We start from the raw sequence: 57,671 nt of genomic DNA on the forward strand, positions 1-57,671 counted from the left end.
GCTTCGGTGGCATCGTAGATGTTCATGAACTTCTGCGGGTTGCGATCCACCAGCGGAAACCAGGAGCTTTGCACCTGCACCATCATTTTGTGGCCTTTCTTAAAGGTATGGGCCGCGTCCTGCATGTCAAACTTTACTTCCGTGACCTCGCCCGGTTTGATTGGCTCGGGTTTGGAGAAGCTGTTCCGGAATTTGGCCCGCATCACTTCACCCCGGACCATCAACTGAAAACCGGCCATTTTTGTCGTTGGAATCGGGCTGACAGCCCGCGAGGTGTCGGGATAGACATCGATTAGTTTCACCACAAAATCGGCATCTGTACCGGTGGTCGACACAAACAGATTCGCCATGACGTTGCCGGTGATAGTGACGTCCTCGGTCAGTGGTTCCGATTCATACACCAGCACATCGGGCCGTGTGGCGGCAAAGCGCTGATCTTCATACATGAAATCACTGCCCCGGATGATCCGGACTTCGTTGGTGTACGGTACCGGCTTTTTCGGGTCGCTGAGGTACTCGTCAAACACCGACTCGGTTTCTTTGGGAGCTTCGAACGACAGTTTGCCGTTGCTATGCAGGTAAATAGATTGCTCCTCCGACTCCTTGGGTGGCCACTGGCTGTATTGTTTCCACTCGTTGGCACCCGTCAGGAAAATCGAGGCTTCCGGCAGTTGTGGATCGGGAGCGTCTTTCAGGTGATGATTGAAAAAAGCCAGTTCGATTTTCTCCCGGTAATAAGGGGCGGTTTTGGACCCAAACGTGATGTTGCCGAGTGCATCGCCATTGCTGCGTGCCCAGCCACCGTGAATCCAGGGGCCCATTACCAGAATGTTTTTGGTCTTCGGATTTTTACTTTCAATCCCTGCGTACGTCTTCAGCGGGCCGTACAAATCCTCCTGATCGAACCAGCCACCCACGGTCATCACCGCCGGTTTGATGTTTTTCAGGTGCGGCACGGGCGTTCGGGCCTGCCAGAATTCATCGTAGTTCGGGTGGTCGATCATCTCCTGCCAGACTTTGTTTTCGTTGTTGAAAAACCGTTCGTTGATCTTTGAAAGCGCGCCAACACTCTTGTAAAATTGGTACGAATCGGGTGTGCCAAAAGCCGAAAAACCGGGCGAGGGCTTGGACGTCGGAACGGGCCGGGGCTTGCCGTAAGACGACAAAAAGGAAAACGTACCCATCAGAAAAAACGCGCCGTTATGGTGCCGGTCGTCGCCCATGTACCAGTCGGTGACGGGAGCCTGGGGCGAAACCGCTTTCAGGGCGGGATGGGCATCGATTGCCGTCATGGTGGTATAAAAACCGGGGGCCGAAATCCCCCAGGTGCCCACTTTTCCATTGTTGTTTGGGACGTTCTTAATCAGCCATTCGATAGAGTCGTAGGTATCCGAACTTTCGTCGACATCGGTTTTTTTCTTCTTGTTAGGATTATGCGGCCGAACGGCTACAAACTCACCTTCCGACATCCAGCGTCCACGGACGTCCTGATAAACAATAATATAGCCGTCTTTGGCAAACGCCATCGATGGGCCCAGCGACGTTTTGTACTTGTCTTCGCCGTAAGGTGCCACGCTATAAGGCGTCCGATCGAACATAATCGGGTATTTCTGCGCGGTGTTCTTGGGAACGTAAATCGACGTAAACAATTTTACCCCGTCGCGCATGGGGATCATCCGTTCCATCTTGGTATAATTCTGGACGATGTACAGCGAATCGGCTTTGTTAATGGCCGGTTGCGCCAGCAACGGACCTGCCAAAACCGTTGCAAGGGCCAGCAGCAGGAACCGACAAACGGACGGTGTTGTCTGACTAATTTTCATACAGTTGGGTTTGTTGACTAATTGATTGGCTTTACGGTTTGGGCTATTTTCTACGTGAGCAGCCATAATCCCGAATAACTCACCGCTGGAATATGTGTGTAAGCTGTATACTGCCTGTTTGCCGTAGGTAAACGAGCCGCCGTAGCCGGATTGGTTGTTTTGGTTAAGAATCTGTCAGTTTATAAGCTCCAAAGGTACGGAAGAAATCGTCCATACGTCTGGCATCAGCGCGCACTTTATCATCCTGTAATACGAAAATTTAGAACACAGACGAGTCTGGCAAATGGCGCTGAAAACAGGCCGGACAAGGTGTTATGCTGACGGTATTGTGATGAATAACTGCTGGCGCAGCCGTAGAAAGCTCAGCGAATCGGTCATTGTTCTGCTAACCGTATGGTGAAATTCTTGATCGGGTTTTTCTTTATTATTTTTACCAGCTTACCTTTTTCATAAAAGTATTCGTCTTCCCGATCGTTAATCCGCATCCGGTAGCTACCTTTTTTTGTCCGTTCAATGGTGGCATAATCGCCAAAATATTCCGCAAAAACCCGGGTGCGGCCCGTTGGCTCTTCGTAGTACAATTGCATGGCCGTAAAGTCAATGGGTGCCGTTTCCGTCGCTTTGCGTTCATATTTATACTGTTTCACATTGATGTCGTAATGATCCTTCTGCCAGACCACATCCGAACGATAATTGCCCCGGTTGGTGGTAGCATCAATGTCGGAACGCAACAACTGGCGGGTGGCTAGGTCAAAGCGGGAAATGGTTTTATAGGAGATTTTTATTTTTCCAAAGAACCAAAACTCAACGTCGCTGTTCTGATCGTAAGTCACGGCTGTCGGGCTGGTAATCTGAGCGACGGTCATCGAGCCGATGCTGAAACCGGCAATTTCGATGTCATATTTCTGGGTGACGGTCTGGCAGCAACCGCCTGTAAGCGTCAGAAAAAGTAAACCTGTAATCAGAAATGCCTGTAGCACGTTCGATGTGTTTTTGATACAATAGAAACTTAAACAACTCAACAATACTTGTTCATGTTTAGGATTGCCTGTCTTTGGTTGGGTTTTTTCGTGTCAGTCTCGGGGTTGAGTCAGTCGGCAAACACCTATTCGGTGGTGCCCAAACCTGCTCATCTTGAAGCCCGCGAAGGCCGATTTCGCTTTACCAATTCGACCCGGATACAGACCCCGTCAGCCAACGCTGAACTACGAAGGCTGGCAGAAACGTTTGCGGGCCAGCTTCGTGCCGTTAGCGGTTTTGTCGTCGGTGTTCAGGAGCGCGCAGTCGCTCAACCGGACCGTGACGTCCTGGTTTTCAGAACTGTTGACGATGCCAGCCTGGGTAAAGAAGGGTACCGGCTTGACGTGACGCCCCGTGTTGTAACGATTGAAGCGGCTGGTCTGGCCGGTTTTTTTTACGCCATTCAATCCATTTATCAACTGTTGCCGCCCGCTATTCTGGGTTCGACCACGCCGACGGCTTCCGTCGTCTGGTCCATGCCAGCCTGCCGGATCGAAGACAAGCCGCGGTATCGCTACCGGGGATTGCATCTGGATGTGGCGCGGCATTTTTTTCCAGTTGCGTTTATTAAAAAATACATTGATCTGCTGGCACTTCACAAGTTCAATACTTTTCACTGGCACCTGACCGACGACCAGGGCTGGCGGATCGAAATCAAAAAATACCCGAAACTAACCCAGGTCGGAAGCCGCCGGAAGGAAACCCTGATCGGTCATTACTATGAATCTGATCCGCAACAGTTTGACGGACAGCCGTATGGCGGTTTTTATACCCAGGATGAAGTGCGGGAAGTAGTTGCGTATGCCAAATCCAAATATGTAACTATTATTCCTGAAATAGAAACACCAGGCCACGCACTGGCTATTTTAGCGGCTTATCCGGAGTTTGGCTGTTCGGCTGGTCCGTACGAAACGGCGACGAAATGGGGGATTTTTAACGATATTCTGTGCCCCTACGACAAGACCTTTACTTTTTTGCAGGATGTGCTGACGGAAGTGATGGCGTTGTTTCCCGGCCCCTACATTCATATCGGTGGAGACGAGAGCCCGAAGGTGGCGTGGAAGCAGAGTCCGTTTTGTCAGAACCTGATCCGGAAATTGAAACTTAAAAATGAGAATCAGTTACAAAGCTATTTCACGGCCCGACTGGATAAATGGGTAAACACAAAAGGGTGGAAAATCATTGGCTGGGACGAAATCATGGACGGAAGTGGACCGCCGATCCGGGTTTCGCCGAGTGCTACGGTGATGAGCTGGCGGGGCGTTGAAGGTGGTTTGAAAGCAGCCCGGCTGGGGCACGATGTCATCATGACGCCCGGCGATTACGTCTACCTCGATCATTACCAGGGCGACCGGGCGCAGGAACCACTGGCGTTTGGCCGACTGACGCCCCTGGAGAAAACGTATTCCTACAATCCCACGCCCGCAGACCTACCTTTGAGCGCACAAAACCGAATCATTGGTGTTCAGGCGAATGTGTGGACGGAATATTTGAAGACGCCCGAAGCAGTTGAATACATGGCCTGGCCACGGGCGGCTGCCGTTGCCGAAATTGCCTGGACACCGCAGGAGCAAAGAAGCTGGCCCGATTTTGCGCAGCGTTTGCCGACGTTGTTTGAGCGTTTGGATTACCTCAATACGGCCTATTCCCGGGCTTATTACAACGTGGTGGCTGAATCATCGCCCCAGCCAGACGGTAGTTTGCAGGTTAGACTGAGCGTAAATGAAAAAACAGCCGAAGTCCGCTATACGACGGATGGCTCGGAACCAACGGCCCAATCGACCCGGTACGACCAACCGTTACGATTACCGCAGTCGGCGATGGTAAAAGCGGTTGCGGTAAAAGACGGTAAGGTGATTGGAGCAGTGCAGCGGTGGGGGTTTGTTGTATCGAAAGCAACCGGAAAAACCGTTCGGCTGGCAACGGCAATTTCGGTACCCAAAGATGCGGAACCGGCCCTGTGGGTTGATGGCCAATACGGGACTACCGTGGGCTATCTACAGGAAATGCAGGGTGTTGCTCGCATCAAAACGGCTGATTTGAACGCAATAATTGACCTGGGCGAACTGCTTCGCGTTCAGAAAATAACGATTGGCCTGGTGCGCGCAACCGCTGGCAATATCCTGCTTCCCCGGTCAGTCGAGGTTGCGGTTTCGGAGGATGGACAGGCGTTTCAAACCGTTCAAACTGTGCCGCTTGATCCGACCGAACGAGGCCAACAGGCAATTATCCGCCAAACCCTCACCCTGGAGCCGGTGACATGTCGGTTTGTGCGGATAATCACCCGGAATGTGGGCAAAGTTCCCGCTAGTATGCCCAAAGCAGGACAAGTCGCCTGGATCGCCGTGGATGAGATCACCGTCGAATAACCTTTATTTGTTGGCCAGCGCTTCCCGTTCTCTGCCGGGAATGTCGTTCTTGAGTTGGGGTACGGTTTTGAGGTATTCAAAAATGGCACCCGCTTCGTAATCGGTCATCAGGTGCGGAAACATCGGCGCGCGGATCAGGCTACCATCGGGCCGAACGCAGGCTTTGACAGCCTGAATAAACTGCTGTTTCGTGTATTTTTTACCAATTCCGGTTTGCTCGTCGAAAGTTAGATTGGCCGTAAATATGGGTTTTCCTTCCGGCGTTTTCATCTCATTTCCACCGCCATAATAACCCAGAGTCTGTTCCGGATGAATGGGATCCTGTTTGGTGAAATCGGCCGAATGGCAGACATAACAGGTTCCTAATCCGTCGGCTACGTACTGGCCGAAAGCCACTTCGTTGGTGCTGTCCGGAATTAGAATAACCTGCTCCGGATAGGGTAGCGGTTTGATGACGGTATTGGCCAGGAGTTTGGCAAACAACGAATAATCCGAGTTCGGTGCTTCCTGCTTTGACGGCTGCACCAGTGCGTCGCCGGACCGGAGCCAGGCAATCACCGATTTCAGGTCTTCGTCGGCCATAGTGGCAAACTTCGGCATGATGGGCGCAAATGATCCATCTTTCCGCAAGCCGGTTCGCAGGAAATAGACCAGCTCGCCATCCGTCCACTTTCCAATGCCAACTTCCTTATCCTGTGTGATGTTCATGGAGTAGACAGTGCCGAATAGACTGGGCAAGTCGTTGATGTGTCGGCCGGTCAAGTGGTTATCTTGTCCCGTATGACAGGCAATACAGTGCATCTGGGCGATTTTGGCACCCCGGGCCAGCCGGGCGGGTGTTGCTTCGATGCGAACATCCTGAATAACCGGTTGATCGAAGCTCGGAATACCGCGTATGGCGGTAAAACTGACAAAACTCACGACGGCCACTACGGCGAACCCAACTAGGAGCAGCAGGCCTCGAAATACTTTTTTCATACTAACAGGAGAGTTGTGTTCATCGTATTTATTGAGGGCAAAATAACTGGGTAACCACTGCTTTTTCGCTGTCGTAAGGCGACAAAAAAGCATCATTTTCTGACAGAATTCTGCCGTTTACGTAGTGAAGATGAGGTTGTTAGTTCAACGATTTGAGACCTTTGCCGAAGAGAAGTTAGGCTGGCGTATCAGCAGCTAGATTTTCCGTGTTGGGGGGCTTTTTTGACGGCCTTTCATGAGCAGCCCGGACGTTTTTTACGGAACTAAGCTGGCGGTTTGCTGCAATTCCCGCAACGGTTTTCTCAATACAGACTTTAGAAAAAGCATTTCGGTCAGGATTATGATCGAAAATTCAAAGAAATACGATTACTTGCCATTGTTTGCTGAAACGATATGCCAATGAATGTATTGATTGTAGAAGACGAAGATCTGGCCGTACGGAAACTACGGAAGCTGGTGCAGGATGTAGACCCGTCACTCGAAATAGTGGGCGTAGCCGCCAGTATTGAAGACACCGTTGGCTGGCTGAAAAGTAATCCCGCTCCTGATCTGATTTTTATGGATATTGAGCTGGCTGATGGGCAAAGCTTTGAGATATTCGAGCAGGTCGAGGTCAACAGTACGGTGATTTTCACGACTTCGTACGATGAATACGCGTTGCAGGCTTTCAAAGTCAACAGCATCGACTATTTGCTGAAGCCCATTCAAAAAGATGATTTGCAGCGCAGCCTGAAAAAATTCCGGGATTTGAAAATCCGCCGGGACGAAGCGGACGCCCCGGCCAATCAGGCGATTAATCTGGATAAGCTGCTACGCGAACTGCAACTGCAACAACCGAAAGAATACCGCCGACGGTTTCTGGTGCGGTTGGGACAGCGGCTGCTTTCGGTGGAGGTACAGGATATTGCTTTCTTCTTTACCGACGAGCGGTTCAGTTTTTTCAAAACCTGGAACAACCAGAAGTACCTGATCGACTATACGCTCGATGAACTGGAAGACGCCCTGGACCCGGGCATGTTCTTTCGCATCAACCGGGGCGTCATTGTTACCCACAATACCGTTGAACAGATTCAGCCGTATTTTGGCAATCGGCTGTCGCTAACCCTCAAGCCAACTTTTGAAAAAGAAGCGATTGTCAGCCGGGAAAAGGTTAGCGATTTCAAAATTTGGATGGGTAAGTAACGGTTCCAGGCCCATAATTAAGCGGTCATTCAGCAAACCATGAAGGTTGGGTAGTCGTTAAGTAATCAAACACTACTCAGCTATGAATTTTGTCTTTATCAACCGGTTGCTACTGCTTGCGGTCATCGTTTTACTGGGCGCGTGTACGAGTGTTGGGCCGGGAAAGTTGTTTCGATCCGTCTCCCCACATGAACAATATGCCCAGTCGCTCCGGGATGCCCGGCTGGAACGAACGGCGCTGGGCACCGACTGGCTGGCTACCGCCGACCGGGCGTTGAAAGATTCAGTCATCATCAATGCACCATACCGGGAAAGCGGTTATTTCGCTTCCAATCGCCCCTTTGCCCTCGGTTATCGCCTGAACGGCCAGCGGGGAGACAAATTCATTATCAAGGTTGATGTGGAAGGGCAAGAAGATGTCCAGGTTTTTATTGACGTTTTTGAATTGAACGAGCGTAACCAGAATCCGGATCGCTTAACGTCGGCCAAAGTCGACACCAATCAGCTAACCGTTGAAGTTCGGCGCGCCCGGACGCACCTGATCCGCATACAACCCGAGCTGCTTCGAAGCGGTCGTTACACCATTTCCGTTACCCGCGAACCCATCCTGAGCTTCCCGGTTCAGGGGCGCGACAGCCGTCAGATCAGCAGTTATTTCGGAGTTCCGCGCGATGCTGGTCGCCGTCGGCACGAAGGAATTGATATTTTTGCCCCCCGCGGCACTCCGGCGGTGGCCGCTTCCGATGGGTATATTTCCCGGGTCGGAACGAATAATTTGGGTGGCAATGTCGTCTATCTGTCGGACTCCCGAAGAAACCATACCTTGTATTATGCTCACCTGGACTCGCAGGCTGTTCAGCAGGGGCAACGGGTTTTGGTGGGCGATACAGTGGGCTTTGTAGGTAACACCGGCAATGCGCGTACGACGAGCCCACACCTGCATTTTGGTATTTATAGTTACAACTCCGGAGCGGTTGATCCCCTGCCTTTCGTCCGTCGGGGAACGGGACCAGCGAAGCAAACGCTGGTAGCTTCCGAAACCCTGGGCGATTCTGTGCGGGTGACGGCTACCCAGGCGGTACTGCGTCAATCACCGACGGGCGATGCGCCGATTTTGCGCGGGTTGCCGCGATCGTCTACCTTTGCCATTACGGGAGGAACGTCATCCTGGTTGCGGGTTGAATTGCCGGATGGAGCCGCAGGCTATATTTCCAGCAGTGTGGTCGAACCAGCGCGTAGGGCGTTGCGCAAAGCCTCGTTACCGGTTGGAACGGATTTATTGGAAGCGGCTACCCTGCGCGCAGCTGTGATCGAAACCATCCCTGCCGGAACGGTGGTGGACGTCCTCGGTGTGTTTGGTTCGTATCAACTGGTTCGAAGTCGTGGTGTAACGGGCTGGCTTTCTCAAACGCCTTAAAACGGGCTGGCTTTCTCAAACGCCTTAAAAACAAAAACCGCCCCCTTCGTTGGAAGAGTGCGGCTTGCTAACCTGGCAGGTTGAAAAAAATTACTTTTCTTTAACCGAGCTGTAATCTGAACCGGCACTTTCGGGAAGCTGGTTCATGATGCTTTGTACCGTCGTACGGTAGGCCACATCCCGGCTACGCTCTTTTTTGCTTTGGTTCAGCTGGCCTGACGCCCATCCTTGCCAGATAATATCGTTTGTACGGGCATCGTATACGTTAACAACCACTCGGTTTTCTTCGTACTGACGGGTGTAAACATTATTATAACCCGGGTTGTACCACATCCAGTAAGGAGACCAAGTATTGTTGGACTGAACTTGCTGACGATCTTTCGAATCCGAGAAGAAGCGAATCACCAGGTCAGCTTCGCCCCCGACAACGGGTTTGTAGCCTTTGGCTTTCATGGTTTTCTCAATTTCGTCGGCAATCCGGCGCTGGTTCAGGTTGCTGCCCGCAATCGGGTCAGCATTACGGCGTTGATCAGCTTCAACACGGAACGTTGAAAACTGACGAACGTTCACTTTTGGGTCGTAGTCGTACTTGACGTTAATAGATGGCGAACAGCTTGCCAACAGACCCAGCATGAACAGACTGGCAATTATGCTCTTGATATTCATACGATTTTATTTGTTGAAAATGGATTGGGTTATTAAGTAATGTGTTCGGTAACTGGGTGAACTACTTGTTAACGACTGATGATTTCTCATTAGTATTTCGTCAATTAAATAACTAATATTTAACAAAGTTAGTTCTCCATTTTTACGATCAAATTGGCCGGTGGTTTTTAATTTTATCTGTATTTAATTGTCTGGTATACAGGGTTTTGAGGCTGGGATTATTGAGTAGATATCAACAAAAAACCATCCACCCTGATCAGGGTGGATGGTTAAAAAATGTTAAGTAAAGAGAAGGTTACTGGCGAGCTACCTGTACATCCAGGATCAGTTTCACATCATCACTCACTACCACCCCGCCTGCTTCGGTAACCGCATCCCAGGAAAGGCCATATTCTTTCCGTTTGATGGTACCAGTCAGTTCAAATCCAGCTTTGGTATTTCCGTAGAAATCGCCCATCTGCCCACCGTGTTCGGCTTTCAGCGTTATCGGTTTGGTCGTTCCCCGGATGGTCAGATCGCCTGTGATCTCGTACGTATCGTCGCCGGTCTTTTTGACCGAAGTTGACTTGAACGACAGTTTCGGATGATTCTCTGCATCGAAGAAATCGCCTGATTTCAGGTGACCATCGCGTTGTTCGTTGCCGGTGTTAATGCTGTCGATGTCGGCCGAAAACGTTACGGACGCATTTTCGAAGCTGTCGCCAACCGTCTCAACTTTTCCTTCAAATGAGTTGAATTTTCCGGTTACGTTCGATACCATCAGGTGACGAACTTTGAATTGAATTTCCGAGTGTGAGGGATCGATGTTCCAAACGATCGTTTCAGGAGCAGTAGTTGCCATGATTGCTATTTCTTTAATAATGTAACGACATTTAATGTTAGTACATTTAATCTTTTAAATTGGTTTCAAGAACCGTAAATTTTTTGTAAAAAAAGAGAACTTTTAAAAATTAGATTCAACGGTCTCGGCAAAAACGCGAAAGCAGTAGGGCAAATTCAGCGGTTTTTTATGAATCCATTTTGGACTAGAAGCGAAAAAAGAAACCCCGTTACATCGCGGTAACGGGGTCGAACCTATTTTTCGAGTATACTTAATTCTTGAGGGCCTCAGCTCCACCAACGATTTCGAGAATTTCTTTCGTAATGGCTGCCTGGCGCGTCCGGTTGTACACCAGTTTCAACTCTTTCAGCAGTTCACCGGCATTTTCGGTCGCTTTATCCATCGCCGTCATCCGGGCGCCATGTTCTGACGCGTTTGACTCCAGAACGGCTTTATACAGCTGAATCTTCAATGTTTTCGGAATCAGTTCGGTAATGATTTCCTCTTCTGAAGGTTCAAAAATATAATTGACGTTGACGGTTTTTGTGGCCGAGTGAGTAGGTGCCGACACGATAGGCAGGAACTGCTCGGTACGGATGATTTGGGTGGCAACGTTCTTGAATTCGTTGAAAACGATATCCACCCGGTCATACTGGCCTGCTGTAAAGGCGTTCATCACATCTTCGGCAGCTGATCGTACCTTGGCAAAACTCAACGACTGAAACGTATCCACATAATTGGTATTAACCTTAAAGCCCCGACGCTGGAATGCTTCGGCTCCCTTCTTACCAATAGCCAGGATTTCAACATTACCCCGCCGGGCCTGTTCGGCATAACGGGCGTTGATCACCGATAGCGTTTCTTTGATGACGTTGGTATTGAATGCACCGGCCAGACCCCGGTCAGAAGTCACTACTACCAGCAACACGCGCTCGATGGAGCGGACCTGGTTGTAGGGACTTTCAGCCGCCAGTTCGGCACCAGCCGCAACGGTGCTGAGCATTTCACCCAATTTCTGAGCGTAGGGCCGCATCTGGATGATGCTGTCCTGCGCCCGGCGCAATTTTGCCGCAGCGACCATTTTCATGGCTTTCGTAATTTGCTGCGTCGAGATGATGGAAGAAATCCGGCTTCGTACTTCTTTTAATGAGGCCATGTTTTTGGTTGTGGAGTGGCAGAGTCAGGAATTGGAGCAGGCTTTGGTTTCAAACCCTACATTCTCCAACTCCCAACGGCCTGAGCTCCTGAATTTCCAAGCTCTAAACGTTATGCATAGCGAGCTGCTAACTCGGTGGCGACTTTTTTAATGACGGCAATAATAGAATCATCCAGTTTTCCGGCCCGCAACTGATCAAGGGTCGACTGGTGCTGTGTGCTCATTTGAAGCGCAAACTCACCTTCGAACTCTTTCACTTTGTTAACGGGTACTTTGTCCAGAAAACCGTTGGTCGATGCCAGGATGATCGCAACCTGCTGTTCAACGACTACCGGCGAATACTGCGGTTGTTTCAGAATCTCCTGATTCCGGCGACCGCGTTCGATGGTCAGTTTCGTCGAGGCATCCAGGTCAGAACCAAATTTAGCGAAGGCTTCCAACTCGCGGAACTGCGCCTGATCCAGTTTCAGGGTACCGGCCACTTTCTTCATCGACTTGATCTGGGCGTTACCACCTACCCGTGATACCGAAATACCAACGTTGATCGCCGGACGAATACCGGAGTTGAAAAGGTTCGTTTCCAGGAAGATCTGACCGTCCGTGATCGAAATTACGTTGGTCGGAATGTAGGCTGACACGTCACCCGCCTGTGTTTCAATAATAGGAAGGGCCGTCAGCGAACCACCCCCTTTAACTTTGCCAGCCAGTGAAGGCGGTAAGTCATTCATCGTGGCGGCAATTTCATCGTTGTTGATGACTTTGGCGGCCCGCTCCAGCAGACGGCTGTGCAGGTAAAATACGTCACCCGGGTATGCTTCCCGGCCGGGAGGACGACGCAGCAGCAGCGATACTTCGCGGTAAGCCACGGCCTGTTTCGACAAGTCGTCGTAAACCACCAGGGCCGGACGACCCGTATCCCGGAAATATTCACCGATGGCAGCCCCCGTAAACGGTGCATAGAATTGCATCGGTGACGGATCGGCCGCTGAAGCGGCTACAATAACCGTATAATCCATAGCACCAGCCCGGCGCAGCGTAGCTTCTACTTGTTTGATGGTAGAGGCTTTCTGACCGCAGGCAACGTAAATACAGAATACCGGTTGTCCTTTGTCATAAAATTCTTTCTGGTTGATGATGGTGTCAATCGCTACTGCGGTTTTACCCGTCTGGCGGTCACCAATGATCAACTCCCGCTGACCCCGTCCGACGGGAATCATAGCGTCGATGGATTTAATTCCCGTTTGCAGCGGCTCGGTTACCGGCTGGCGGTAAATTACCCCCGGTGCTTTCCGCTCCAGCGGCATGGCGTAGGTTTCGCCAGCGATGGGGCCTAAACCGTCGATAGGCTGACCGAGCGTATTCACAACACGCCCCAGGATTCCATCACCGACGTTGATGTTGGCGATCTGGTTCGTCCGTTTTACCGTGGCACCTTCTTTGATATCGCTGTAGTCACCCAGCAATACAGTTCCGACGTTGTCTTCTTCGAGGTTCAGGGCAAGAGCCTGCAATCCGTTTTCAAACACCAGCAATTCACCGGCCTGAACTTTTGACAGTCCATAAATGCGGGCTACCCCGTCACCGATTTGTAATACCGTACCGACCTCCTCAAGTTCGGCAGTAGTTCTGGAGTTCGATAGCTGTTCCCGGAGAATGGCCGAAACCTCGTCGGGTCTAACTGATACCATATGAGTGGAAGAATCTTTTTTTATGATGGTTCTAAGAATTCGGGTGCAAAGTTACGCACTAAATTTCACTAAAACAGACGTTATTAAGAAAATTCGTTCCTAAGGTTTATACTTTTCTAAGAATTTACTTGCAGGCCTATAAGAAGGGGGCTAAGCTGCCCCAAATGCGCAACTAACTGTCGCTCAAAAAAAATAACAATATTTAAGAGACCCGAGTTGAGATACTACTATTTGTTTTTTACTTTAGTGAGTTGTGAATTGTTCGGACCCGGTGCCGGCTGCTTTTGTTGACGAAATAGCCCTGTCGGCAACCCGCTAACCCCTAACCCGTCACCATTCATCAATTATTTGTTTTATTAAATCCCGCAATTGCCAAACTTTTGATCTACAATTTTACGTTTTCACCATAAGTACTTTTTGAATACAACTTTTGTATCTATCACATGACGATTAAAAAATGGACTGTAGTCGGCCTGATGTCGGCTGTATTTGTAACGGGTCAAGTTGTGGCGCAGACCTCCAAACCCGCTGCTAAACCCAAGCCTAAAGCACCGGCTGCTGCCCCCGCTTCCTCTTCCATTAAATTAAATAACGCCATCGACTCGGTCAGTTACAGCATTGGGGTGAATGTCGGTTTCGGCCTGAAACAACAGAATCTGGCCAATGCCAACGTCAGTGCTATCGCAAAAGCGTTGGAAGATGTACTTCGGGAAAAGAATATTCAAATCGCTCCGGAACAAGCCAACCGCATCATCGGAGAATTTTTTCAGCGCGAACGGACCGTCAAAGCGGAAGCCAACAAAAAAGTAGGTGAACAATTTCTGGCCGAAAACAAAAAGAAACCCGGCGTTAAGACTACCGCCAGCGGGTTGCAGTACGAAATTGTAAAAGAAGGAACGGGGCCTAAACCACAGACCACCGATACCGTTAAAGCACATTACACCGGGCGTTTGATCGACGGAACGGTTTTTGACAGTTCGGTTGAACGAGGACAACCCCTTGAGATTCCGGTCAATCAGGTGATTCAGGGGTGGAGCGAAGCCCTTCAACTGATGCCCGTCGGGTCTAAATGGAAACTGTATATTCCGTCGGCGTTGGCCTATGGATCGCAGGGAACCGGGCCGCAAATCGGGCCGAATTCAACCCTTGTTTTTGATATTGAGTTATTGGAGATTGTGAAAAAATAGTTGGTTACTAAGGAGACGGGCAGGGTTAAAAAATGTTAAATGATTACCATTGCCCAGTCAACCTTGGACGGATTGCGGCCTGTTTAGTGTTAATCATAGAGTCGAGAGTGGTGCTACATTAATCTTAGAAAGGGGAACATGAGAAAGTACCTCATTACGTTAGTCCCGGTGCTGATGCTGAGCCTTCAGCCGGGTCCACAAGCGGGGATGTCGGCTGTGCCACTGCCGCCCCCAAGCGCTGATGATCTGAAACCATCGGTGTCGCATGAACACGTTGAACAGCTGGTTGCGCGCCTGCTGACGACGCATCACTACCGTAAAGTGCGGTTGAATGACTCGTTGTCTTCGGTAGTTTTTGAAAATTACCTCAAAGAACTGGATGGTAACAAAGCGTATTTTCTGGCTTCGGATATCAGCTCATTTGAGAAATACCGCAACAATATCGACGATCAGCTGATCAATGGGGAGTTGACGGCGGCCTACGATATCTACAACGTTTTCCGGAAGCGTTATCAGGAGCGAAATAAATTCGTTCAGGAAAACTTCGTGAAACCATTTGATTTCACAGCCGACGAAACCTTCAACACCGACCGCGAGAAAGCCAGCTGGCCGAAAAACCTCGAAGAGCAGAACGACCTGTGGCGCAAACTGTTGAAAAACCAGTCACTGGAACTGAAACTGACCGGTAAAGCCGATACGTCGGTTGTCAACAGCATGAAGACGCGGTATAAGAACCTGGATCGTTATATGAGCCGGATCAAAGCCGAAGACGTGTTTCAGATTTACATGAATTCGTTTGCTGAGTCCCTGGACCCGCATACAAATTACATGTCGCCCCGTTCGGCCGACCGCTTCAATCAGGAGATGAGTGCTTCGCTGGAAGGAATTGGCGCTCTGTTGCAGGAAGATGGCGATTACATCAAAATCTCGGATATCGTTCCTGGTGGTCCGGCTTTCAAAAGCAAATTGCTGTCGAAAGGCGATAAGATTGTGGGCGTTGCTCAGGGTGAAGGCCATATGGTCAATATTGTCGGCTACCAGGTTGACGATGCCGTGAAATTGATCAAAGGTCCTAAAGGAACAACCGTACGTCTGCAAATTCAACCCATTCAGGCCATTGCCGGTGCTCCGCCGAAAGAGATTCGGCTGGTGCGGGAGAAAATCAAGCTCGAAGAGCAGCGTGCCAAAAAAGAAGTGATCGAAATCACGCAGAACCAGAAAAACTACAAACTGGGCGTGATCACGATTCCGGTTTTCTATCGGGACTTTGAAGGGGCTCGTAAACGGGAAGAGGGATTCGCCAGCACGACCGGTGATGTTCAACGGTTTTTGAATGAGCTGAAAGCCGAAAAAGTAGACGGTGTTGTGGTGGATTTGCGTGACAATGGGGGAGGCTCCTTAACCGAAGCCATCACCTTGACCGGCCTGTTTATTTCGCGCGGACCGGTTGTGCAGGTAAAAGAAGCCACGGGCGATGTTGAAGTGCAAACCGATCCGGATCCATCCGTATTGTACGACGGACCACTGGCGGTACTGGTCAACCGTTTCAGTGCTTCGGCATCGGAAATTTTTGCGGCTGCCATTCAGGATTACAAACGGGGGATCATTATTGGAAGCCAGACTTACGGAAAAGGAACGGTTCAGACGATGGTCGACCTGAATACCTGGCTGAAAGAACCCGAGAAAGTTGGACAGGTTAAAATGACCATCGCCAAATTCTACCGGATCAATGGCAGCAGTACCCAGCACAAAGGCGTGACGCCCGATATCGAACTGCCTTCAGCATTTAGCGCTGAAGAATACGGTGAAAGCTCGCAGCCGAGCGCATTGCCTTGGGATCAGATTGCTTCAACGCGTTTTGAAACCACCCGCAATCTGGACGACAAGCTGATTACCAAACTGCGTGACCGGTACGAACAGCGTGTGAAGTCCGATTCCGATCTGAAGCAGTTAATTGCTGATTTTGCAGAGTTGAAACGGGCTAAAGAGAAAACCGTGGTGTCGCTTCAGGAATCCAAGCGGAAGAAGGAACGTGACGAAGCTGAGAAACGCCGGAAGTCGATCAGTGACTCAGCGGGCGAACCCGTTGCCACCACCGACTCTTCGGTTCCTTCTAAGGATCAGAAAGATGCCAAGGCACCAAAGAAAGATCTTTACTTAAACGAATGCGGAAAAGTGCTGGCTGATTTTATTGCCTTCACGAAAGGACCGCAGTAAGTCGGGTTTCATTTTTCAATTACCCGGCAAAACCGTACGGAGTTCGACTCCGTACGGTTTTTGCGTTCAGGACATATTATGCTGGAGAAATTGCAAAAGGCTTTGTGGTTGCGTTCTTCTAAGTATAGCTTGTTCAAGCATTTCAAAAGTTAGGTACTCCAACAGTCGGATATCCACTGCAATCGTCTCCTCCGGTAACTTTCTAAGCTAAACAACCGGACTATTGGCCAGCGTCATAAAGGACACCCGGAAAGCGTTACCGAAGCCTGTTTAATCCGGTGATTTTGTAAGAAACCACAAAACCGTGGATACGGAGACGGCTCAGATCCACGGTTTTAATTAAGGACAGATAAATGATCAAAGTAAACGGAAGCGAACCTTAGCTTGATATTCCTGATTTTCGTTGACGTTGGGTTCGGTCAGAAATATTTTTTTGCCCATCAGTTGCTTTACAATGGTTGCGTTCAACGTTTTGTTGTCTCCGTCAGCGATGCGGATATCGGATAATCGTTGCTGAGCATCGACCCGGAACTTGATTACGACAACATCCTCGTTATCTACCTGTTGCAGAATTTCGGGATACAGCGCGTAGGAGGCAATTTGCTGTTCAAGCGTTTGTTTGAGTGTAATTTTCTTATGACTCGAGGCCCGTAATGTGATAGCCAGGGCAAGGCAAAGCGTACTGAAAATCAAAACCGTTTTCATTAGTTTGTTGCGATTAGGACGAATGGTGTGGATACGTCATCTTTGACGATACAAAAGTACCGACCCACCAGCGATCCTTTTAGCGCACAACTACGCTTTCTGCAAAATGCGTAGTTTCCACATAGACCTTGCCAGAAATACGTATACAGGGCAGATGTTCGCTTAGTTCTTATTTATCGGTAGTTTGTCGGAATAAAATTGGATGTTTTTTGATTATAGTTTATTTTTGTTTGGTTGCACTTCTGTTGTGCCAATTTTATGATTACCTTGTAGAGCAAAAGCAATATTCCTTCCCGATCAATGACTACGCGTCGTACTTTTTTTCGTCAATTGAGCGCAGCAGCCGCTACTCCCTTTGTATTACCCGATTTCACGACGGAAGCCAATCGTTCGTTATTTCAACGCTTGCAAAATACAGCTAGTCCGTTGCATAGCGCGCAGGATGAAGATTTCTGGTCTTGGATCAAGGCTGAGTATACGGTTTCGCCCAATATCCTGAACCTGAATAACGGCGGAGTGAGTCCACAACCCAAGTCGGTGCAGGATGCCCACATTCGATTTTACCAGTATTCGAATGAAGCGCCCACGTATTATATGTGGCGAATTCTGGACCAGGGACGCGAAGCGCTGCGGGCCAAGCTGGCTGATCTGGCGGGCTGTTCGCCGGACGAGCTGGCCATTAACAGGAACGCTACTGAAGGCTTAAACACCATTATTTTTGGGCTGGACCTGAAGGCGGGTGATGAAGTGGTGCTGTCCAAGCAGGATTACCCGAATATGATGAATGCCTGGAAACAGCGCGAAAAGCGCGACGGAATCAAACTGGTGTGGCTCGATCTGAAACTACCTTCCGAAAATGAAGAAGAACTAACCCGGCAGTTTACCAGCGCATTTACCAGCAAAACCAAGGTGGTGCACGTTACGCACGTCATCAACTGGACCGGCCAGATTATGCCGGTTCGGAAAATTGCTGATGCGGCCCATAAAAAAGGCATCGAGGTGATTTGCGATGGAGCGCATAGCTTCGCCCACCTCGAATACAAGATTCCGGACCTGGGCTGTGATTATTGGGCAACGAGCCTGCACAAATGGCTGTGTGCGCCGTTTGGCAGCGGAATGATGTATATCCGCAAAGAGAAGATCAAAAACATCTGGGCCTTGTTGTCGAGTCCTGAACCCGATAGTAGCGACATCCGGAAATTCGAAACGCTCGGGACCCGCTCCTTTGCGGCTGAAATGGCCATCGGTACGGCCGTCGATTTTCACCTGGGCATTGGAGCCGCCCGGAAATTCAAACGGTTGCACTACCTGAAAAATTACTGGGCCGAAAAAGTAAAAGAGGTGCCCGGTGTCCGACTATATACCTCGCTGAAACCGGAGTTTGCCGGGGCGCTGGCCGTGGTCGGTATCGACGGGATGAAAGGATCTGAACTGGAAAGCCAGTTGCTGGGAACCTATAAGGTGCACACAACGCCGATTTCGCTGGGCGAACTTAACGGCGTACGGGTGACGCCCCACGTGTATACCTCTCCTAAAGACCTGGATCGACTGGTGGTAGCAATCACGGAGCTGGCCGGCAAACAAAACCTGGCCGGGAAGCAAAAGAAAAGCTAGGCCCGATTCCAAAAATCAGGTGAATCGGTATCGCCAGCTTTTTTGAGTACCTGGTAAAAAAACGAGACCCAGGCTTCCTGCGAAGCCTGGGTCTCGTTGTGTTGCAACGGATTAAGCCCCAACGCTTTCCTGTTCTTGCCACTCAAACCGAATAACCTGCTCAATGTCCGGGTGAAGGCTCAGAGCCACAGGGCAGGTATGGGCGGTGTGCTCCATCTTGGCCCGGAAGTCTTCGGTATAGTCTTCGGAGGGCGGCATCGCAATGTCAACTTCAATCCGGACGATGCGACGGGGGGCATCTTTTGACATAACTTTTGTGATCGAAAGCTCACCGGCTGTCAGTTCGATGCCGTCACGCCGGGCTACAATGCCCATGGTGGTAATGATGCAGCTTCCCAACGAAGTAGCCACCAGATCGGTTGGCGAAAAGGCTTCCCCTTTTCCGGTATTATCAGTCGGGGCATCGGTCAGAATCCGGGTGCCGGACTGCAGGTGAGTGGCTTCCGTTCGTAAGTCGCCTACGTAGATTGTATGAACTGTGGGCATGGTACCAAAAACTAAAATCCGGGTTATGTATAGAAGTAATTCGAAAAATATAAATTGCCACTCGCAACCATCCACTCGTTCAGACCGTTACTCAAACAGAGGCAGCGGAAAGGATTGGTTCGGCGAGAATTTCATATATCAAAGTAAACTCTTATTTTTAACCTTACAAAAGTTTTACACTACGATCGTGGTTCGAGTTTTACAGCTATTATTCATCATGGGAATGCTGCTGACGGTGCGCAGTGTGCAGGCCCAGACCGGCGATACGGACGAGGATAAGTACACAACCGTTACTACCTATGGCGTAACAACCAATACCAATTCCGGTATTTTGGGTGGTTTCGTTTTTCGGCATTCGAAGTTGTTACCTACGCTCTTTCAGGGAAAACGCCAGTTCCGCTATCTGGCGCTGGAGATCATCAACGTGAAGCATCCGAAAGAAGTGCAGTCGCAGACACCTTATTCCGGACAACGGTTTGTGTACAACAAGCAGAATTACCTCTTTGTGGTACGACCCCAGTATGGGCGGGAGATTTCGCTTTTTACACGAACGGCTGACGAAGGCATCGCCATCAACGGTATTCTGGCGGTTGGCCCGTCGATTGGCGTTATCAAACCGTATTATGTTCAGTATTCGCTTCGACCCGGGCAGATCGAGACCCGACCATTTGATCCGTCCCTGCAACCCGAACTGATTGTGGGCTCCGGTAGCTTTTTTCAGGGGTTTGACCGGTCGAAATTGACCGTTGGCCTGAACTTCAAAGCCGCTGTTGCGTTTGAGTTAAGTGCCTTTCGAAACAACATGACGGGGCTGGAAATCGGGTTCCTGGCGGAAGCATTCCCCAAAGAGGTGGTGATCATGAACGCTGCCAACAATCGCAGTGTTTACACGTCTGGGTTTATTACGCTATTTTTTGGTAACAAAAAATAAGAAGAAACGTAAAACAAGGATAAAGGACAAAGAGGAGTAAGGTAGACGGAAGCCTTTGCGGTTTTCAGTTCCTTCTCCTCTTTTTCTTGCTCCGTTCTCGTTTCGTTTGCTTCCTTTTTCCTTTGCTCCTTTTTCCCGAACTTTACTGCCCGAAAATCCATTGTGTAGAAAACAGGATTGAGGTTTGCTATGATTGAACTTCCCGTAATACCCTCCGAACAACAACGGAAAAAACGCCCCGACTGGCTGCGGGTCAAGCTGCCCATCGGCCCGGAATATGCGAAAGTCCGTAAACTAGTCGATACGTATAAATTACATACCATTTGTGAAAGCGGCAATTGCCCCAACATGGGCGAGTGCTGGGGTGCCGGAACGGCCACCTTCATGATTTTGGGCAATGTCTGCACGCGGAGCTGTACCTTCTGCGCCGTTGCAACAGGTCGCCCCAATGAGTATGATACCGACGAGCCCCGCCGGGTGGCCGAAGCCATTCTGCTGATGAAAGTCAAACACGCCGTGATCACGTCGGTAAACCGCGATGAGTTGAAAGACCGCGGGGCCGAAATCTGGTACCAAACCGTCAAAGCGGTAAAAGAAGTATCGCCAACAACGACCATTGAGACGCTTATTCCGGATACGAAAGGGAACTGGGATGCGCTGATTCGGATGATTGAAGCCGGTCAGGAAGTGGTCTCGCACAACATGGAAACCGTCGAGCGGTTATACCGTCGCGTCCGTCCGCAGGCTCGCTATGAGCGTAGCCTGGAGCAGATTCAGCGGACCAAGGCGTTTGGGCAACGCACCAAATCGGGCATCATGCTGGGGCTGGGCGAAACCGTTGATGAAGTACTGAAAGCGATGGATGACCTGGTCGAAAATGGCCTGGACATTTTGACGCTGGGACAATACCTGCAACCGACCAAAATGCACCACGAAGTGCTCGAATGGATTCACCCGGATAAGTTTGCGATGTACCGCGAAGAAGGACTGAAACGCGGGTTGAAGTACGTAGAGTCCGGTCCGCTGGTCCGTTCGTCGTACCATGCTGAGCGCCATGTGAATGTATAAATAGAACGAAGAACGAAAAAAGGGAGCAGCGGAAATAGGTTTTAGCGCCTTTTTCTGCTGCTCCCTTTTTTCGTTCCTCCTTTTTCCTTTTCTTGTTATGAATGAAACAATACGACTTCATCATTGCCGGGGGCGGAATGGCCGGACTCAGTCTGGCGTATTACCTGAGCCAATCACCCCTGCGCGACCGCTCAATTCTGATTATTGACAACGATACCAAATCCCGAAACGACCGGACGTGGTGCTTCTGGGAACAGCAGGAGGGGCCATTCGAGCCGATTGTGTACCGCAAATGGAATACCGTCGAATTTTTTGGAACTACCTACAGTGGCCTGCTCGACATCGGTGCGTATCAGTACAAAATGCTGCGGGGTATTGATTTTTACGAACACCTGAAATACCACCTCGCCCAATTTCCATCCATCGAATTTCGACAAGCTACCGTCAACCGGGTTAAGGATACGCCCCAGGGCGGTTTTGTCATTGTTGACGATGAGCCTTTAATTGCCAGGTATGTTTTTGATAGTACCCACAAGCTGAAACTGAACCGGCCTGAAAACCACAACCTGTTGCAGCATTTCAAGGGCTGGATTATCACCACCGAAAAACCGTGCTTCGACGTTGACAAACCCTGTATGATGGATTTTCGGGTGGAACAGCATCAGGATTGCCGATTTTTTTATGTGTTGCCCTTTGATGAGCGGAAAGCCCTGGTGGAGTACACGGTTTTCAGCGACACGTTGCTGTCGGATGAGCAATACGAAGCGGGATTAAAGCAGTACATCGATCGGTTTCTGGATACCGGCACATACACGATTGAAGAAGAGGAGTTTGGAGTCATTCCAATGTCGGACGAATCGACCAACGAGCGTCCGGGCAGGCACGTCGTCCGGATTGGTACGGCTGGTGGATACACCAAACCGTCGACGGGGTATACCTTTCAGCGGACACAGCGGTATTTGCACGAAATTGTGCAAAACCTAGTTGCTCATGGCAAGCCCAAACGCCGGAAACCGTGGCTTCGGCGCGTTTTTAAGAAATTTCTGGACAGCGTTTTGCTGAACGTCTTGCAAAACCGTCGGCACCCCGCCGATGATGTTTTCACTCGCCTTTATCAGAACAATCATCCGAGTCAGATTTTCCGGTTTTTAGATGAAGATACGACCTTATCGGAGGATCTTAAAATCATGACGACCGTTCCGTTGGGACCGTTCACCGTAGCCGCTCTTCACGTTCTCCGGAAGAAAATTTTCCGAATCTGATCCCGTTCCAACCAGACTGGTGTAGCCTTTCTTTTAGTGCCTTTTTAGTGAAATTTAGCGCGTTTTCTCCACAGAAACGAGTAGTATTCTGCTAAAAAATCTTTTTTAGGTGATAAAGATTGAGGCAGTCTCATGCGAAAACGCCGTTATTCCCGCTTTTTTAGTAGTGTTGGCCTTTTGGGGCTACTAGGTATTACCTCCGGTCTAATTTACCAACGGGAAGAGGGCCCGTCGCCCGTTCGGACGCCCGCTGAAGAGCTGGCCACGTTTCAGTTGGAACCCGGATTGAAAGCCGAGCTTGTAGCGGCTGAACCCATGGTGCAGGACCCGGTCGTAATTACGTTCGACGAAGACGGGCGGTTGTGGGTAGTCGAGATGCGGGGTTTCATGCCCAATATGGACGGCACTGGCGAGGAGAAACCGGTGGGGCGTATTTCGGTGTTGCAAGATACCAACGGCGATGGACGGATGGACGTGAGTACGGTTTATCTGGATAGCCTGGTACTGCCGCGGTCTATGGCTTTGGTACCCGGTGGCGTATTGGTCGTGGAAAACGGCGCTTTATGGATGACCAAAGACCTCAACGGCGATGGCAAAGCTGATAGCAAAACGTTGATTGATCCGCAATATGCCGGCAGCGGCTTGCCCGAACACGCCGGGAACGGCCTCTTGCGAGGAATGGATAACTGGTATTATAACGCCAAATCGCGGCTGCGCTACCGGCTCAACAACGGGCAGTGGCAACGCGACAGCACCGAATTTCGGGGGCAGTGGGGCATCAGTCACGATGATAAAGGACGGCTTTATTACAACTACAACTGGTCGCAGCTTCACGCCGATCTGGTGCCGCCCAACTACCTGTCCCGCAATAAAAATCATACGCCCACAACCGGCATCGATCACGGATTGACCATCGAACGGCGGGTGTATCCCATCCGGCCCACACCCGCCGTAAACCGGGGTTACATTCCGGGAACGCTGGAAAAAGGGGGGCGATTACAGGAATTTACGGCGGCCTGTTCGCCCCTGGTATACCGGGGCACGGCTTTGCCATCGGAGTACCACGGAAATGTGTTTGTCTGCGAACCGGCTGGCAACCTGGTTAAACGCAATCGACTGGAAGAAAGTGGGGTCATGGTGAGTGCGCAGGACCCACATCCGGGCCGGGAATTTCTGGCTTCGACCGACGAACGGTTTCGGCCCGTTTACCAGACCACGGGGCCGGATGGTGCCTTGTACATCGCCGATATGTACCGGGGGCTGATTCAGCACAAAGCGTACGTGACTCCCTATCTGCGCGAACAGACGATCAAGCGTGACCTGGTCATGCCGATCAACCGGGGGCGTATCTGGCGGATTGTGCCGGAAAACTGGAAGGCGGCCAAACCGGCCAGCCTTTCCGAAGCGTCGGCAAAAGAGCTGATTCAGGCATTGTCAAACCCCGACGGTTGGCACCGGGATATGGCGCAGCGATTGCTGGTGGAACGCAACGATAAAACCGTACGTCCGATGTTGGTTGACCTGGCCCGGAAGGGCAAAAAACCGCTGGGACGGTTTCACGCTTTATGGACGCTGGATGGGTTGAAGCTGAACGACGCGACGCTCCTGTTTGGTTTGCTGGCCGACCCGGATCCGCTCATCCAAACCACGGTTTTGCGATTGCTGGAACCAATGGCAAAAAACGATAAAGCTGTTCGGGCAAAACTACAACAATATTTGCTAAGCCATTGGCAAACCGCCCCCGTTGAGCAAGTTCTCCAAATGGCGTTTACGGCGGGGAGCCTCGAACCGAAGGCCTCGCATGCTTTACTAAGTGGTATTGTCAGTCGGTACGGTTCGACGGCATTGATCCGGGATGCTGCCCTGAGTAGCCTTCAAAATCAGGAGTTTGCATTTCTGCAAACCTTGCTGCAAAAACCTGACTGGCAGCACCACGAACCGTCGAAAGAGATTTTTCTGGAAATGCTGACCACTTCCATTGTTCGGAAGCGGAACCCCGCCGAGCTCACTGCTTTGTTGACCCTGCTCGATAAGGAGTCAATGGGCTGGCAGGAAAAAGCCGTGTTGACCAGCTTGTCGATTCAGGGCAGCACAACGAAAAAGCCGATCCAGCTTACGGTTGCTCCGGCCATCCTGACGCGCGCTAATCCGGGTATTGAAGCATTCCGGCTGGCGTCCCTAGCCGCACTCTTTGAATGGCCGGGTCATCAGGCCCTTAAAGAAAACGCGCCCAAAAAGAGCTTGCTGAACGACGACGAACAGAAGCTCTTTGTAGCGGGGCGGCAATTATACCTGAGCACCTGCTCGGGCTGCCACGGAACCGACGGGGGAGGGTTGAACCGTTTCGGGCCGCCCTTAATTGGGTCGGACTGGGTGCTGGGCGACGAAAAACGGCTGGCGCTGATTCTGTTGCACGGCATGGAAGGGCCGGTGGAAGTAGCCAAAAAGGTATACAACGCGCCGGATATTCTGCCGGTGATGCCCTCGCATTCAACCATGGATGACAATTCCCTTACGGCCATTTTGATGTATATCCGGAACGAATGGGGCAACAATGCGGGGCCGATTAGTCGGCGAACGGTGGGCATGACCCGCGTGACCTCGCAGGGACGCGTGGTGCCGTGGACTGCCAAAGAACTGAACGAGTACATGGCCGAGGTGAAAGCCGCGAACGGAAAATAACGGACTGCCCGTTACAGTTGACGTAAAAATCAGCAGCCGCGTTCGGAAGTTTTAAATCCACAACAGCCCAAGAAATAACCGCTATTTCAACCCGATACCAGTATGGACAGACGAGATTTTTTGCAACGGGCGGCAGTCGGGGCGTTGGCACTTTCGCTGCCTAAGGTCCCCGCTTTTCTGAAGGATGTACCGATGGGCGTGGTGGTGCATTCGTACGCGAGTCGCTGGAATTCGAAAGTTGAAAGCCAAAAATACCCCGGTTTTACCAACGCACTGGAATTGATTGAGCATTGCAAGGCAATTGGCGCAGGTGGGGTACAGACGGTGGTAAAAGACTGGTCGGCCGACTTTGCCAAAAAAGTCCGTGATGAGCGCGAAAAAAACGGCGTATACCTGGAAGGCTCCATCGGCGTCCCGAAAAATGCCGGACAGGTGGCGACTTTCGAGCAGGAAGTCATCAACGCCAAAGAAGCCGGAGCCACCATTCTGCGGACGGTTTGCTCAACCGGTCGGCGCTACGAAAACTACCATTCGCCGGAAGACTGGCAGACGCTGAAAACAAACGCGCTGACTTCACTCCAGCTGGCCGAGCCTGTGCTGCGCAAGCACAAGGTCAAACTGGCGGTTGAAAACCACAAAGACTGGCGGGGCAACGAGCTGGTGGAAATGCTGAAACAGGTCAACAGCGAATGGATTGGCGCAACAATTGATTTTGGGAACAACCTCGCTTTGCTGGAAGACCCCCTGAAACTGGTCGAGACGCTGGCGCCATATGTTTTCACAACGCACGTCAAAGACATGGGCGTTCAACTGTATCCAGACGGTTTTCTGCTCTCGGAAGTCCCGCTCGGCAACGGTATTCTTGATTTGCCGAAAATGGTTGCCATCTGCAAAAAACACAATCCGAATGTGACATTCAACCTGGAAATGATCACCCGCGATCCCCTGGAGATACCGTGTCGGAAAGATACTTACTGGGCCACCTTCGACGGGATTCCAAAATCAGAAATGGACCGGACGCTGCGGCTGGTAAAACAGCATACTTATAAAGCTGGCCTTCCCAAATTTGCCCAGCTTCCGGCAGAAGATCGGCTGGCAGCCGAGGAGAAAAACATCATTTCCTGCCTTTCTTACAGTAGCAATAAGCTGGGAATGAAATAAGGTTACGGTTTATTGATTACGGTTTTCGCCGGGCCGTCGTTGCGGTTGGCTGACGCACTTTTTTCCATGTGTGTCACTCCCCAAGGAAACTGTAACCGTAAGCCGATACCGTAAACCAATCAACAATGCGAAAAGACGTACTACCTGGAATTAAGCAATTTGATTTAACCGGAAAAGCGGCCATCGTTACGGGCGGTTCCAAAGGGTTGGGACTGGCAATGGCGGCTGGTTTGGCTTCGGCGGGAGCCAATTTGTTACTGGTCAACCGAACCGCCGAAGAAGGAGCCAGAGCCGCCGAAGAACTGAGTAAAGAGTTCGGGATTTCTGCCTATGCGTTTAGTGCCGACATTACGGATCAGGCACAAACGGAAGCGATGGCCAAAGCCGCCCTGGAAGCCTTTGGGCGGATCGACATTCTGATCAACAGCGCGGGCATCAACATCCGGGGACCAATTGACGAACTGACGCTGGCCGATTTCAATAAAGTAATGGAAGTAAATGTGACCGGCACCTGGCTGTGTTGCCGGGCCGTGACACCGTACATGAAGGAAGCCGGACGCGGTAACATCATTAACCTGGCCAGTACGCTCGGTATGGTGGGCCTGTCGAACCGGACGCCCTATACATCCAGCAAAGGGGCGGTGGTTCAGATGACCCGTGCGCTGGGGCTGGAACTGGCACCTTTCAACATCAACGTCAACGCCATTTGTCCGGGACCTTTTCTGACGGATATGAATGTGCCCATTGCCGATACGGAAGAAGGGAAAAAGTTCGTGGTGGGAGCAACGGCGCTGGGGCGCTGGGGCGAACTCCGAGAAATTCAGGGGGCGGCTATTTTCCTCGCCAGCGATGCCGCTACTTACATGATTGGCTCCATGCTCACCGTCGATGGGGGCTGGACGGCAAAATAGTGTATCGGTATACGGTATTTCAGGTTACGCCGGGCCGTCGTTACGGTTGGCGGGCAAGTTCCCTTCATTTTGCTGCTAACGCTGACTGAACATAAACCGTACACCGAAAACCATCAACCGAAAACCGTTAACCGAAATGGAACAAGTCATTGGCAGAACGCCGAAAACCCGCGTGCGTTACGGGATGCTGGCTCTGGTATTCATTAACGTGGTGATCAACTACCTGGACCGCAGCAATTTGTCGGTGGCAGCCTCGGCGTTGAGCAGTGATCTGGACCTGACGCCGGTCGAGATGGGGTATATTTTTTCGGCGTTCGGGTGGACTTATGCGGTTTTGCAGATTCCCGGCGGGTTAGTTGCCGACCGGTTTGGTCCCCGGGTTTTATACGCCTTCTGTCTGATTACCTGGTCGCTGGCTACGTTATTTCAGGGGTTTGCCCGTGGTTTCGCCAGCCTTTTTTCCTTGCGTCTGGCAACGGGCGCTTTTGAAGCGCCTTCCTATCCGATCAATAACCGGATTGTAACAAGCTGGTTTCCGGACAACGAACGGGCAGCCGCTACGGCCATGTACGTGTCGGGGCAGTTCATTGGCCTGGCCTTTCTGACCCCGGTTCTGGTCACGATTCAGTATTATGCGGGCTGGAAAGGGCTGTTTGTCATTACGGGTTTGGTCGGGTTGGTTTGGGGGGTTGTCTGGTACTTTTCGTACCGCGATCCGCTGGAACATACCGGGGTGAATCAGGCCGAACTGGAGTATATTGAAGAAGGGGGTGGGTTGTTTCGGGGCCAGAAAAGAGGAGTGGCACCCGCTAAAGTATGGAGTTGGGCGAATATCAAACTGGTTTTCAGTGGCCGGACGCTTTGGGGCGTGTATGTGGCTCAGTTTGCGGTCAACGCCACGCTCTGGTTTTTCCTGACCTGGTTCCCGACGTATCTGGTCAAATACCGCGGACTGGATTTTATCAAGTCCGGCTACCTCGCTTCGATTCCGTTTCTGGCGGCCTGCGCCGGTGTGTTGTTGTCCGGTTTTCTGTCCGACAATCTAGTAAAACGGGGCTGGAACGTGAGTGCCGCCCGCAAAACGCCGATCATCGTTGGGCTTATTTTGTCGGTCAGTATTGTCGGAGCGAATTACACCAACGATACCGCATTCATCATTTTCTTCATGGCGTTCTCCTTTTTTGGTGCCGGAATGGCCTTAATCTCCTGGGTATTCGTATCATTATTGTCGCCCAAGCACCTGATTGGGTTAACCGGGGGCGTTTTCAATTTTATGGGTAATCTGGCGTCGATCATTGTGCCAATTGCCATTGGTTACCTGGCCAAAGATGGAAATTTCAAACCGGCCCTGGTTTTTATTGGCGCGTTGGGGTTGATCGGGGCCTGTTCCTACATTTTCCTGGTTGGCAAAATCGAGCGGAGGGGGGAATAAGATAAAATAGATAAGAGAGAATAGACAAGAGAAGATAGAACAACGCAATACAAAATCCAAAGTCTATCTTCTCTTGTCTATCCTTTGCTCTACCAAATAAAAATGAGCTATACAACTAACTTTCCTGACCGGTTTCAAGGCCAGGTAGTCATTATTACCGGCGGAGCCGACGGTTTGGGAAAATCCATTGCGATGCGGCTTGGCGCAGAAGGCGCTTCGCTGGCGTTGTTTGATCGAAATGCCGCTCTGCTGGAAAGCACCGCGCAGGAGCTAACAGCCCTGCATATTCCCGTTCGGACGTATGTCGTGGATGTTTCGCAGGACGAACCGGTGAAAGACGCGGTTGCCCAAACCGTTGCGGATTTTGGTAAAATTGATGTCGTTGTGCATTCAGCGGGCATTGTTGGCCCCACCAGCACCCGCATCACCGAATACGAAACCGTTGATTTCGCGAAAGTTATCGCAGTTAATTTGTTCGGGAGCTTTTTAATCACCAAATACGCCGTTGCGCACATGGCTGAACGGGGCTACGGCCGGATTCTGCTGATCGCGTCCATTGCGGGCAAGGAAGGCAATCCGGGGATGGTGGGGTATTCGACCAGCAAAGCCGGCGTGATCGGGTTGGTAAAAGCCATCGCCAAGGAATACGCCACCGCCGGAATAACCGTCAACGGGCTGGCACCCGCCGTGATCCGAACCGCCATGAACGCCGATACCGCGCCTGAGCAACTGGCCTACATGACCGCCAAAATTCCAATGGGTCGTTTGGGTGAACCCGACGAAGTGGCCGCCATGGCTAGTTTTATCGTGTCGCCGGAAAACAGCTTTTCAACCGGTTTTATCTACGATATTTCAGGGGGCCGGGCAACGTATTGATGCATAGGCAGTGTTGCAGATGGCCTGTCTTGCTGAATGTCAAAAGGCGGGTTCTCGTTTTTTTACGGTCAACAGAATTACGGTTAATAAAATCAGCAGACCGCCCAGCCAGTCGATGTAACCAAACGAAATATTCAGCCACACAATGGAAAGCAGCGTGGCCGACAATGGTTCGACGGACGACAGTAGGCTGGCGGTTTCGGCGCCAATCAGTTTGACGGATTGCAGGAAAAACGAAAAGGCAATAACCGTGCCCAGTAGAATGACGGCTACCAGTGACAGGTAGGTGTAAAGATCCCACTGACCCGAAGTGTTCCAGGGGGCATGAATGAAACTAAAAGCCGTACCGCCGAGCAGCATTCCCCAGCCAGTGACGATCATGGGGTCGTAGCGACTCAGCAAGCGCATCGGCTGGATGGTATAAAAAGCGAGTCCCAGAGCCGCGGCCAATCCCCAGAACAAAGCCTCACCCGAGATGGAAAGGCTGTCGAAACGACCGTGCGTCACCAGTAGAAACGTACCGAGCGTGGCCATAAAAACCGCCAGATACTGAAAGGGAGCGGGCCAGGTACGGTTTCGGAAAGCCAGGTAAATGACGATCAGCACGGGCCCAATGTATTGCAGGATGGTGGCGGTGGCGGCATTGGAATATTCAATAGCGGCAAAATACGTATACTGCACGGACGAAATGCCGATCAGTCCAAAGATCAGGATGTCGATGATGTCCGTGTTATTTTTCCAGATTTGGCTGACTGCTGGTCCTTTGCGGATATAGGCCATTGTGAGCAGAATCACGCCCGAAACTAACAACCGAACCGTTACCAGCCATTCGGTGTCGATACCCCGATGGTTGAACAGGAACTGGGCAAATGCCCCGGAAATACCCCAAAATGTGGCCGCAACGATGGCCAATAAAAAACCAATCCACTGTTTTTTCATCGAAAGTTCTTCGTTGACAAGCGGCAAAAGTAGGGTAGTCCGTTCAAAATAAGGTTGTTCTTTTTAGCGATCGCGCTTATTTTTCTGACTGATAAAACCCGTTGACCGTCTGCCTGGTTAAAATTGGGTTTAAACGAACGTTCACGCATGGCCACAACCACCCCCAAACGTCCTCGTACGCCCTGGCGCAGTCGTTTGCATGAGGTTATTTTTGAATCGGATACATCCGCCGGAAAAGCATTTGATATCGCCCTGATCGGGAGTATCCTGGTGAGCGTCACGGTGGTCATGCTGGAAAGTATGGCCAATGTACGAGCACGGTATGGCGATCTGCTGAGCCAGGTGGAGTGGTTCTTTACCGTGTTGTTCACTATCGAGTATATGTTGCGGCTGTTGAGCGTAAAACGGCCTTTGCATTACGCCACCAGCTTTCTGGGAATAATTGATATCCTGGCCATTCTGCCGACCTACCTGAGTTTGTTTATACCGGGCACGCAGTACCTGTTCACCATTCGGATTTTGCGTTTACTGCGCATTTTTCGAATTCTTAAGCTTTCCGAATACCTGTCAGAAGCCTCTATCATTGTCTCGGCCCTCAAAGCCAGCCAACGCAAAATCAGCGTTTTTATCCTGACGGTATTGACGTTGGTCGTCATCATTGGGTCTATTATGTACATCATCGAGGGGGAGGAGCACGGTTTTGACAGCATTCCGACGAGCATTTACTGGGCCATTGTAACCCTAACAACCGTTGGCTACGGCGATCTGTCTCCGCAAACTCCGGCGGGCAAGGCGCTGGCTTCGCTGGTGATGATTATTGGTTACGGGGTCATTGCGGTTCCAACCGGGATTGTCACGGTCGAGATTTCACAGGCGGCTCAGAAGTTTCAGAAAGTGTCGGCCCAGGCGTGCCCATCGTGTGGGCGGGAAGGGCACGACGCCGATGCGGTTTTCTGTAAGTATTGCGGGCACCATTTATGACGTGGTTGCCACGGTTGCGGGAGTCGGACAATTAGCAATGCCGTACCAATTGAGCCGGTTTTTGTGTGTTTTTTGTCATATGATTACAACCGAATCCGTCAGGGGCGGGTCCGTTCGTATAAACGATAAACCCATGAAGTTGACTTTAAGTGGATTCCTGCTCCTAATGACCGTTCTGGTCAGCTGCCAATTCGATTCTCCGGTAGATCCCCTAACTACTGGTCCAGAACCCGAACCTTACAAAGTTGTTCGAGATAGTGTGATGACAGGTAGCTACTTAGGCATCGCCATCGACGAAGAAGCAGCTTCGGTATACCCTAAAATACAAGCCCTGCAAGCCACAAAAGGGGTGAGCGGCCTTCATATTGTCAGCAATATTTTTTCGGATCTTGGCAGCCTTGAAAAACGCATTCCACTTTACCAGTACATTCTGCTTGACGAAAAACCCGGTTCGGGTACGGGAGTGCAGATAACCATCGAAAATCAGTCGGTCAAAGTCATTTACCTGAACGATGGAAAGAAACTCAGCCAGTGGCCCGAAAAGCGCAACGCCAGCTCGTCCGTGCGCATTGGGGATTCAGTTACCTCCTTGTACGCAAAGCTGGCTACGATCAGCGACCTAAAGGCTTACCGAAATAAGTTTCAGCGGATTTCGCTGTTGACCAAGAATCTGGCAACGGGCTACGATACGGGCATGGGCCAATCCCCGCAATGGTACTTCGGGTATTCGACCGGCCAGGACGAGATGGATCAGATTCAGGTTCATTTCCGGGCGGGTAAGGTTAGCAAGATTTACGTAGACCATTACTCCAAATACTGATCGAGCTGATTTTTAGACTAATTTTTGGAACCGATGCTTGAAATCCGGGCCACTTTGATAGATTGGAACTTACCAAAGCGGCCCGGACCGGTATAAAGAAATCCTATTTGCTCCCCAACTCGCTCAGGAACCGAATCAAATCCCGTACCTCTTCTTCCGAATACGCATCCATCAGACCTGGGGGCATCAACGAACCCGTTTCGGTTTGCTTCGCGAGTTCTTTTTTGTTAACCATCCGGCTTTTGGGCGAATCAGTAGTTTTGATCTGAATGGCTTCCGGCGTTTCAAACACCTTGATGCCCTGAATGATTTCGCCTTTTTTCGTTTCCACCTGCACCCGGTTGTATCCTTCCTTGATGTTCTGATTGGGCCATAACACCTCCGTGATAATCTCCCGTGACGACAGGCCCCGGCCCACTGCCGACAGATTTGGCCCGATGGTGCCGCCCTTACCGTTCAGCGCGTGGCAGGCCGCACAACTCGGATTCGCCCGGTAGATCAGTTCTCCCCGCCGGGCGTCACCCTGTTCCTGAACGGCTTTGGCCAGTTTTTCGACGTATTCCGGGCTGTACTGACGCGAAACGATCGTTCGTTCTTCGGCCATTTTGTTTAGGCGGTTGTTCAACTCGGGCGCGTCAATTCCTTTGCTAGCCAGGGCTTCCAGCACCAGCCGGGCCTGCGGTTTTGCAAGAGCGGTTTTACTCAGCTGGGCCGACAGGGCCTTGATGCCGCCCCGCTGGTCGATGAGGGGCGTGATGAAGGCCCGCACGGCTTCGCCCGAAAGATCCGACTTTTGTATTTCTTTCACGGTAGCTGCGGCTGCCAGGGCCACGTCCAGCTCGCTCAATCCCTGCAACGACGCCAGCCGGATCATGCGCGGGGTTTCGGGCGCAGCCGCCAGCTTTTGCAGCAACGGCAAAACCGTCCGGCCTTTCAGCTCAACCAGGGCTTTCAATCCTTCCGCCCGAATGCGCTGATCGGTTTGGTTGTTCATTGTCCGCGCATGAATGATCGGTGCTGCCGAAGTAATTTTCCATGCTTTGGCCAGATGAATCGCGGCTATAGTCACCTCGGCGGTTTTTGATGACAGGCTTTTCTGGACAGAACTGGCGGCCAACGGCGAAACGGTCCGGGCTTCCAGTTTGCTCAAGTTTTCGAGCAAGCCGGCATCCGCCTGAACGGATGGCTGGCCCAAAACAAAGTCGATATCAGCCGCATTTCCGCTGGTCGCCAGACTCAGCAACAAGCTTCGCCGAACCTCCGGCGCTAGATTTTCAAGGCCCGCCAGCTGCCGAAATTGTGCTGGTTTGTACCACGAAGGCGGCAGCACGCTCACGAGCCAGGCCAACTGCGCCGGTTTTTGGAACGCTACTTTGCCGGTTTGCAAAGCGGGTTCCCAAACCGGTTGCAACGCATGAGCGGTTTTGTTTAGCGCATACCGCAGGAACTTGTCCATCGGGCGGTCGAGCACCCACGTCGCCAGCGCCATTGCTTCGGGGGTGTGAACATTGCTGATGGCCACCAGCGCTTCCAGCCGAACCCGCGCATTTTCGTCCTGGATCAGCGGTTCCAGTAGGGCCAGTGGATTCGGCAACCGGTCGGCCCAACGACCCGTAACGTGGGCTGCGTAGGCCCGTGCTCCCGGTTCTTTGCCGGTTGCGAGTTGCCGGAGCAACGATTCCTGAACCAGCTCATGGCTTTCAAAAACGCCGAGCGCTTCCATCAGGTGATGCTCGTGAGTTGCGTCATTTGGATTTAGTTTTTCAACCCATTCGGTTAAAGCCAGTCGTACTTCGGTCAGCGGTTTTTCGGCCAGCACCCGCTTGACATGATACCGTATCCAATGCTCGTCGGATTTCAGATGGTCCAGCAACACCGCAGCGGGTTGCCCGGCCAGTTTTGGCGGCTGGACGAGCGGGCGACCGGTAGCCGTAATGCGCCAGATGCGACCATGTGTTTTGTCGCGGTCGGGGTGACGCATGGAAGCCTGATAATGCCCAATAATTGGGTTGTACCAATCCAGTACGTAAAGCGCTCCATCAGGACCAACCTTAATATCAATGGGCCGGAAACTGCGACTGGATGAACTCAGAATGGGATCGAGCAAGCGGGCCATGTAGCCCGAAGAATCATTGCTGACCCGCATCCGTTCGATTTTATTGTTGTAATAACCGGCAATGACAAAATCGCCTTTGAGGTCATCGGGCAAGTGTTTCGTTCGGATAATCTCAATGATTGAGCCTTTGATCACCAGCTTGCCAATGGGCGGCAGCAGCGCGCGGTGAGACGTTTTGACCAGCCCCGGAACGGTATAAAACAGTTCAGGATCGTTGGCTTTGTGGAACATCTCGCCCCACTCGCCGAAGTTCATCCCCCAGGGATTGACGCTGGCCGTGGAACCGTCCAGAAAGTTGTCGAGTTGTCGGCGTAGCGGCCGGTACCGCCAGATGGCCGCCCGGTCGGCTTTTTCGACGCCCCAGGCCGTTTCGACGCGGCTGTAGATGCTGTGTCCCTGCGAAAAAAACAACTCCCCGCCCGGACTCCAGAGAAAGGAGTTGATGGTCTGGTGCGAATCATGCGTTCCAAATCCGGACATCAACACGTCCCGCGTATCGGCTTTGCCGTCGCCGTCGGTGTCTTTCAGAAACACCAGTTCAGTCTGCTCGCCCAGATACACCCCGCCGTGGCCGAGTTCAAACCCGAGCGGCATCATCAGACCGTCCGCAAAAACGAAGGATGTATCGGCTTTGCCGTCGCCGTTGCGGTCTTCCAGAACGAAGAGTTTATCGGACGGTTTTTTACCGGGTTCCAGTTGCGGATAGGAGGGAATAGTCAGCACCCACAAGCGGCCCTTTTCGTCCCATCGCATGGCGCAGGGATCGGCAATGCCGAGTTCTTCGGACGCGAAAAGCTCGATCTTGTAGCCCTCGGCGAGTTGAAATGACTTGAGTTCAGCCGCCACCGAGTTATCGGTTTCCGCCGGAGATACGGACATGGGATTGATATTCTGGGCCAGGCCAACCTGAATCTGGCTGGTAAAGAGCAGCAAAGCAAACGAAAAGGCAACGGTTTTATGAACAAGAGTCATCAGACACAAAATTCAGGTAGTAGGAAATAATTCGTTCGGTAAGAAGTGGCTCTATCGCACCGGAGCCAGCTTTTTTTGTTCGTTCCAGATTTGTTGTTCCGCTTCCCGAATCAGGGGTTCGAAGGTTTTCATCTCTTCGGGAAAAATCCGGCGGGTTTTGTCCTGCCAGTCGTGGCTGAATGGCTGCGTTGTTCGGTCGCCGTTCAGAAAAGCCCAGTTGCTGGGTCGCCAGTAGTTAAACCACAGCTCGTTTTTCTTCTGCACCTCCTGCTGGAGCGCAGCCAGCGTCCCGGAACGTTTTTCGGGGGCATTCAGGGCTTGCAGGATCAGATCAGCCACCAGTTGCTGGCCCTTCTTGTTGAGGTGAAAACCGTCGGTGGTCAGCGAGCCAAACGTAGCCGATGCCCGGATGGGGTGGAAGAGGTCGATGTAGTCATACCCTTCGGTTTGCGCCAGCTCCCGAATGGCGTCTGCGTATTTTTCGACCGGTGCGGTGTTCATCGGGTTGTCTGATTTGCCTAGTGGCGTCAGGGGTAATCTGTTTTGTTCGAACGGAACGGGCGAAAGCAGCACAATTTGCCGATCTGGCTTCCGAATGCTATCGAGTAATTTCTGGTACGCATCGATAAACCGCGGCAGGGCTTTCACACCGTCCAGCGACTCCATTTGCCCGAACTGAACAAAAACCGTATTGACGCCCAGGCTATCCAGGTTGCGACTCCAGCTGCCAAAGCCAACATCCCGGAATTGCTCATAAACTGTGTCGCCATCCCAGCCGAGGTTCCAGATGCGCAGTTGAGTGGTGGGGTGGGCCGCGTAAAGCAAAGTTTCCAGAATACCGTCTTTTCGCATCGCGGCAATGTTGGCTCCTCCAGTCAGTGCGATGATGTGGCCCGATTGAAACGTTGGCACGGCGTTGCTCTGGCGCTTGTCCAGCGGAAGTTTCAACTGATTGTTCAATTGTGCTTCGGTTAATCCGGCGAGTTCGATTTTCGGATTGTGTACCAGCTTGTTGATCTTGTACGCAACGGTTTGCGGGTTTCCGCTGTGAATCTGGAGCGCAATGTAACCCGATGCATCGCCACCAGGATCTTTGATGGCAACGGCCAGTTTGCCATTAATGGCCGTCCAGATCCGGTCGCCCACGGCCAGAATTTCGTAATGATTCCACTGGCCACGTTTGACGGCTTTTTCGCCCCGGTCCGACCAGTCCAGCTTTTGCCGTCCGTGTTCGTGGTAGAGTCGTGCCCAGACATCCTTGCCCATATCAGCCTGGTATCCCAGCGCCTGCCCCGACGCATCCGCTTTCTGAGAACGAAACTGGATTCCGGCGTTGCACTCGTCCGGATCGAGTTTTACATCAATACTGAGGTGGAAATCCGCCACTTTGACTGACGACCAGAGGAATTTGTTTTTATCGACTTTCTGATCGGCCCGGCCCACGATGGCCCCGTTTTTTACCGACCAGTATTGCTTGTCAACGGCTGACCAGCCGGTTAAATCCCTACCGTTGAAAAACGTTTTGTCGACCCGTGGTTGAGCCTGACCCACAAAAACCGTGAGGGCAAAAATGCACGGAAGTAGCCGGTGCAAAAAGGAACGACGAAAACCGTTGTCGAAGAGTTGGAGAAAGGTCATACAAGTATGGGTCAGGTTAAAAAAGCCTCCTCAACCGGGCGTTGGAGAGATTTGGAATCGCAAATCTAAACCTGTCAGGTCTGGGCGACCCCGTCTGGGCGACCTGACAGGTTTGGAATAGAAAAAACGTTACTAATACCCCGGATTTTGCTTCAAATCCGGATTGATGATGATTTCGCCAATGGGAATGGGGTATAGCACATCCCGTTCCGTGACGTTAAAAGCCGTCGCAGCTGGTCCGCTATCCGCCGGGTAGTAATATTTCTGTGGATTCGCTTTCACCCGGGCACCGTACTCACTCATCGTCTTGACGGCCAGTCCGCTGCGGACCAGATCACGCCAGCGTTTGTTCTCAAAAGCCAGCTCGATCCGGCGTTCGCGCCAGATGGCCTCGCGCAGGGTTGTCTGGGCCGTTGCAGTGGTTGTGGGGAGCCCCGCCCGCGCCCGGACCTGATTCAGAAAGCCGGTCGCATCGGCTGATTTGCCCTGTTCGTTGGTGGCTTCGGCCAGCATCAGCAGCACTTCCGCGTACCGGTAAACGGGCCAGTTAACACCCGTTTCGCCGTAACGCGCATGCGGGTGCTGGTATTTTTTGATGTACGGCGTGTTTCGGTAGGTAATGCCTACCAGTGGCGACGGCCCGGAGTAAAAACCGATGGATGCTTTGTACCGCTTATCCTTGAGTGTATCCTCATAAGCCGCCAGCAAATCGGGCGTTGGCGTGTTAAAACAGCCATCTGTATTAGACGCCGACGGTTTGACGCCCGTAATTACGGACGGATCGGCCAGGACGGGCAAAAACCGGTAGGGCAAATAATTACTGACGGCCTGTGAGGTCCCTTCGGCGTATTGCACGTCGAAAATGATTTCGCTGTTTGTTTTGTTCGACGGTTTATAAATGTCGGCGTATTCCGGCAGCAACGCGTATCCTTGTGGAGCCACCTGTTTTAACGCCGTTTCGGCGTCGGCCCAGCGCTTCTGGTTGAGGTAAACGTCTCCCAGCAGCGTGTAGGCTGCGCCCGATGCCATTCGGCCGGGCGTCTGAGCGGCTTTGGTGGGCAACAGGTTGGTAGCCTGTTCCGCATCGGCAATGATTTGTTTGTAAACCTCGTCGCTGCTGGCCCGGGGCTTGAACGTGCTTTGGTACGAAGCCGCCGGTTCCAGAAAAATGGGCACCCCCCCAAAGTTTTTCAGCAAATCGAAGTAAGCGAAAGCGCGCAGGTAATACGCCTGCCCCTTCAGATTGTCTTTGGAGGGCTGGTCAAAAGCCACGGCGTCGATGGTACTCAGCACCTGGTTGGCGCGGGCAATAATCAGGTAATCGTTGGTCCATTTTCCGGCGGTATTGCGGTTGTTGTTTTCCAGCGTAAAGGTCGAGGGGTCTTCTTCCGGTTTGGGGCCGCGTTGGGCAATGTTGAACACAAAGTGCGTGTTGTCCGAGCGCATTTCGTTCAGCACCCAATCCTGGTTATAGAGGCCCTGCAAGGGGGCATAAATGCCGCCGACGGCCTGCTCAAAATCTGCCTTCGATTGGTAAAAACTGGCCGGTGTCAACACGGTTTCGGGAACAACGTCCAGAAAATCAGTGCAGGAACTAACCGTTAGTAACAAAATTCCTGCGAGTATCGCTTTATTTTTCATGGTAAATCGGAGTAAGGTTTAAAAACCGACATTGACGCCCAGGGTAACGGTTCGGGGAACCGGGTACGAATTTTCGTCGATGCCCGGCGAGCTGCCGCTGGCCGAATTTCGGGTGTTGACTTCCGGGTTGGGACCGGGGTAATTGGTGAAAATGAAGGCGTTCTGCGAACTGGCGTACACCCGCAGTCGGCGAATCGGGCCGTTGTTTTTCAGCGGGAGCGTGTAGCCAACCGTGATATTTTTAACCGACAGGAAACTGCCATCTTTGATGTAGCGCGTGTGCCAGCGGTCACGTTCGAGGTAGGTGGTGCCTTGCTTGGTGCTGCCGTACTTGCCCGCGCCGGGGTTTTCCGGCGACTTCCAGCGGTCTTTCACTTCCTGCAACACATTGAAAACCCCGTCCAGGTTGGTCGTCCAGTTCTCGTAGTGCGTCAGAATATCGTTGCCGTAGGTGCCGGTGAGGGTGAGTGATCCGTCAAAGTTGCCGTAGCTGAACGTGTTGGTCATTCCGAAAATGAACTTCGGCCAGGGATTGCCAATGTCGGTATAATCTTCCGGGAAGGTGATTTTGCCGTCGCCGTTCAAATCCCGGAATTTGATGGTGCCTACCTGCGAGTCGGCGTATTTAGGCGAGTTGTCGAAGTCGGCCTGGTTGACGTAAACCCCGTCCTGAACTGCGCCGTAGAAGAGGCCCACCGGGCGACCCACCTGCGACCGGTGGCTGTAAAAACCGTAGCTCAGGATGCCGTGAAACAACGCCGTGGTCTCTTTGGTAGAAAGGCTGACGGTTTCGTTGCGGTCGAACGAAATATTGAAGTTGGTATTCCACGAAAACCGTTGGGTATTAACGTTGTACGTATTGATGCCGAATTCGTGCCCCCATAATTTCAACTCCCCGATGTTGGTCTGGATATTGCTGAATCCGGACGACTGCGGAACGGCCACGTTGAAAAGCAGGTCGCTGGAGCGCGTCGAATAGTAATTATACGTCAGCTGGATGCGGTCGTTCAGGAAATATACATCGGCCCCGAGGTTAAATTGTTTCTTGCGTTCCCAACCAAGCGCATTATCGCCCAGATTCGTCGTAGCCCGGCCCTGAAACAGGCTGTTGTTGAAGGCGTAAAAAACTGGACTGATGGTGGAGCGAAAGGTGTAATTGCCGATGTCGAAGTTGCCGGTGGTGCCGTAGCTGGCGCGAACTTTCAGAAACGAAATAGGCTTGAAGGTCCAGAAATCCTCCTTCGACACGATCCAGCCTACCGAAGCGGAAGGGAAATTACCCCAGCGGTTGTCGGGGCCAAACCGCGACGAACCGTCGCGCCGGACGGAGGCCGTCAACAGGTATTTATTTTTATAGTTGTAATTCAGCCGCGCCAGATAGGAGAGGAGCGACCACTCCTGCACACCACTGGAGACCACCACCCGACCGGCGGCACTGACAGCCTGAATCTTGTCGTCGGCGTAGTTGCTGGCCGTCACCAGCGTGCTTTCGCCCCGGTAGCGTTGCGCCGTAAAATCCACCAGCGCGTCGATGTTGTGGCCGTTTATGTCGGTCTGGTACATCAATGAGTTCTCGTTCACCCAGTTGTACGAACGCCCGGTATTATCAGAGCCAAACGGGATGCGGGGCGGGGGCGTAAACATCACGCCAATCGTGGACGGGTTAAACTGGAACACATTGGAATTACCCGTTTGTACATTCACCGTCGTTTTGGCCGTTAGTCCTTTCAGAATGCGGTATTCCACAAAAGCGTTGGAGAGCAATTGCAGATTTTTGCCCCGGTATACTTTTTCTTTGGCAACGCGCAACCAGTTGGGGTTGCCAAAGGTGGCGGGGTCCGAAGCCGTCAGCGCCAGGCTGCCATCTGGATTGTATGGGCTGGCTAAGGGTGTAGTGGCCAGGGCCGCCGAAACGATGTTTTCAGAACCGTAAGGACCGCCGTCGGTGGCAAAATTGGTGTTGGTCGCGTAATTTGGGGCTAGGTTAAAACCGATTCTAACCTTTTCGCTGGGCGTAAAAATGGAGTTGACGCGCAGCGAAAGCCGTTGGTAACCGGTTCCAACGATGGTACCTTCCTGGCTGAAATACCCCCCGGTGACCGATGTGCTGAAGTTTTTCATGCCCGCGTTGACGGTCAGGTTGTAACTCTGGATGGCCGCCGTCTGCGTGATGGCGTTGTACCAGTCGGTGCCTTTGCCGGCGTACTGTTCGGGATTCTGAAAAACCGCATTCACCGGGCGACCGTTTTCGGCGGCAATCTCCTTCTGGAACTGCGCGTATTCCTGCGCGTTCATCATTTTCAGGCGACGTGTTTGCGGAATCCGCTCAAAACCATAGTAGGCATCAAAATCAATCAGCGTTTTGCCCGGAACGGCCGATTTGGTGGTGATCAGCACGACACCATTGGCCGCCCGGGATCCGTAGAGTGACGAGGCTGCGGCATCTTTCAAAACCGTAATGCTTTCAATTTCAGCGGGATTGATGGTGTTGATGTTGCCGGAAATGGGCATGCCATCGACCACGTACAGCGGGTCGGCCCCGGCGGTGATCGACACGGCACCCCGGATTTTGATGTTCATGCCTTCGCCGGGCCGCCCCGACGTCTGATCAATGCGGACCCCGCTCAGTTTACCCTGGAGCATTTGCCCTACCTGGGCCACGGGTGCGTCTTTCAGTTGTTTTTCGGAGATGGTTGAAATCGCCCCGGTAATGTCTTCTTTCTGCTGCGTTCCGTAGCCCACCACGACCACTTCTGCCAGCGCCTTCGTATCGGTTTGCAGCAGCACATTGACCGTAGACTGTTTACCCACCACCACTTCCTGCGGCAGATAACCGACGAATGAAAACACCAGCGTAGCACTTTCGTCCGGCACCGTCAGCGTGTATTGCCCTTCGGCGTTGGTGGTGGTGCCGCGCTGGGCGCCCTTGATGACCACACTGACGCCGGGCAGCGCTTCACTCTTTTCATCGGTTACTTTTCCCGAAATTGTTAAATCAGGTTTTGGCGGGATCGGAAGCGGCTGGATTTCCCGGATAATTTCGGCAGGGTACAGAAACGTGGTCTTTTTCCGGTTTCGTTTGAGAACAATCTGGTCATTTGTGGATTTATACGCGATTTGAAGTGGCAATAGCAACCGGTCAAGCACCGCCGAAAGCGGCTCATTGAGCGCCGTAATGCTTACTTTTTCATCAACCGGAATCAGACTCCGGCTGTAGGCAAACCGGACGTTGGCCCGGCTTTCAATTTCAGAAAGTGCCTTTTGCAGAGGAATATTATCTGCTTTTAAACTAATGTTTCGTTTGAGCAGGTCCTGCGCATCAGACTCCCGGGCGTAGGCCACGGCTGTAATCAGTCCGATCAGCAGGAGTTGGAGCACCGATAACCGCATAATGAGGTATGCCGTCTTGCTTTTTAGAAAAAAATGCATAGGTTTGGGTGGTTAAATTGAACAATAAGAAGCCGTTCATCACCTTCCGGGTGACGAGGTTTGGAGAGCTTGTTCAGAGTCAGGAGTGCCGCAATCACTCCTGATTTCCTTTAAAAGCCAGCGAAGGGTTTTGATTTTTGTTGCTGCATAGAAGGGTTTTACTGGGTTTAGGAATTGATACTGCCGGTTTTCTGATTTACTCTACGTTACCACAGCCCTCGCCGTCGATGACAATGCTGTCGCCCCGCATTTCGTACGTGGCTTCCACCATCTGGGTGGTTATATCCAGAATCTCCGATAATCGATTGTGATCAAAAGTGGCTTTCAATCGGCAATTGGCTAACCGGGAGTTCGCCAGTCGGACTTTGATTCCGTAGCGCTTCTGGAGCCGGATGGCAATTTCCGACAACTTTTCATCTTCGAACGTAAGCGAAATGGGTTGCCAGGTTTCCACTTTTTCCCGGAACCGGGAGAATTCTATGGACGTAAGCCGTCCTGATGTTGCCTCAAAAACCGCTTGCTGGCGGGGTTGGAGTAACACGGTTTTTTCTTTTCCGGCGTTGTCCGGCGCTGAAACGGACACTTTTCCGGTCACTACGGAGACTTCATAACGGGATTGGTCCGGGCTGGTTTTTACATTGAAGCTCGTACCCAATACTTTGATGATGAGTGAATTACTTTTGACGTAAAATGGCCGGGAAGCATCTTTGGTAACATCAAAAAACGCTTCGCCTTCGATGCTGACCTCCCGTGCGGTTTCGGAAAACGCCTGTCTTGTGTACCGAATTTTAGCTTCCGGGTTGAGCCAAACTTGGCTGCCATCGGGCAGCTGATGCCGGACAACCTGCCGTTTGGTATTGACGAGGGCCGTGGTACTGGCCGTGGTTTCCGTTGCCGACGGCTGGCCGCTGGGGTAAAAAAACAAGACCAGGCCGCTTACCAGAATGATTACGGCCGCCACCGCATACCGCCAGAAAGTCGGCACTATTCGACGCACATGGCTGTTGGACGGAATGTCGTCGGGATTTTGATGAATGATAGCCTGTATTTTTCGAAAGTGCTGATCCTGGTGAAAACTGCCCGGAGCGGCCTCCCCTTCGTGCAGGGTTGCATACCAACGCTCCACGTGTTCCGCTTCTTCGGCGCTACAGGCTCCTTCCAGGTATTTCTTTAGCAACTCGGGCGAAATGGTGGGCTGGCTCATACGGTCGTTGGTCAATACACAGAATGACAAGCATCTTTATCCATAAGACGCAGAAAAGACCAGCGACCCTGGTGGAATTTGATGAAAATTTATAATAAATAAAATACTGTCTGAAACTTAGTATAATTGCATTCGTCCTGTATTTTAACGAAGATGCAAACCCCGTACCGTGACAACAGCGCTGATGCCTTGTGGCAACTGGTGAAGACGGAAGCCGATACATTGGCTTTTGCGGAACTGCACGTTCGTTTTGCCGAAAAGCTGTATGCGCTGGCTTACCGAAAAACCGGCGATCGGGTGGTGGCCGAAGATCTGGTGCAGGATTTATTCGTGACCCTCTGGATACGGCGCGAAACCATTTTCGTGGAAAAAGCCGTGCACGTGTACCTATTCTCGGCCTTGAAAAACCGCATCATTTCCCACTTGCGGAAGCAACTGCTGTACAAATCCGTCCCGTTGGACGATGTTTTTTCGGAAGTGACGGTTTCCCACGCAGCCAACGTTGTACAGGACTGGGTTCAGGCCCGGGAGGCTCAGGAAGTATACTCCCGGGAATTGAAAAAACTGCCCGAGAAAAGTCGTGAAGTGTTTGAACTGAGCCGCAGTGGGCTTGCAAACAAAGAGATTGCAGAACAGCTCGGATTAGCCGAAAAAACCGTTGAATTTCACATCAGCAAATGCCTGCGTATTCTGCGCGTCAAGTTGTTGTACAGCCTCGGTATTATTGCGACGCTGGTTTTTATCCCCTAATCGTTCGGCTGTGGTTGCAGTTGCCAAGTCCGAAAGACTTGACTCCGGAAAACCTCCTGGATCATCCATCGTTAAGCCCTTCGGACTAGTGGGAGCAAATTACTAGTTTTCGTTTGCCAGTTCGGTGATGGTTTTTGGAGCAACCGATGCATTATGGTTGGTATGGGTACCGGTTGGTCGTTTGCGAAACCAGTTGGCCAGCGCCGAACCCGTTACGTTCTGCAAGGGCCCAAAAATGGCCGATGCCAGCCCCAGCGTAGCTACTTTTCCCATTTTTAGCGCCAGACCGGTGGCTACTCCGCCATTTTGCATGCCTACTTCAAACGCAATCGTCCGCCGATCACGCTCGGGCAAGCCCAGAAGCAAAGCCGTGAAATAGCCGACACTCAGGCCGATGATGTTGTGCAACAGGCAGGTAATAATCAGCAAACCGCCCACCTGCAGTAGGTTGTCGCGTCCGGAAGCGGTGATGATCACGGTGTTGATGACAATGCCCAACATGGCTACAAACGACAGGGCGCTCTCGATCATGGGCCGGTCAATGTTTTTTGCGTTTTTCAACAGAATTGCACTCACCATCGGCAGGAGGTAAAACCAGAACGCAGACGTGAGCAGAGCCGTCAGAAAACCAGCGAAGTCGGCTTTGGTCACGAACATCATAATCACGTTGGTGACAAAAATAACCACGGCAAACGCCAGCAGCTGAACGGTTTTTGCCCGTTTGGTTTCGTTGCCAAAGTAGAAAAGGTTAAAAATAAAACCGGCTACCACCGGAATGATGATCATGTTGGTAATGTCGATCATCATGTGTGCAATGTCGATTTCGACGTACTGACCACCCAGCCATTTCATCAGAAACGGCGTGATGAACGGCGACAGGATGGTGGAGCACGCACCAATGGTGACGGCCAGTGCCAGATTGGCACCCGACAGATAGGACATGACGTTGGAAGCCATCGCGCTGGAAACACAACCAATCAGGATGACGCCCCCGGCGATTTCAGGTTCAAAATCAAACAGGTGCGACAGTCCGAAACCCACCAGTGGCATCACCATAAAATGGCAGCAAATACCAATCAAAACGCCTTTCGGCATCCGGACAACGCCCTTGAAGTCATCAAAACTCATGTGCGATCCCATACCGAACATGGTCAGTTGCACAAAGGGGACAATCAGCCGCTTCAACTCGAAATCGCCAACCGTGAAGAAATACCCCGGATAAAACATCGCCACGGTAACGGCTGCCAGAATCCAGACGGTATAGGAAAATCCTTTGAGCTGGGCAAAACCGCGAAAGCCGAGCGCCAGCAATACCAGCGCCAGCATCAGAACCGGACCGGTGTTGGCCGACTGGTTATCGGAAGTATACAGCACCGCCGATGCGGCAAAGGCCAGGCCAGACAACGCCAGCAGGAGAGTGGACAAACGACGCGGCATAAAAGTTCTGTTTAAGGGTGTGCCGGAACACGGTTTTTAAACGGGTGTTCCGGTTTTTAGGAATTTATGCGTTAAGAAGTTCAACGGCAGCCGCTGGATACTCATGGCAAAGGAAATACTTTCGGGGTTCGTCTTCTTCAATCTCCGGAAACCGAACTCCGTAATCGACCAGAAATACGTTGTCGTTCAGGTCGTCGCAGACGCTGGAAATCTCCGCGCTGAGCGTATACCCAATGCCGTCGATTTGCCAGCCCGTGCCTTCTTCGCCCCAAAACTGGTGAATGGTCCGTGGATGGATGGTCAGGCTTTCGCCCGGTCGTAAACGTACAATGTCGCCAGCGCCCAACCGCCGGGTGCAGCCGTCTACCTGCGTCAGAAACGTTTCGCTGGAAGGGTTACCTTCCGCATCGGCTTTGGTCAGTTGCACCAGTACGTTACCACCCGCCCGGCAAATGATGTCTTCGCGTTTCGAGAGGTGAAAATGCGCCGGAGCGCGTTGGTTTTCGGGGTCAATGAGCCACTTTTCGGCGTATTGCTTCGGGTAATTGGGGTGATTGGTTCGCCCGTTCCGAACCGTAAACAGCGTCCGGCCGATGTTGTGAAAATCCTTGCTGCCAAAATCAGTAACATCCCAGCCAAGCATGCAGTCGCGGATTTCATTGTATTCGGGACCGGCGGTCCGCCATTGCTCGACCGTCCAGTGGGCAAAGGGTGGGAGGTGCATCCCGAAATGGGCAATAACGTCTTGGGCCGTAGCAATGCTGGCGTTCACGATGGAGCGTTTCAAGTTCATGAGTAAAATGGGTTGTGTTTTGGAAGAGTGTTTAGTGATTGGGTGATAGGAAGCCCAGCCCACGGCTGAAACGGTGGGAAATAACGATTGACGAAGACAGGAATTGAAAACTTAAACCGTTGTAAAGGTTCGGAATAAAGGCATCATTTTCAAAAAGCCACGGGTTAATCGTAACGGATTCAGGGTATTTTCTTCAGGGCATTGTAGTTTCCGACTGCTTCTGAGATGCGCAGCGCCCGGTTATAGATCGACAGCTGATTGACCCGTCCGTTAATCGACGCACCGATGCGGATCTGCGACGCACCCGCCACTGACTTCAGGTACGGATTAAACCGCCCCCAGCCAAACTGGCGGGAGTTGCCGCCGTCGTTCAGTACGCCATCGACCACGAAGGCGATGATGTGCGGACCGCCGTCGACCACAATACTGAGGTGGTGGTTCTGGTTGGGTTTGAGTACATTTTCGTCACACGTCCAGGCGGCTTGCGTTCGACCGTCGTTCATGGCAAATTCCACGGTTTTTTTGTCTGTCGTTCGTACCAGCCAGCCTTTGCCGGTCGCGTCGCGGGCGTCAAGCAGAATCTGATTGTCAGACAAGTTGTTGAGGTTGACGTTCAGTTCAATCGTAAATCCGTCGGGAACATTTACGCCCGGCTGCTCCAGTTTTTTCGTATCCCGTTTGTACAATTCGGGCAGCGTTGGAGCCGCAACGGTTTGCGGGAAATTTCCGGATTGGTACGTCCAGCTGGTCACCAAACCGTCTTCGGTTTTCGTCCGGTTTTCAAACTGATTCCACAAACCAGTTAGCAGTTTTTCGTCGATCTTGTGGACGCGGGCAATGTCTTTCTGTGTTTCCGTGATGTAATAAGCACTTTTGTCTTCCACCAGGTCGGGGTAGCTCATCCGGATCAGCGGGTCTTCGTCGTAGAGCAGAATTTCGGGCTGCGTCCACCGGATGATTTTCCCTTTGGGCGAATCGACTTCCACACCGCCCGACACCCAGGCCGGATTGCGGTCTTCGTACGCAATATTCCGACGTCGGGGATGTTCCCGGATAAACCGTCCGCCGTGGTTATGAAACCAGTAGAGGTACTTCCCATTCTCGCATTTCCAGACAAAATTGGCCGCTCGCGGGTGCTTGAACAACTGGCCGTTGGCGTAGCGCAGGTACTGGGGTGTGTCCCAGGTACGACCGCCATCGCGGCTGTACGTATAAGCCGGATGACCGTCGATAGTCCGGTACACCGAATAGAACGAGCCGTCGCTCAGAATCGCAAAACTCTGTTCTTCCGCAATGGGGCCGCCGTTCTGAGTGGGGGTACGCAGACCAATTTCGCCATCAGGTAGCGTATTCCATTTTGCTTTGGCCGGATCGTTAACCGTCAACAAATCCGGGCTTTGCAGTAACGCGCCTTCGCTGGAAGTGAAAAAACCGTCGCCAAAACCGCCGACTTTATGAACCGGCACATAAGCCGACTGCTTGTAGTCAAAGGCTCGACCGACGTTCCAGAAATACTGAATTTTGCCCTGATACGGGTTTTTCTTGTCAATCTGAAAGTTTCGCATCGGAACTGTAATCCGGTTGGCCGACCAGGTTTTGCCGTTGTCGTCGGAGTATTTAAAAACAAAATAGCCCTGACTATCCACGCGTTTCACCAAACCGTCTTTGTACGGTGGATCGTCGCCTTTGACTGCCCGAATGTTATCGGTATTGTGGTTATAGAAAACAAAAACCCGTCCCGATGGCGCTTTCAGTAACACGGCATACGAAGCTTCCGGACCGTCGCCGGGTTCGACATCCCTTTTGTCAATCCAGGTTTTGCCCTGATCGAGGCTGCGCTGCGTGATGATGTGCTGTCCCGATGCGCCTTCGTGGCCGGTTCCGGTGGTAAGCACGCACAGCCAGGCTCCATCGTTGGTTTTGACGATGTAGGGCTGGTCGCTGTAGGTTTCGTCAGGAATGATTGTTCCGGTTTTGATATCCCGCCAATCCTGCTGCGCCCACAAGGGGCCCGTAAGGGCCAGAATCAGTGCAATGGACAGAACGGTTCTTGTTAGATTCAAATGCATAACTTCAACGGTTTTGAGTAAAAGCCGGCCGTTTCAACGACTTACCGATAAAACGGCAGATAGAACAATCAATAGCCCGGATTTTGGGGTAATAGGTTCGGATTAAGCATGATTTCGGTGATCGGAACCGGCAATAACGGTTTTTTATCCATGCCCAGCACGGCTTTGGCCCGCCCCGTTCGGAGCAGGTCGTACCAGCGCTGCCCTTCGAAGCACAATTCCACAAACCGTTCCTGCTCGATGGCCAGCAGCAAGGCCTCTTTGGTGGTGGCGGTTGTATTGGCAAGCCCGGCCCGGTTCCGGATTTGATTGACCAGCACAGCCGCTTCGGTGGTTTTACCCAGTTGCGTGAGGGCTTCGGCCTGCATCAAAATGACGTCGGCCAGCCGCAGGAAAATGTAGTTGCTGTCGCCAAAGCGGGCGTTGCCAACCACTGTTCCCTGGTACTTGGCCACCGTCGGCAGGTTTGGAAATTGATCGGTTTGTGGGTTGCTCAGAAAAAAACTGGCCGCTTTCCGTAAGTCGCCCGGTTCGAAGGCGTCCACCAGTTTGGGTGATGGAATCAACGTCTGGTTGCCGCCGGTCTGGACCTTGCTACTGCGGGGTAAAAAGTAGGCCGATAGGCCGTTGGTTTCCTGGTTGGCGTTGCTGTACTGGAGTTCGAAGATGGATTCGGTTGTGTTTTTCGCTGTAAAAAGCGTGCCGTAAGTAGCTCCCGACACCAGCGAATACGTGGCATTGGCGCGCACTTTAGCGGCATAATCGGCGGCCAGTTGCCATTCGTTGGTCTGGTTGTATGAGCTGCGCCAGAGGTACACTTTGCTCAACAGGGCCTGCGCGGCACCCTGTGTGGCCCGGCCCCGGGTTTCGATGGCCGATGCGTACGAAACCGGCAGGAGGTTTTCGGCTTCTTTGAGGTCTGCCAGAATCTGCTCCTGAATTTTGTCGGCGGGGGTGCGGGGCAGTTGCAGGTCTTTGTTCAGCGAATTGGTCGGTTCCAGCACGAGTGGCACGGCTCCCCAAAGCCGGACCAGAAAGAAATAGTTGAACGCCCGCAAAAAATACGCTTCGCCCATGATCCGGTTTCTGACACTGGTGACGGTTGGGCTCTGGATGTTGGGCACCTGCGCCAGTACGTTGTTTACCCGGTTGATGCCCGAATAAAAACCGCCCCAGGTTGCAAAACCGCTGCTGTTGCTGATGTTATCATTCTGAAAATCAAGTACGCCCGGGTCCGTGACTCCAATTGTGGAGACAGGAACGATGAGGTTGTCGGCACGGGCGTCGCCCCAGACTACCCGCCGGGTGTCGTCACCCTGCAAGGCATCGTAGGCGGCAATGATGGCGGCTTCGGCGTCGGCGGCATTCTGGAAAAACGAACCCTGCGTCAGGGCACTGGGCGGCACCTGATCGAGTACGCCGGTACACCCGCTCGCCAGATTGAGCAGGGCGGTGGTTACTATGGGATAAAAGAATTTTTTCATGGTCGAGGTCAGGTTAGAAGCCGAGATTTAAACCAAACGTGAAGGTGCGAACCTGCGGATAGGTCCCCAGATCAATTCCTTGCAGTAGGGGCAGGTTGCTCCGGAAGTTTACTTCGGGGTCCAGACCGAGGTAGTTGGTGAACGTAAACAGGTTCTGGCCGGAGACGTACACCCGCAGACTCTCGGCTTTGATGCGTTTCAGGATGGACACCGGAAACGTATACCCCAGCGTGGCGGTTTTGATCCGCAGGTACGAACCGTCTTCAACCCAGCGGCTGGATGGAACACCGTTGCGGGCGATGGTGCTGGGCGTTCCGCGTGGCACATCTGTGATATCGCCCTGTTTCCGCCAGCTCCGCAGCACCTCGGTCGTAGCCGCGTTGTAAACAAAACTCCGATTGGATGCCTGCCGGGTCTGGTTGTAAATATCGTTCCCGTACGACCACTGCATGAATACCGACAGGTCGAAGCCCTTAAACGAAAAGCTGTTGGTGAGTCCCCCGGTAAATTTCGGGTTGGAGTTTCCAATGATGGTACGGTCATCGGCGTTGATTACTCCGTCGCCGTTCAGGTCTACGTAAATCATATCGCCTGCTTCGTAGAGCGGACCGGTTTTGCTGCCATCCCGCATGTTGGCGGCTTTAGCTTCTTCCGAAGTGGCGTAGACGCGACCCGTGTAAAGCAGCCCGTAGAAAATACCGATGGGTTCGCCCACGCGCCCAATGCCGACGGGTCGTTCACTGAAATAAACCGCATCGGCACTGGCCTGAATGATATCGGCGTTGTCGTTGGAGAGCTTGATGATCTTGTTCCGGTTGAACGACAGGTTGAAATTGGTGCTCCATTTAAAACCGCCCGTCGTGCCGGCTCCGGTAATGTTTTGGCTGAAGATGCTGAATTCCAGTCCTTTGTTTTGTGTGTTGCCCACGTTTTGCAGCGCGGAACTAAAGCCTGATGTAGTGGGTAAGTTGACCGACAACAGCAGATCGTTCGTTTTTTTCAGGTAGGCGTCGGCGGTGAAGGCGATGCGGTCATTGAGAAATGAAATGTCAAGACCAATGTCCGATTGGGTAGTCGATTCCCAGCTCAGCGACGGATTCGGAACCGCCGACAGCGCGATGCCCGATTTGCCGATGTAATTGCGGCCGGTGCTGTACAACCCCTGGGCACCGTAATCGCTGATGGATTGGTTGCCAACCACGCCGATGCTGGCCCGGAGTTTCAGGTCGTTGATGAAGGGCAAACCCTGCATGAACGGTTCCTGCGAAAGCCGCCAGCCCACCGAAGCCGCCGGAAACCAGCCCCACTGGTTGTCGGCGCCAAACCGCGAAGAACCATCCCGGCGCAACGTGGCCGATAGCAGGTATTTGTCGTTGTAGCTGTAATTGGCCCGGGCATAATACGAAACCAGTCCCCAGGCGGATTTGCTGCTGGATGCACCCGTGGCCGTAGCCGCTGCGTTCAGCGTCGGAATATTGTCCGTGGCACCCTGATTGGCCGCTGCTGAGAGGTTGAACGAGCGCGTTTCCTGCACGCTGTACCCAAGCAGACCCGACAGGCTATGGGAGCCGAACGTCCGGTTGTAGTTCAGCGTATTTTCACTGATCCAGCTAAAGCCGTCGCCGTAAGAAGCCGTTGCGGGTCGGGCGGCTCCTCCCTGAATGGTGCTCGGAATAAAGTTTTCGTCGCGGGTACCCGAATAGTCGATGTTCAGCGTTGAGCGGAGCGTCAGGTTTTTCAGGATTTCGTAGTCGGCATAAACATTACCAAGCAGCCGGTTTACGACTGCAAACGAAACGCTCTGCGTAGCCAGGGCCACGGGATTCGGGCGTTGAATCTGATCGACAAAGGTGTACGAACCGTCGCGGTTGTAAACCGGTGAGAACGGCAGCATCCGGAGTGCATTGGTCAAAACCGCATTGTTGTCGTCGCCTTCCGGAACGCGGTCGCGTTTGGCCGTCGAGAGCAAGATGTTGGCCCCGGTTTTGAAGCGTGACGACGCTTGGTGATCGATGCTAAACCGCCCGCGGTACGTCCGGTAACCCGAGCTGATCACGACACCTTTCTGATCAAAAAGACCCAAACTGGCCGCGTAAGTGGTTTTGTCATTGCCGCCCCGCAACGATAGCTCGTAATTGGAAACCGGCGCGTTGCGGAACAGCTCATTTTGCCAGTTGGTGTCGTAAACCGGCACATCGCCGTTGAACAAGGTATCCAACCCCAGCCGCACCTCAGCCACGCCCGCGTTCTGGACGGCGTTCAGGATGTAATCCCGTTCCTGCACGGCATTGAGCATCGGAATCTGCTTCCGAACCTCCGAAAAACCGGTATAGGCGTTAAAGTTCACGGACGTTTTTCCGGCCCTGCCGCGTTTGGTTGTGATGATAATGACACCGTTGGCACCCCGCGCGCCGTAGATGGCCGAAGCCGAAGCGTCTTTCAGTACTTCCATCGACTGAATGTCGTTGGGATTTACAACGTTGATGTTGCCCGTAATCGGAACGCCGTCAACGATATACAGAGGGCTATTTCCCGCGTTCAAGGAAGTAATTCCCCGCACTTTGACGGTGGAGCCACCACCTGGAGAACCGCTATTCTGCACAATTTCGACGCCAGCCACCCGGCCCTGTAAGGCTTCAACGGGACCTGCTACGGGCAGGTTTTCCAGGTCTTTGCCTTTTACGGAAGCCACAGAACCGGTCAAATCCCGGCGCTGCTGGGTTCCGTACCCTACGACCACCACTTCACCCAGCGCTTTCATGTCTGCTTTCAACGTCACGTTGATCGTGCTGCGGTTCCCAACCGGCATTTCCTGTTTTTCATAGCCGACCGAGCTGAATACCAGAACGGCATTTCCGTCGGGAACACTGAGGTTGTATTGACCCGACTCGTTGGTAGTGGTGCCGAGTGTGGTTCCTTTTACGGCAATGGTAACACCGGGCAGGTTTTCGCCGGTTTCCGACGAAACGGTTCCTTTGACCAGAATTGCCGCCGGTTTTACCGCCCTTGTGGCGGTAGCCAAAGCTGGATGGCGGGCTAATAGTGATAAACAGATCGGCGTGATGAAGAGCAGGAAGGCGGGGAGCCATCGCACTGTTCTTAGATGTATTTTCATGTTGGTAAGGGATTGGAATAGTACAATTTTTCTGCCGACATTCTCAACTAATTTGCAAAAAGCTGCTAATTGGATTTCAGAGCTGATAGCCGGTTTTTGTTGAATTATTTTTGAATTTAACTGAAGAAATCGGAGAGCGTAAAATGAAAGCCCGGCGGTTTTGGCTGGTTTTCTAAAAAAACGTTACCGGAAACGTTGCCGAAAAAGGAAATGAGTTCAGTGTTTTCAAAACCGTTTCGATCGAAGAAAATAGGCCACAGAATGGTTTGCCTACAAAAAATACCAGAAGTACTTCTGTCGAACGGTTAGGTCGAGCTCGGTGAACCTGGCAGAAAATGCATTGAAAAGACCCGGAATAAACGGTGGAAAGCTATCTTTAAGAAGTGAAGTCCTAAACCGTATGCGAAGTAAACAACCAACCATCTGGGATATTGCCATCAAATTGAACGTGTCTATATCGACCGTTTCGCGGGCGTTGCGGAACGCGCCGGACATTAATCCAGATACGAAAAAAGCCGTGCTGGATCTGGCGCAAGAGCTCGATTATCAGCCCAATACGATAGCCACCAGTTTGCGAAAAAATAAAACCGATATTATCGGCGTGCTGGTGCCGGAGTTTGTGCATGCCTACTTTCCGAGTGTGATTCTGGGGGTGCAGGAAGTAGCCAATGCCGCTGGGTACAAGGTCATGATCGGGCAGTCGAATGAGTCGCTGGAAATCGAAAAACATAATTTACAGGCCATGCTGTCGAGCCGGGTTGATGGGCTGATCATGGCCATTACGCGGGAGACTATCGAATACGAACACATTCTGTCGGCCCAGCGCAAAGGACTGCCGGTGGTATTTTTCAACCGCATTGTCGATGAACTGCCCGGTTCAAAGGTGCTCGTGGATGATTACCGGGGCGCTTTTCGGGCGGTTGAGCACCTGATTCAGACGGGCTGCCGACGAATTGCCCATCTGGCTGGCCCCGAAAACCTGACGATGAGCCGAAACCGCCTGAATGGCTACATCGACGCCCTGAAAGCCCATCACTTCCCCATTGATGACTCCATCATTATGCATTCCGATTTTGTGGAGGGCAAGGCGCGATTTTACACCCAGCAATTGGTAGAGTTGCCCGACCGGCCCGATGCCGTGTTTGCCGTCAACGACCCGACGGCCATCGAAGCCCTGATTTGCCTTCAGGAGAATGGGTTGTCGATTCCGGAAGATATTTCGCTGGTCGGTTTTTCCAATGCGCCCCACAGCGCCTTCGTGACGCCCCCGATGACGGCCGTGGTGCAGCCAACGCACGACATTGGCCGGGTAGCGGCCCGGTTGCTGCTGCGTCAAATTGAAGAGGGCGCGGCTTTTGTGCCCGAAACCCAAACGCTGGATACCACCCTGATTATTCGTAAATCGACGCACCCGGTTTTGAAAACCGTTTGAACGGCGGTTTTGTCGGACAGTACCTAGGCGATGACGTTAGCGATAAAGCCAGTTAGCCACCAGCCGAACATACCGGGGCATAATGACAAATGTCATGAGCGCGACAATAATCAGGCTGGTTAGAAATGACTTCACCAACGGAAATGCTAGAAAGGGCAAGCTGGCAAAAACGGGTGTCAGAAGCCAGGAAACCAGCATCGAAAGGGGAAAAATGGCCGACAGCGTGATCAGGAATTGCTTGAACGGGGGAGCCGCTTTCCGGTTTTCCGGCGGGGTAAACCAAAACTCAAGACCGGTTTTTATTTCAATTTTTTCTTCGGCATCCAAAAAAGGTTGCACGTTCGCAAGCAGCCGCTTGCGGGTGTCAGACTCCAGCCAATTTTGCAAATGGGTTTCCGAATCAAAATGAAGGACAATGGTGTAGTCTTTGTTGGGGCCGTGGGGACGGATGATATTGACGCCCCGATGCCCGGGTGCAGTCTGGGCCAAAGGAACAATTTCCCGCAGCCAGCTTTCGTAGGCTTGAATGTGGTTGGTATGAGGCCGCTGAACGATGATGGTCGTAACGGCGCTGTCGACTTCGATGGGAATGCTCACTGCCATGGTGGAATCGATTTTTGAGCGGCTCTTTCTGCGGTTCTACTAGTAAAATAATAACTTTTGCCCGATCCATAGCAAGTTAAGCATTGCTGCGATTAGAGCGTAAGCGCTCTTTACTTTATGTTGCGAATCCGTTCCGTTGCAACCATTTCCGGAGTGGCTTTTGATGATTGACGTTGGTAAGCTAGTAAAATGCCGTTTAACGCGGCTTTTGGGTAAAGTACCTTCCTGAACCATGCGAAAAACCGTTCCTCTTTTGTTACTGGCCAGCCTTTTGTTGCTGGCGATCGAATCCAGCGCTCAATCCCTGTATGTAGCTCCTTCCGGTAACGATAAAAATCCCGGTACACTGCAAAAACCACTGGCTACGCTGACCGGAGCCCGCGACCGGGCCCGGGTGTTGCGTCGGCAAAAACCGCTGACCAAACCCATTGAGGTGGTGGTGCGAAAGGGCGAGTACCTGATGAACGAACCCCTACTGCTAACGCCCGACGACTCAGGTACGGAAACCGCCCCGCTGGTGATCAGGGGCGAACCGGGTAGTCAACCGGTTTTTTACGGTGGAATGCGCCTGAACGGGTTTGTCAAAGTGTCGGATAAGCTCTGGAAGGTTGACGTGCCAGAGGTTCGGCGGTATGGGTGGCTGTTTGAACAGTTGTACGTCAACGGTCAGCGGGCCGTTCGCGCCAAAACACCCAACGACGGTTTTTTCCAGCCCAAAGCGGTTACAGAAACGGTTTTGAACAAGGGAGCCAGTCAAGTGGCCGATTTTGCGGCTCAAAAAATTACCGTTCCGCTGGAAAGTATGCCCTGGTTTACCCGTCTGTCGGAAGCAGAGTTGAACCGGGCCGTGGTGACGTTTTACCACCATTGGGATAATACCCGCAAACCGGTACTGTCCCTCAGCAAGGCCGATACGGCGATCTACATTACGGGAGCGGGAATGCAACCCTGGAATAAAATCAACGCGCGTTCGCTGTTCATCATCGAAAATGTGAAGGCTGCGCTGGATGCGCCGGGCGAGTGGTTCCTGGAACCAGGCGGAACGCTCTATTACTACCCCCGGCCCGGCGAAACCATCGAGAAGCTCACCTGTTTCGCGCCGGTCAACGAGAAGTTTGTCATCATGAAAGGTGACGAAAAAACCGGGAAGCGGGTGAAAAACATCCGGCTGGAAAACCTGTCATTCCAGATCGCCGGTTATCGGATGTCACCGTTGGGAGAAGATCCGGTACAGGCAGCCGCCCCGGTCGAAGCGGCCATTCAGCTGGATTTTGCGGATCAGGTCAGTGTGATCAATTGCGAAATTGCGCACACGGGTGGTAACGCCATCTGGTTTCGGCGAGCCTGTGCCAAGGGGCGGGTGGAACGGTGTTACCTGCACGATCTGGGAGCGGGGGGCGTCAAAATCGGCGAAACCGTTATCCGGCCCGATTCGTCGGAACTGACGCACCACATTACCGTTGACAATAACATTCTGCGGTCGGGTGGCCATGTTTTCCCCTGTGCCGTTGCGTTGGTGATTTTCAATGGGCGGGATAATGTGTTGTCACACAATGAAGTAGCCGATTTTCGATATTCCGGCGTATCGGTGGGCTGGGTATGGGGCTATGGGTTTAGCCCGTCGAAGCGCAATCGGGTCGAGTACAACCACATTCACCACCTGGGCTGGGGCGTTCTGAGCGATATGGGCGGGGTATACACACTCGGCATGTCGGAAGGAACCGTGGTTTCAAACAACGTCATTCACCACATCTACGCGTTTGATTACGGCGGCTGGGGACTGTATACCGACGAAGGCTCAACGGGTATCGTGCTGGAAAATAACCTGGTGTATGCCTGCAAAAGCTCTGGATTTCACCAGCATTACGGCAAAGACAACATCATTCGTAACAATATTTTTGCTGACAATATCAAGGCGCAGTTGCAGGGCACACGGGCCGAACCGCACCGGTCGTTTTCGTTTACCAATAACATCGTTTACTTTGATAGAGGTACGCTGTTGAGCAGCAACTGGGAGAAGTTCAACCTGACATCGGACCAAAACTGCTACTGGGACGCCCGGGCAAAAGAGCCGACATTTGGCAAAAAAACCGTTGCGGACTGGCAGCAAACAGGCCAAGATCAGCATTCAATTGTGGCCGATCCGGGGTTTGTTCATCCACAGGCTTTCGATTTCCGCTTGCAAAATACCGATGTGGTGCAGAAAATCGGTTTTAAACCGTTTGATTACAGCCAGGCGGGGGTATACGGCTCGATTGCCTGGCAGAATAAGGCCCGACTGGACCCCGCCATCGCGCAGGAGTTCGACGAAATGGTGGCACAGCACGAGAAAAAATAACTTCAATTGCGGTTTATTTATGCGACTCCTTGCAGCTTTTCTTTTTTCTAGTCTCTTTCTGGTTCCCACTGGCCAGGTCCGGGCGCAAACCGATACGCTGTCGGAAAGCCGGGAGTTTCTGGTTCGCGACGGTTTGCCGAATTTCTTCCGGAAGTTGCAAAAAGGCGGGCCGGTTTCGATTGCTTATTTCGGAGGCAGC

General features: G+C 52.1%; 41 protein-coding genes (2 of these 41 running past the window's edge). 20 read left to right on the forward strand and 21 right to left on the reverse strand.

Annotated elements, in window-relative coordinates; all coding sequences use genetic code 11:
- Both ACYVH9_RS06750 and ACYVH9_RS06755 read right to left on the reverse strand, forming a co-directional pair.
- Nucleotides 1–1,823, reverse strand: partial view of a CocE/NonD family hydrolase gene (locus ACYVH9_RS06750; protein ID WP_460635534.1) — the 5' portion only. Its footprint begins 88 nt before the window's first position; only the first 1,823 of its 1,911 coding nucleotides appear in the window; the start codon lies at nt 1,821–1,823; its stop codon lies off the left edge, out of view.
- A gap of 374 nt (nt 1,824–2,197) precedes the next feature.
- The gene (locus ACYVH9_RS06755) at nt 2,198–2,803 is read right to left on the reverse strand and encodes a DUF6134 family protein (RefSeq protein WP_460635535.1); all 606 of its coding nucleotides are present in this window, start codon (nt 2,801–2,803) and stop codon (nt 2,198–2,200) included.
- Nucleotides 2,804–2,857: 54 nt separating this feature from the next.
- Here ACYVH9_RS06755 and ACYVH9_RS06760 point away from each other — a divergent pair, with 54 nt between their 5' ends.
- Complete coding sequence (locus ACYVH9_RS06760; RefSeq protein ID WP_460635536.1) at nt 2,858–5,212, forward strand: glycoside hydrolase family 20 protein; 2,355 nt, start codon at nt 2,858–2,860, stop codon at nt 5,210–5,212.
- A 3-nt stretch (nt 5,213–5,215) separates the two neighbouring features.
- Here the strand turns inward: ACYVH9_RS06760 and ACYVH9_RS06765 are convergent, their stop codons facing one another.
- Nucleotides 5,216–6,190: a c-type cytochrome gene (locus ACYVH9_RS06765; protein WP_460635537.1), complete on the reverse strand. Its 975-nt coding sequence runs from the start codon at nt 6,188–6,190 to the stop codon at nt 5,216–5,218.
- A 399-nt stretch (nt 6,191–6,589) separates the two neighbouring features.
- Between ACYVH9_RS06765 and ACYVH9_RS06770 the strand changes: the two genes are divergently transcribed.
- Both ACYVH9_RS06770 and ACYVH9_RS06775 read left to right on the forward strand, forming a co-directional pair.
- On the forward strand, nt 6,590–7,372 hold the full coding sequence (locus ACYVH9_RS06770; protein WP_460635538.1) for a LytR/AlgR family response regulator transcription factor: 783 nt from the start codon (nt 6,590–6,592) through the stop codon (nt 7,370–7,372).
- Between the two features lie 82 nt (nt 7,373–7,454).
- On the forward strand, nt 7,455–8,789 hold the full coding sequence (locus tag ACYVH9_RS06775) for a peptidoglycan DD-metalloendopeptidase family protein (protein ID WP_460635539.1): 1,335 nt from the start codon (nt 7,455–7,457) through the stop codon (nt 8,787–8,789).
- 90 nt (nt 8,790–8,879) lie between these two features.
- On the opposite strand, the gene ACYVH9_RS06780 is transcribed toward ACYVH9_RS06775, so the two are convergent.
- From ACYVH9_RS06780 to atpA, 4 genes are all read right to left on the reverse strand, one after another.
- The gene (locus ACYVH9_RS06780) at nt 8,880–9,455 is read right to left on the reverse strand and encodes a DUF4136 domain-containing protein (RefSeq protein WP_460635540.1); all 576 of its coding nucleotides are present in this window, start codon (nt 9,453–9,455) and stop codon (nt 8,880–8,882) included.
- A gap of 295 nt (nt 9,456–9,750) precedes the next feature.
- Nucleotides 9,751–10,296 carry a YceI family protein gene (locus ACYVH9_RS06785; protein WP_460635541.1) on the reverse strand — a complete coding sequence of 182 codons (546 nt, stop codon included), beginning with the start codon at nt 10,294–10,296 and terminating at the stop codon, nt 9,751–9,753.
- 250 nt (nt 10,297–10,546) lie between these two features.
- Nucleotides 10,547–11,431 carry an ATP synthase F1 subunit gamma gene (gene atpG, locus ACYVH9_RS06790; RefSeq protein ID WP_460635542.1) on the reverse strand — a complete coding sequence of 295 codons (885 nt, stop codon included), beginning with the start codon at nt 11,429–11,431 and terminating at the stop codon, nt 10,547–10,549.
- A gap of 110 nt (nt 11,432–11,541) precedes the next feature.
- The gene (gene atpA, locus ACYVH9_RS06795; protein ID WP_460635543.1) at nt 11,542–13,119 is read right to left on the reverse strand and encodes a F0F1 ATP synthase subunit alpha; all 1,578 of its coding nucleotides are present in this window, start codon (nt 13,117–13,119) and stop codon (nt 11,542–11,544) included.
- Between the two features lie 443 nt (nt 13,120–13,562).
- Here atpA and ACYVH9_RS06800 point away from each other — a divergent pair, with 443 nt between their 5' ends.
- Both ACYVH9_RS06800 and ACYVH9_RS06805 read left to right on the forward strand, forming a co-directional pair.
- Nucleotides 13,563–14,306, forward strand: a complete 744-nt coding sequence (locus tag ACYVH9_RS06800; RefSeq protein ID WP_460635544.1) for an FKBP-type peptidyl-prolyl cis-trans isomerase — start codon at nt 13,563–13,565, stop codon at nt 14,304–14,306.
- Nucleotides 14,307–14,444: 138 nt separating this feature from the next.
- A complete protein-coding gene (locus ACYVH9_RS06805; RefSeq protein WP_460635545.1) occupies nt 14,445–16,523 on the forward strand; it encodes a carboxy terminal-processing peptidase in 2,079 nt (692 codons plus the stop codon).
- Between the two features lie 357 nt (nt 16,524–16,880).
- Here the strand turns inward: ACYVH9_RS06805 and ACYVH9_RS06810 are convergent, their stop codons facing one another.
- Nucleotides 16,881–17,228, reverse strand: a complete 348-nt coding sequence (locus ACYVH9_RS06810; RefSeq protein ID WP_460635546.1) for an energy transducer TonB — start codon at nt 17,226–17,228, stop codon at nt 16,881–16,883.
- A 300-nt stretch (nt 17,229–17,528) separates the two neighbouring features.
- Here ACYVH9_RS06810 and ACYVH9_RS06815 point away from each other — a divergent pair, with 300 nt between their 5' ends.
- Nucleotides 17,529–18,842: an aminotransferase class V-fold PLP-dependent enzyme gene (locus ACYVH9_RS06815; RefSeq protein WP_460635547.1), complete on the forward strand. Its 1,314-nt coding sequence runs from the start codon at nt 17,529–17,531 to the stop codon at nt 18,840–18,842.
- 111 nt (nt 18,843–18,953) lie between these two features.
- Here ACYVH9_RS06815 and ACYVH9_RS06820 read toward each other — a convergent pair whose 3' ends face one another.
- A complete protein-coding gene (locus tag ACYVH9_RS06820; RefSeq protein WP_460635548.1) occupies nt 18,954–19,388 on the reverse strand; it encodes an OsmC family protein in 435 nt (144 codons plus the stop codon).
- 187 nt (nt 19,389–19,575) lie between these two features.
- Here ACYVH9_RS06820 and ACYVH9_RS06825 point away from each other — a divergent pair, with 187 nt between their 5' ends.
- From ACYVH9_RS06825 to ACYVH9_RS06860, 8 genes are all read left to right on the forward strand, one after another.
- Nucleotides 19,576–20,319, forward strand: coding sequence for a hypothetical protein (locus ACYVH9_RS06825; RefSeq protein ID WP_460635549.1), 744 nt, complete (start codon nt 19,576–19,578; stop codon nt 20,317–20,319).
- Between the two features lie 189 nt (nt 20,320–20,508).
- Nucleotides 20,509–21,387, forward strand: coding sequence for a lipoyl synthase (gene lipA / locus ACYVH9_RS06830; RefSeq protein WP_460635550.1), 879 nt, complete (start codon nt 20,509–20,511; stop codon nt 21,385–21,387).
- 101 nt (nt 21,388–21,488) lie between these two features.
- On the forward strand, nt 21,489–22,649 hold the full coding sequence (locus ACYVH9_RS06835; RefSeq protein ID WP_460635551.1) for a lycopene cyclase family protein: 1,161 nt from the start codon (nt 21,489–21,491) through the stop codon (nt 22,647–22,649).
- Nucleotides 22,650–22,781: 132 nt separating this feature from the next.
- Nucleotides 22,782–25,331, forward strand: a complete 2,550-nt coding sequence (locus tag ACYVH9_RS06840) for a DUF7133 domain-containing protein (protein ID WP_460635552.1) — start codon at nt 22,782–22,784, stop codon at nt 25,329–25,331.
- Nucleotides 25,332–25,433: 102 nt separating this feature from the next.
- Entirely contained in the window at nt 25,434–26,492 is a 1,059-nt protein-coding gene (locus tag ACYVH9_RS06845) for a sugar phosphate isomerase/epimerase family protein (RefSeq protein ID WP_460635553.1), read from the forward strand.
- A gap of 125 nt (nt 26,493–26,617) precedes the next feature.
- The gene (locus tag ACYVH9_RS06850; RefSeq protein WP_460635554.1) at nt 26,618–27,403 is read left to right on the forward strand and encodes an SDR family NAD(P)-dependent oxidoreductase; all 786 of its coding nucleotides are present in this window, start codon (nt 26,618–26,620) and stop codon (nt 27,401–27,403) included.
- Nucleotides 27,404–27,539: 136 nt separating this feature from the next.
- Nucleotides 27,540–28,835, forward strand: a complete 1,296-nt coding sequence (locus tag ACYVH9_RS06855) for an MFS transporter (RefSeq protein WP_460635555.1) — start codon at nt 27,540–27,542, stop codon at nt 28,833–28,835.
- Nucleotides 28,836–28,937: 102 nt separating this feature from the next.
- Complete coding sequence (locus ACYVH9_RS06860) at nt 28,938–29,711, forward strand: SDR family NAD(P)-dependent oxidoreductase (protein ID WP_460635556.1); 774 nt, start codon at nt 28,938–28,940, stop codon at nt 29,709–29,711.
- A gap of 39 nt (nt 29,712–29,750) precedes the next feature.
- Here ACYVH9_RS06860 and ACYVH9_RS06865 read toward each other — a convergent pair whose 3' ends face one another.
- A complete protein-coding gene (locus ACYVH9_RS06865) occupies nt 29,751–30,650 on the reverse strand; it encodes an EamA family transporter (protein ID WP_460635557.1) in 900 nt (299 codons plus the stop codon).
- 147 nt (nt 30,651–30,797) lie between these two features.
- On the opposite strand from ACYVH9_RS06865, the gene ACYVH9_RS06870 reads away from it, so the two are divergent.
- Together ACYVH9_RS06870 and ACYVH9_RS06875 are read left to right on the forward strand one after the other, a co-directional pair.
- A complete protein-coding gene (locus ACYVH9_RS06870) occupies nt 30,798–31,631 on the forward strand; it encodes an ion transporter (protein ID WP_460635558.1) in 834 nt (277 codons plus the stop codon).
- A gap of 133 nt (nt 31,632–31,764) precedes the next feature.
- Nucleotides 31,765–32,451: a hypothetical protein gene (locus tag ACYVH9_RS06875; RefSeq protein ID WP_460635559.1), complete on the forward strand. Its 687-nt coding sequence runs from the start codon at nt 31,765–31,767 to the stop codon at nt 32,449–32,451.
- A gap of 103 nt (nt 32,452–32,554) precedes the next feature.
- On the opposite strand, the gene ACYVH9_RS06880 is transcribed toward ACYVH9_RS06875, so the two are convergent.
- The 5 genes from ACYVH9_RS06880 to ACYVH9_RS06900 all read right to left on the reverse strand — a co-directional run bounded on the left by ACYVH9_RS06880 (nt 32,555) and on the right by ACYVH9_RS06900 (nt 43,451).
- Nucleotides 32,555–35,539: a PVC-type heme-binding CxxCH protein gene (locus ACYVH9_RS06880; protein ID WP_460635560.1), complete on the reverse strand. Its 2,985-nt coding sequence runs from the start codon at nt 35,537–35,539 to the stop codon at nt 32,555–32,557.
- A 51-nt stretch (nt 35,540–35,590) separates the two neighbouring features.
- Nucleotides 35,591–37,177, reverse strand: a complete 1,587-nt coding sequence (locus tag ACYVH9_RS06885) for a family 16 glycoside hydrolase (protein WP_460635561.1) — start codon at nt 37,175–37,177, stop codon at nt 35,591–35,593.
- 132 nt (nt 37,178–37,309) lie between these two features.
- A complete protein-coding gene (locus ACYVH9_RS06890) occupies nt 37,310–38,818 on the reverse strand; it encodes a RagB/SusD family nutrient uptake outer membrane protein (RefSeq protein WP_460635562.1) in 1,509 nt (502 codons plus the stop codon).
- Between the two features lie 18 nt (nt 38,819–38,836).
- Nucleotides 38,837–42,247: a TonB-dependent receptor gene (locus ACYVH9_RS06895; RefSeq protein ID WP_460635563.1), complete on the reverse strand. Its 3,411-nt coding sequence runs from the start codon at nt 42,245–42,247 to the stop codon at nt 38,837–38,839.
- 196 nt (nt 42,248–42,443) lie between these two features.
- On the reverse strand, nt 42,444–43,451 hold the full coding sequence (locus ACYVH9_RS06900; protein WP_460635564.1) for a FecR family protein: 1,008 nt from the start codon (nt 43,449–43,451) through the stop codon (nt 42,444–42,446).
- A gap of 153 nt (nt 43,452–43,604) precedes the next feature.
- On the opposite strand from ACYVH9_RS06900, the gene ACYVH9_RS06905 reads away from it, so the two are divergent.
- Nucleotides 43,605–44,201 carry a sigma-70 family RNA polymerase sigma factor gene (locus tag ACYVH9_RS06905; RefSeq protein WP_460635565.1) on the forward strand — a complete coding sequence of 199 codons (597 nt, stop codon included), beginning with the start codon at nt 43,605–43,607 and terminating at the stop codon, nt 44,199–44,201.
- A 102-nt stretch (nt 44,202–44,303) separates the two neighbouring features.
- Here the strand turns inward: ACYVH9_RS06905 and ACYVH9_RS06910 are convergent, their stop codons facing one another.
- The 5 genes from ACYVH9_RS06910 to ACYVH9_RS06930 all read right to left on the reverse strand — a co-directional run bounded on the left by ACYVH9_RS06910 (nt 44,304) and on the right by ACYVH9_RS06930 (nt 53,099).
- A complete protein-coding gene (locus tag ACYVH9_RS06910) occupies nt 44,304–45,638 on the reverse strand; it encodes a bile acid:sodium symporter family protein (RefSeq protein ID WP_460635566.1) in 1,335 nt (444 codons plus the stop codon).
- 64 nt (nt 45,639–45,702) lie between these two features.
- Nucleotides 45,703–46,431 (reverse strand): D-lyxose/D-mannose family sugar isomerase, encoded by a 729-nt coding sequence (locus tag ACYVH9_RS06915; RefSeq protein ID WP_460635567.1) that lies wholly within the window; start codon nt 46,429–46,431, stop codon nt 45,703–45,705.
- Between the two features lie 179 nt (nt 46,432–46,610).
- On the reverse strand, nt 46,611–48,500 hold the full coding sequence (locus tag ACYVH9_RS06920; RefSeq protein WP_460635568.1) for a LamG-like jellyroll fold domain-containing protein: 1,890 nt from the start codon (nt 48,498–48,500) through the stop codon (nt 46,611–46,613).
- Nucleotides 48,501–48,568: 68 nt separating this feature from the next.
- A complete protein-coding gene (locus ACYVH9_RS06925; RefSeq protein WP_460635569.1) occupies nt 48,569–49,984 on the reverse strand; it encodes a RagB/SusD family nutrient uptake outer membrane protein in 1,416 nt (471 codons plus the stop codon).
- A gap of 13 nt (nt 49,985–49,997) precedes the next feature.
- A complete protein-coding gene (locus ACYVH9_RS06930; RefSeq protein WP_460635570.1) occupies nt 49,998–53,099 on the reverse strand; it encodes a SusC/RagA family TonB-linked outer membrane protein in 3,102 nt (1,033 codons plus the stop codon).
- A 400-nt stretch (nt 53,100–53,499) separates the two neighbouring features.
- On the opposite strand from ACYVH9_RS06930, the gene ACYVH9_RS06935 reads away from it, so the two are divergent.
- Complete coding sequence (locus tag ACYVH9_RS06935) at nt 53,500–54,531, forward strand: LacI family DNA-binding transcriptional regulator (RefSeq protein WP_460635571.1); 1,032 nt, start codon at nt 53,500–53,502, stop codon at nt 54,529–54,531.
- Nucleotides 54,532–54,567: 36 nt separating this feature from the next.
- Here the strand turns inward: ACYVH9_RS06935 and ACYVH9_RS06940 are convergent, their stop codons facing one another.
- Nucleotides 54,568–55,134 carry an antibiotic biosynthesis monooxygenase gene (locus tag ACYVH9_RS06940; protein ID WP_460635572.1) on the reverse strand — a complete coding sequence of 189 codons (567 nt, stop codon included), beginning with the start codon at nt 55,132–55,134 and terminating at the stop codon, nt 54,568–54,570.
- Nucleotides 55,135–55,366: 232 nt separating this feature from the next.
- On the opposite strand from ACYVH9_RS06940, the gene ACYVH9_RS06945 reads away from it, so the two are divergent.
- Together ACYVH9_RS06945 and ACYVH9_RS06950 are read left to right on the forward strand one after the other, a co-directional pair.
- Nucleotides 55,367–57,472, forward strand: coding sequence for a right-handed parallel beta-helix repeat-containing protein (locus tag ACYVH9_RS06945; protein WP_460635573.1), 2,106 nt, complete (start codon nt 55,367–55,369; stop codon nt 57,470–57,472).
- A gap of 19 nt (nt 57,473–57,491) precedes the next feature.
- Nucleotides 57,492–57,671 carry the start of an SGNH/GDSL hydrolase family protein gene (locus ACYVH9_RS06950; protein WP_460635574.1) on the forward strand. It continues 1,089 nt past the right edge of the window, so the window shows 180 of its 1,269 coding nt (coding positions 1–180); the start codon lies at nt 57,492–57,494; the stop codon falls past the right edge of the window.

This window comes from Larkinella harenae (assembly GCF_054780515.1).

Bases quoted from the DNA above. Each gene is read 5' to 3' on its own strand.
- ACYVH9_RS06760 (WP_460635536.1), top strand. From the start codon at position 2,858: ATGTTTAGGATTGCCTGTCTTTGGTTGGGTTTTTTCGTGTCAGTCTCG.
- ACYVH9_RS06765 (WP_460635537.1), bottom strand. From the start codon at position 6,190: ATGAAAAAAGTATTTCGAGGCCTGCTGCTCCTAGTTGGGTTCGCCGTA.
- ACYVH9_RS06770 (WP_460635538.1), top strand. From the start codon at position 6,590: ATGAATGTATTGATTGTAGAAGACGAAGATCTGGCCGTACGGAAACTA.
- ACYVH9_RS06775 (WP_460635539.1), top strand. From the start codon at position 7,455: ATGAATTTTGTCTTTATCAACCGGTTGCTACTGCTTGCGGTCATCGTT.
- ACYVH9_RS06780 (WP_460635540.1), bottom strand. From the start codon at position 9,455: ATGAATATCAAGAGCATAATTGCCAGTCTGTTCATGCTGGGTCTGTTG.
- ACYVH9_RS06785 (WP_460635541.1), bottom strand. From the start codon at position 10,296: ATGGCAACTACTGCTCCTGAAACGATCGTTTGGAACATCGATCCCTCA.
- atpG (WP_460635542.1), bottom strand. From the start codon at position 11,431: ATGGCCTCATTAAAAGAAGTACGAAGCCGGATTTCTTCCATCATCTCG.
- atpA (WP_460635543.1), bottom strand. From the start codon at position 13,119: ATGGTATCAGTTAGACCCGACGAGGTTTCGGCCATTCTCCGGGAACAG.
- ACYVH9_RS06800 (WP_460635544.1), top strand. From the start codon at position 13,563: ATGACGATTAAAAAATGGACTGTAGTCGGCCTGATGTCGGCTGTATTT.
- ACYVH9_RS06805 (WP_460635545.1), top strand. From the start codon at position 14,445: ATGAGAAAGTACCTCATTACGTTAGTCCCGGTGCTGATGCTGAGCCTT.
- ACYVH9_RS06810 (WP_460635546.1), bottom strand. From the start codon at position 17,228: ATGAAAACGGTTTTGATTTTCAGTACGCTTTGCCTTGCCCTGGCTATC.
- ACYVH9_RS06815 (WP_460635547.1), top strand. From the start codon at position 17,529: ATGACTACGCGTCGTACTTTTTTTCGTCAATTGAGCGCAGCAGCCGCT.
- ACYVH9_RS06820 (WP_460635548.1), bottom strand. From the start codon at position 19,388: ATGCCCACAGTTCATACAATCTACGTAGGCGACTTACGAACGGAAGCC.
- lipA (WP_460635550.1), top strand. From the start codon at position 20,509: ATGATTGAACTTCCCGTAATACCCTCCGAACAACAACGGAAAAAACGC.
- ACYVH9_RS06835 (WP_460635551.1), top strand. From the start codon at position 21,489: ATGAAACAATACGACTTCATCATTGCCGGGGGCGGAATGGCCGGACTC.
- ACYVH9_RS06840 (WP_460635552.1), top strand. From the start codon at position 22,782: ATGCGAAAACGCCGTTATTCCCGCTTTTTTAGTAGTGTTGGCCTTTTG.
- ACYVH9_RS06845 (WP_460635553.1), top strand. From the start codon at position 25,434: ATGGACAGACGAGATTTTTTGCAACGGGCGGCAGTCGGGGCGTTGGCA.
- ACYVH9_RS06850 (WP_460635554.1), top strand. From the start codon at position 26,618: ATGCGAAAAGACGTACTACCTGGAATTAAGCAATTTGATTTAACCGGA.
- ACYVH9_RS06855 (WP_460635555.1), top strand. From the start codon at position 27,540: ATGGAACAAGTCATTGGCAGAACGCCGAAAACCCGCGTGCGTTACGGG.
- ACYVH9_RS06860 (WP_460635556.1), top strand. From the start codon at position 28,938: ATGAGCTATACAACTAACTTTCCTGACCGGTTTCAAGGCCAGGTAGTC.
- ACYVH9_RS06865 (WP_460635557.1), bottom strand. From the start codon at position 30,650: ATGAAAAAACAGTGGATTGGTTTTTTATTGGCCATCGTTGCGGCCACA.
- ACYVH9_RS06870 (WP_460635558.1), top strand. From the start codon at position 30,798: ATGGCCACAACCACCCCCAAACGTCCTCGTACGCCCTGGCGCAGTCGT.
- ACYVH9_RS06875 (WP_460635559.1), top strand. From the start codon at position 31,765: ATGAAGTTGACTTTAAGTGGATTCCTGCTCCTAATGACCGTTCTGGTC.
- ACYVH9_RS06880 (WP_460635560.1), bottom strand. From the start codon at position 35,539: ATGACTCTTGTTCATAAAACCGTTGCCTTTTCGTTTGCTTTGCTGCTC.
- ACYVH9_RS06885 (WP_460635561.1), bottom strand. From the start codon at position 37,177: ATGACCTTTCTCCAACTCTTCGACAACGGTTTTCGTCGTTCCTTTTTG.
- ACYVH9_RS06890 (WP_460635562.1), bottom strand. From the start codon at position 38,818: ATGAAAAATAAAGCGATACTCGCAGGAATTTTGTTACTAACGGTTAGT.
- ACYVH9_RS06895 (WP_460635563.1), bottom strand. From the start codon at position 42,247: ATGCATTTTTTTCTAAAAAGCAAGACGGCATACCTCATTATGCGGTTA.
- ACYVH9_RS06900 (WP_460635564.1), bottom strand. From the start codon at position 43,451: ATGAGCCAGCCCACCATTTCGCCCGAGTTGCTAAAGAAATACCTGGAA.
- ACYVH9_RS06905 (WP_460635565.1), top strand. From the start codon at position 43,605: ATGCAAACCCCGTACCGTGACAACAGCGCTGATGCCTTGTGGCAACTG.
- ACYVH9_RS06910 (WP_460635566.1), bottom strand. From the start codon at position 45,638: ATGCCGCGTCGTTTGTCCACTCTCCTGCTGGCGTTGTCTGGCCTGGCC.
- ACYVH9_RS06915 (WP_460635567.1), bottom strand. From the start codon at position 46,431: ATGAACTTGAAACGCTCCATCGTGAACGCCAGCATTGCTACGGCCCAA.
- ACYVH9_RS06920 (WP_460635568.1), bottom strand. From the start codon at position 48,500: ATGCATTTGAATCTAACAAGAACCGTTCTGTCCATTGCACTGATTCTG.
- ACYVH9_RS06925 (WP_460635569.1), bottom strand. From the start codon at position 49,984: ATGAAAAAATTCTTTTATCCCATAGTAACCACCGCCCTGCTCAATCTG.
- ACYVH9_RS06930 (WP_460635570.1), bottom strand. From the start codon at position 53,099: ATGAAAATACATCTAAGAACAGTGCGATGGCTCCCCGCCTTCCTGCTC.
- ACYVH9_RS06935 (WP_460635571.1), top strand. From the start codon at position 53,500: ATGCGAAGTAAACAACCAACCATCTGGGATATTGCCATCAAATTGAAC.
- ACYVH9_RS06940 (WP_460635572.1), bottom strand. From the start codon at position 55,134: ATGGCAGTGAGCATTCCCATCGAAGTCGACAGCGCCGTTACGACCATC.
- ACYVH9_RS06945 (WP_460635573.1), top strand. From the start codon at position 55,367: ATGCGAAAAACCGTTCCTCTTTTGTTACTGGCCAGCCTTTTGTTGCTG.